We start from the raw sequence: 57671 nt of genomic DNA, 5'->3' as shown, positions 1-57671 counted from the left end.
CCGCTGCCGAGCGTCACCTACAAGCTCGCCAGCGGCTGCACGAAGGTCTCGCACTACTGGGCGGCCACCGTTCCGTCCGAGGACTCCCCGGCGCTCGCCGCCCGGCCGAAGGCCGCTCGCTCGAAGAACGAGGTCGACCAGGTCATCTGGGTGCCGGCGCAGAAGGCGCTGAAGATGCTCACCCGCAAGTCGGACCGTGCGCCGCTGGGCGCCCTGCTCGACTATCTGGACGAGGACCGGCTCGCCACCTGGGCGGTGCAGCTCGCGCGCCACGGCCAGGCACGCCCGCGCGCGACCTGGAGGGGCGGCGAGGCGACCCGACCCCTGACCGCGGTCGGCAAGCGGCAGGCCGAGGCGCTGGTGCCGTTGCTGTCGGCCTTCGGAGCGGAGGAGATCGTGACCTCGCCGTGGGCGCGGTGCCACGACACGGTGATGCCGTACTCGATGGCCACCGGGCTGGCGACGGTCGGCGCGCCACAGCTCACCGAGGTCGAGGCGAAGTCGGACCCGAAGGGTGCCCGCGCGCTGGTCGCCGAGTTCCTGCGGGTGCGGCGCGAGGGTGCGGTGCTCTGCCTGCACCGCCCGACCCTGCCGCTCATCCTCGACACGGTGGGCAGCCGCAGCGCCTATCGCGTGCGCGACGTGCTCCCCGAGCAGGACCCGTGGCTGCAGCCTGGGGAGCTATTGGTGCTGCATCTCGCCAACCCGGGCAAGCACAAGGCCCGTGTGGTCGCGGCCGAGCTGCACCGGAACTGATCCCGCTCCGTTACCCGGCCGTTACCTTGCACGGCTGTGGCTGGTGAGCAAGGTCACTGGCTCCACACAGGCCCGTTCACCTGCTGTTCACCTCGGTGCGGGGGTGCGGTCACCGCCCGCGCCTAGCGTCGGGGCTGCCCGAGTGGCTCGGGCCTGGACAACGAGAAGGATCGAACGTGAAGCTTGCACGTACTCGCCCCGCGAAGACGGCGGCCCTGGCGTTGCTCGGTGCGGTCGCCCTGACCTTGACCGCCTGCGGCCCGGGCAGTGTCGACGACGGCGGCACGACCGGCGGCGACGACGAGAACACCTCCGAGGAGGGCGGCGCGGAGCTGTCCGGCACGCTCGCCGGTTCCGGCGCGTCCTCGCAGGAGAACGCCCAGAACGGCTGGATGGCCGGCTTCACCGAGGCCAACCCCGGCGTCACGGTCAGCTACGACCCCACGGGTTCGGGCACCGGTCGCGAGCAGTTCCTCAACGGGTCGGTGCTCTTCGCCGGGTCGGACGCGGCGTTCGACGAGGAGGAGCTCGGCATGGCGAGCGAGCGGTGCCTCGACGGCGAGGCGCTGGAGCTGCCCCTGTACATCTCGCCGATCGCGGTCATCTACAACCTCCCGGGTGTCGAGGCGGAGCACATCAACCTCACCCCGCAGGCACTGGCGGGCATCTTCGCCGGTGAGATCACCACGTGGAACGACCCGGCGATCGCCGAGGCGAACCCCGACATCGAGCTGCCGGAGATCACGGTCGTACCCGTGAACCGTTCCGACGACTCGGGCACCACCGAGAACTTCACCGAGTACCTCTCGGCGGTCGCCGGTGACGTCTGGACCCACGGCCCGATCGAGACCTGGCCGATCCCCGGCACCGTCTCCGGCGCGCAGACCTCCGGCATGATCGACACCGTCTCCAGCCAGGAGGGTGCGATCGGCTACGCCGACGCCTCCCGTGCCGGCGACCTCGGCACCGCTGCCATCGGTGTGGGGGAGGAGTTCGTGCCGTACTCCGCCGAGGCCGCCGCCGCCATCGTCGACGCCTCGCCGGCGACCGAGGACGCGACCGACAAGCGCCTCACGATCGAGCTGGCTCGCGACACCACCGAGTCGGGCACCTACCCGATCGTGCTGATCTCCTACCTGATCGCCTGCGACACCTACGAGAACGAGGCCGACGCCACCAACGTGGCCGCTTACCTCTCCTACATCGCGAGCCCTGAAGGCCAGGACCGCGCCGCCGAGCCGGATGTCGCCGGTTCCGCACCGATCTCCGAGGACCTGCGCACGCGTGTGCTGGCCGCGATCGACTCGATCAGCGCAGCAAGCTGATCTCCCGAGGGGGAACAATGGACGCGGGCGGGGGGCTCCTCAGAGCTCCCCGCCCCGTACCGTGCCTGGAGAGTGAAGGGTGGCACGTGAGCTCACTGACACGAAGGAGAAGCCGGTGTCCGCGGTGACCGGGACCGAGACGATCAGACGCGGCCCCGCGCCGGGTCGCGTCGGGAACTTTGTCTTCAAGGGGCTGTCCTCAGGTGCGGGCATCCTCATCGTCGTGCTTCTCGGCCTCGTCGCGGGCTTCCTGCTCTACCGGGCGATCCCGGCGATCACGGCGACCCGCGACCAGCTGGAAGCCGTCGGCTTCATGCGCGGCGAGAGCCTGCTCAGCTACGTGCTGCCGCTCGCGTTCGGCACCGTGCTCTCCTCGGTGATCGCGTTGGTGGTGGCCGTGCCGTTGAGCATCGGCATCGCGCTGTTCATCTCGCACTACGCACCGCGCCGGCTGGCCCAGGGCCTGGGCTACCTGATCGATCTGCTCGCTGCGATCCCTTCCGTCGTCTTCGGTCTGTGGGGTCTGTCGTTCCTCCAGCCGCGAGTGGGGCCGCTGTTCGAGTGGCTCTCCACGAACATGGGCTGGTTCCCGCCGTTCTCCGGCTACCTCGGCCCTGCCAAGAACATCGCGATCGCCAGCCTCGTGCTGGCGGTGATGATCCTGCCGATCATCACCGCGACGATCCGCGAGGTCTTCCTGCAGACGCCGCGCCTGCACGAGGAGGCCTCGCTGGCCCTGGGCGCGACGCGCTGGGAGATGATCCGCCAGGCTGTCCTGCCGTTCGGGCGCTCCGGCATCATCTCGGCGGCGATGCTGGGCCTCGGTCGAGCGCTGGGCGAGACGATGGCCGTCCTCATGGTGCTGGCACCGGGCTTCCTCGTGAACTTCTACATCCTGCGGCCGGGCCAGCACCAGTCCGTGGCCGCGAACATCGCGAACCAGTTCCCCGAGGCGAGCGGCCTCGGTGCTGACGTGCTCATCGCGACCGGCCTGTTCCTGTTCGTGCTGACCTTCGTGGTCAACCTGGCTGCCCGGTGGATCATCAACCGCCGCGCCGAGTTCTCGGGAGCCAACTGATGAGCGCCGTCACGGTTCCTCCGAAGCCTGTCCGCCGCACCCGGCGGCTGCCGCGGTACGTGCCCTGGGCGGTGCTCGCCGGCTCGCTGGCGCTCGGTGCCCTCGTCTCGCTGCTGACCGGCGAGGTGACGGTGACCGGGGTGGTCGGCTTCGGCGCCATCGTCTACGTGGTCGCGATCACCGTGACCTCGCACGTGGTCGAGGGAGCGCGCTGGGCCAAGGACCGGCTCGCCACCACGCTCGTCACCGCGGCATTCGCGCTGGCCACCATCCCGCTGATCTCCTTGGTCGTCCTCGTGGTGGGCAACGGCGTCGAGCGGCTCAGCTGGGCCTTCCTCAACGACGACATGGTCGGCATCTACGGCTCGATGGTCGAGGGAGGCGCCTTCCACGCGATCATCGGCACGCTGCTCATCACCGGCCTGGCATCGGCGGTCGCGATCCCGCTCGGCCTGCTGACCGCGATCTACCTCACCGAGTACGCGACGCCGGGACCGCTGAAGCGCGCTATCACCGTGCTGGTCGACGTCATGACCGGCATCCCCTCGATCGTCGCGGGCCTGTTCGCTGCCACGCTGTTCATGATCGTCGCCGGGCCGCAGTACAAGGCCGGGGTCATCGGTGCCGTCGCGCTGGCACTGCTGATGACGCCGGTCGTGGTGCGGTCCTGCGAGGAGATGCTCCGGCTCGTCCCCAACGAGCTGCGGGAGGCGGCCTACGCCCTCGGTGTCCCGAAGTGGCTCACGGTCCTCAAGGTCGTGCTGCGCACCGCGATCGCCGGCATCACCACCGGCGTGATGATCGCGATCGCCCGGGTGATCGGTGAGACCGCGCCGCTGCTGATCACGGTCGGCATCGTGGCGAACGTCAACCTGAACGTCTGGGACGGTCGTATGACAACCCTGCCGGTGTACGTCTACCGCCAGTACGCCCAGGGCGGCGCGAGCGTGGATCGCGCGTGGGCCGGCGCGCTGACCCTCATCCTTATCGTCATGCTGCTCAACCTGGTGGCCCGCCTGGTGAGCAAGGTCTTCTCCCCGAAGGGCGCCCGCTGACGCGGGGCCGGAAAGTACAGGAGCACCCACCGTGTCCAAGCGCATCGACGTCAGCGACCTGAACGTCTACTACGGCGACTTCCTCGCCGTCGAGGGTGTCGACATGGTGATCGAGGCCCGCTCGATCACCGCCCTCATCGGCCCGTCCGGCTGCGGCAAGTCCACCTTCCTGCGGACCCTCAACCGCATGCACGAGGTGATCCCCGGCGCCCGCGTCGAGGGCAAGGCCGTCATGGACGGCATGGACCTGTACGGCAAGGGGGTCGATCCCGTCGAGGTCCGCCGTCAGGTCGGCATGGTGTTCCAGCGTCCGAACCCGTTCCCCACGATGTCGATCGCCGACAACGTGCTGGCGGGGGTCAAGCTCAACAACCGCCGCATGCCGCGGGCACTGCAGGCGGAGACCGTCGAGCGCGCCCTGAGTGGGGCGAACCTGTGGAACGAGGTCAAGGATCGCCTCGACCGCCCGGGCTCCTCGCTGTCAGGTGGTCAGCAGCAGCGGCTGTGCATCGCCCGGGCGATCGCCGTCGAGCCTCAGGTGCTGCTGATGGACGAGCCCTGCTCGGCGCTGGACCCGATCTCCACGCTGGCGATCGAGGACCTGATGAACGACCTGAAGGACGAGTACACGATCGTCATCGTCACGCACAACATGCAGCAGGCGGCGCGCGTGTCCGACCGGACCGGGTTCTTCAACATCGCCGGCACCGGCAAGCCCGGTCACCTCATCGAGATGGACGACACCTCGGTGATGTTCTCCAGCCCGTCCGAGAAGGCGACCGAGGACTACATCTCCGGCCGCTTCGGGTGAGCTACAGGCCGGAGCCCTCGAAGCTCTCGGTCGTCGTCGACAGGTCGGCGTAGAACGCGAGGCAGACGATCTCGCGGTCGCCGACCGCCCAGGACTCCGGCGACGGGCCGAGCCCGTCGAGCTCGAGCGCCGAGTCCGCGGGCGCCGTGCCCACGAACGCCTCGAACTCGGCGCCGCAGAGCTCGCTGATCGAGGTGGTCAGGCTCTCTTCGCCGGGGTACTCGCCGTCAGGCAGGGTGACGAGGGCGAACACCTGCGCATCGTGCTCCGCGGTGCAGTCGACGGTCGGCAGCTCACTGACGCCGCCGTCAGCACCCATGAGGTCGACGAGGTTGAGGCACGCGCCCACCTCCGCGGTGGGGACGTCCTCGAGGTCAGGGCTCTCCGCGCCCTCGTCCGTGGGCTGCTCGTCGGTCGGGTCCTCGCCGGCATCGCTCGTGGGGTCTTCGGTGGGCGCCTCGGTGACCTCCTCGGAGGTCTCGTCGGTAGCGGTGTCCGAGCTGCTCGAGGTGTCGGGCGGCGACTCGTCCTCGCCACCGCTGCCGCACCCGGCGAGCGAGACGAGGAGCGCGCTGCCCACGACGGCGCGCAGCAGGATGGGACCGATCGTCGCTCGAGGGGTACGCACGGGGTCTCCTCCGGTTGCTCAGCTGCCTCGGATCGCGAGGTGGGTTCGTCACGCTACCCGAACGACCGATGGCTCCGGCCATCCTGCTGAGCAGGAGGGCCGGAGCCATCGGTGAGGTTCGGTCGGGTCAGATGCCCGCACCCTCCCAGGACTCGGTGGCGTCCTCGGCCGAGACAGCGAAGCAGAGGACCTCGCGGTCATCGGCCTGGTCCCAGGTCTGCTCGGTGGGGTGGATGTAGCTGACCTGCAGCGAGGACTCGCCGACCGCGGTGCCGACGAAGCTCTCGAACTCGGTGGCGCAGCCCTCGTCGGCCTCGGTCTTGAGAGCATCCAGGCCCGGGAAGTCGCCGTCTTCGAGGTCGAACTTCCCGACGACCTGCGCGTCGTGCGGCTCGGAGCAGTCGACCGTCGGGATCTCGGTGATCTCCTCCGACCCCAGTTCATCGGTCACGATGCACTCGCCGACCTCGGCGGTGGCGACCTGGCCGCCGCAGGCGGCGATCGAGCTGATCAGACCCACCCCGGCCAGCGCGGCCAGAGTGGTCGAGATGAGGCGGTTCTTCACGGTCGTGTGCTCCCCTTGGAGGTGGTGATTGCTGCTGGTTCGCGGTCGAGTCTAGGGGCAAGCGCCCCGGTGCGGCCCGTGCCGCGATGGGCAGCACTACCCTCAGACGAACAACGAGATCACGAGGTAGATCACGGCGGCGACGGCCGCCGCGGCGGGAATGGTCAGGACCCAGGCGGTGGCGATGCTGCGAGCCACGCCCCACCGGACCGCGGACAGCCGTTTGGTGGCACCGACGCCCATGATCGCCGAGGTGATCGTGTGGGTGGTCGAGATCGGCGCGTGGAACACGAACGCCGTCGTGTAGAGCACCGACGCCGCGACCGACTCGGCCACGAAGCCGCGCGCCGGGTCGAGCTCGATGACCTTGCGGCCGAGGGTGCGCATGATCCGCCAGCCGCCCGCGTAGGTGCCTGCCGAGATCGCCAGGGCAGCGGAGAGCTTCACCCACCAGGGGATCTCGGTCGTGGTCTGGACGCCGCCGGCCACGAGCGCCAGCACGATCACGCCCATCGTCTTCTGCGCGTCCTGCAGGCCGTGCCCCAGCGCCATCGCGCCGGCCGAGATCGTCTGGGCGATCCGGAAGCGGCGGAACGTCCGGCCGGGCGCGGAGTTCCGGAAGATCCACAGGACGGCGATCATCACACCGAACGCCAGCGAGAAGCCGACCAGCGGTGAGACCACCATCGGGATGACGACCTTCTCGAGGATCACGTCCCAGTGCACGTCCGTCAGCGAGGCCAGCCCGGCGCCCATGAGGCCGCCGATCAGCGCGTGCGAGGACGAGGAGGGCAGGCCACGCCACCAGGTGATGAGGTTCCAGGCGATCGCGCCCACCAGTCCCGAGAGCACCACCAACAACCCGTGCGACCCCACCGGGGCGTCGATGATGCCGCTCCCGATGGTCTCGGCCACGCCGGTGCCGAGGAACGCGCCGATGAGGTTCATGACGGCGGCGAGCAGCAGCGCCGTGCGCGGCGTGAGCGCGCGGGTCGAGACCGAGGTGGCGATCGCGTTGGCTGCGTCGTGGAAGCCGTTGGTGTAGTCGAACGTCAGCGCGATGACGACGACGAGCACGACCAGTACGAGAGTGAGCTCCACCGGTCCTCAGGATTCCTTGAGGAAGATGGTCTCGATGGTGTTGGCGACCCCCTCGAAGCTGTCAGCGGCGTCCTCCAACGAGTCCACGACGCCCTTCAGCTTGAGCATCTCGACGACGCCGGCCGGGCTCTCCTGGTAGATGGGGAGCGAGAACAGCTCGGCGGTCAGGTTCCGGTAGGCGCGGTCGCCCTCGTTCTCGAGACGGTTGATCTCGATCCAGTACTCCTCGAGCCCCTCCAGGGTGCGGAGCCGCGGCATCGCATCGGCGGTCAGCTCGGCGGCGCGCTGCAAGGTGGTCACCTGATCGTTGACGCCCTCGGGGAGCTGATCGATCGCGTAGAGCTTGATCATCGCGCCCCCGGCGTCCATGTAGTCCATGCAGTCGTCGAGCGCCGAGGCGAGCGTGTAGATGTCGTCGCGATCGAACGGTGTGACGAACGTCTGGTTGAGGCGCCGCATGATCTGGTGGGTCGCTTCGTCGGCGTCGTGCTCGGCGTCGTTGAGGCGATCGACGAGGTCCGACCGGTCGCTGGGGTCGGCACCGACGATCTGGGCGAGGAGGTCCGCCCCGGTCACCAGGTGTCCGGCCAGCGTCGAGAACAGATCGAAGAAGGTGGTGTCGCGCGGCGTCAGACGCAGGCGCATGGGAGTTCTCCGTGTGTGTGGGGCCGCGGATCGAGCCCAGGCTAGGGCACCTTACGCCGGGGCGAGGGGGATCTTGACACCTGGGTGCGTGATCGCAGACACCGTACGGACACCTCGCATCCACTCCCGGAGCCCCGGGTGGAGCGGCGCCAGCAGGAACGCCTACACTCGACGCCGATGCCGGGCCGCACCGGCCCCGGGCTCCAACATCAGCCGCTACGAGCGGCCTTCGCGCCGTCAGGCGCTGGTCGGTCCGGCATCATCATCCGGCGTCGTCCTCGGTGTGCTCGCGCCGGTCGCGCTGGGTCTCGAAGCGGTAGCCCACGTTGCGGACCGTGCCGATCATCGAGTCGTGCTCGGGGCCGAGCTTGGCGCGAAGCCGTCGCACGTGCACGTCGACCGTGCGGGTGCCGCCGAAGTAGTCGTATCCCCACACGTCCTGCAACAGCTGGGCACGGGTGAACACCCGGCCGGGGTGCTGCGAGAGGAACTTCAGGAGCTCGAACTCCTTGTACGTGAGGTCGAGCGCCTCACCGCGCAGCCGCGCGGTGTAACCGCCGGAATCGATGTGAAGCTCGCCGGCGTCGATCTCCTCGGAGTCGTCCTCCGGAGCGAGGCGGCCGCGATCGAGCACGAGCCGGATCCGCGCGTCGACCTCGGCCGGGCCGGCGTCGGCGAGCACGACGTCGTCGATGCCCCAGTCCATCCGCACGACAGGCAGTCCGCCCTCGGTGAGCACCAGCAGCAGCGGGACCTCGATCCCGGTGGTGCGCATCAGCTGCGACGTCGAGCGGGCCCGCGCGAGGTCACGGCGACCGTCGAGCAGCACGCAGTCGACCTCGGTGGCCTCGAGCAGCGCCGAGGGCTCGAGCGGAACCACGCGGACGCGATGAGGCAGCAGAGCCAGGGCGCCGAGCACCTGCGCCGACCCACCTGGCTCTGAGGTGAGCATCAGCAGGTGCGCCATGCCAGTCCTCTCGCCAGTTGCTGAAGTCTAGGGGGACGAGAGAGCCACCCGCGACGGCCGGTACGGTGAGCGGTGCGGTCGGCGCCCGCTCGATGCCACGGGTGCACCGCCGTCCAGACGTCCGAGGGGGTGGTGGGTCAGCATGATGAGGCGAGCGTTCCGTGCCGTCGTGACGGCGACCGCTGCCGCCGGTGTGGGCATCACCGCGTTCGGCGAGCGACCGCTGCTCATCGGCACGGTCGCCGGGATCTGTGCGTTGTTCTCGATCGGGTGGCCCACGCTGCTGGGGCTGCCGGCCCGCCGGGGTGCCGTGGTGGTGCTGCTGCTGACCTCCGGGGCGGCGGTCACGGTGGTCGAGATCACCGAGGACGTGGCCTGGGCCGCCCTCGTGCTCGCGGGTTCGGTGCTGGCCGCTTTCGTCAACGAGCTCGCACGCCGTGACGGCCGCCCGCGGCTCGTGGAGTCGGTCTCGGGGGTCGTGGCCGGGTGCGCGATCGTCGTCGCGGGGGTGGGATGGCTCGCGATGGGCACCGGTGGTTCCCAGGTGGGGCTGGTGCTCACCGGCTCGGTGACGCTCGCCGCAGCGGCGGCCCTGTCGGCAGCCCCCATCCCGGCCCCCTACTCCGCGATCGTGACGATCGTGCTCACCGCCGTCGTCGGCCTCCTGATCGGGTACCTGCTGATCAGCGTGGGCATGACCACAGGCGTGCTCATCGGGCTCGCCGCCGGCGTGCTGATCGCCACGGTGCACCACCTGTTCGGCCAGTTCCCCTCCTCGAACCGCCTGTTCCCCGCGATGTCGGCGGCGATGCTGCCGGTCGCCGTGGCGGGGTTGCCGGTGTACGTGCTCGGCCGCGTCCTGCTCGCGGTCTGAGCCGGCCCGGCCCGCGTCGGTGCGCGGGCGCCGGTCGGACTCATTAGGCTCGGCCCGTGACGTTCTCGTTCCCTGAAGGTCTCGCGCCCGAGGTGTACCCGCTGGCGTGGCTGGTCGGCCGCTGGCGCGGCCCCGGTCTCGTGGCGTACCCCGACATCCCCAAACGGGCGATCGTGACCGAGGTCAGCTTCGACCACGACGGCGGCCCCTACCTGCAGTACGAGGCGACCAGCTGGCTGCTCGACGGCGAGCTGGACTCGCTCGAGCAGCGGGTCGATGTCGCGGGGTTGCGTGCCGGGGAGGTCTGGTCCTCGGAGACCGGCTACTGGCGTGTGACCCCCAAGCCTCCTGATGATGCCAGCTCGCTGACCGGCGAGAGCACCTCCGGTGCGCCCGTGAGCGAGGTCGAGGTGCTGCTGGCCGACCCCAGCGGCTACGTGTCGGTCTATCTGGGCCGCGCGCAGAGCCCCCGCATCGAGCTCGCCACCGACGTCGTGGCCCGTACCAACATGGGCGCCGAGGTCACCGCAGCCAGCCGGATCTACGGGCTGGTGCAGAGCGAGCTCTTCTGGGCCTGGGACATCGCGGCCTTCGGGCACGAGCTGCAGTCGTACGCCTCCGGGCGGTTGCAGCGCGTCGACTGAGGCACGGAATGGAAGCGACGCCGTCTGGCTTGAGGTGGACATGAGCTCTCCGTTGCTGACCAGGCCCGGTGCCGTCGCCGCAGGTGGCGTCGACCAGGGCGTCGCCGCGCACTACGGCGAGCCGATCGCCGAGCAGCGCGCCCTCGTGCGCGGTATCGGCCTCACCGACCTGTCCCACCTCGGTGTGGTCACGGTCACCGGTCCCGACCGTTTGACGTGGATGAACTCGCTGTCGACCCAGCAGGTCGCCGATCTCGCCCCCGGCGCCTCCACCGAGCTGCTGCTGCTCGACCCGAACGGGCACGTCGAGCATGCCGCCGCCACGATCGACGACGGCGAGACGCTCTGGCTGATCACCGAGGCCACGCATGCCGAGCGGCTCAGCGCGTTCCTCGACTCGATGCGGTTCATGCTGCGGGTCGAGGTACGACGCGCTGAGGACGTCGCGGTGCTGGGGACCAGCGCCGACGGCCCCGCGCTGCGCCTGCGCGATGGTGGTTCGCCGTTGCGGTGGCAGGACCCGTGGCCGGCGGTGGCCCCGGGCTCGTCCACGTACGCCAGCGCCACCGAGCACCCCGGTTCCGCGCGGTCCGCGGCGCTCTGGCTGGTGCCCCGCGAGCAGCTGGTAGACGTCGTCGACGACGCGACCGGTGCCGGTGCGCGGCTGGCGGGCGTGCTCGCGTGGGAGGCCCTCCGAGTGGCTGCGTGGCGGCCACGTCTCGCGCGTGAGGTCGACGACCGCGCGCTGCCGCACGAGCTCGACTGGCTGCGCACCGCCGTCCACCTCTCGAAGGGCTGCTATCGCGGCCAGGAGACGGTCGCGCGGGTCTTCAACCTCGGCAAGCCGCCGCGTCGGCTCACGTTCCTGCACCTCGACGGCTCGGACCACACCACCCCCGAGGTCGGTGACCCGGTGCTCTCGGGCGACCGCGAGGTGGGTCGGGTGACCTCGGTCGCACGGCACCACGAGCTCGGCCCGATCGCGCTCGCACTGCTCAAGCGCTCGCTCGACCCCGAGGCCGACCTCGTCGTCGGGACCGTGGCGGCGTCGCAGGAGACGATCGTCGCGCCCGAAGGGGTCGGCACCGGCCGGCCGGACCCGATCGACCGCTCGGGCCTGCGCCGCCGGCCCTGACGTGCGCGCCCGGCGGTGGCCTAGGCTGCTCGGGTGGGTTTGATCGGAACCATCCAGCAGTACCTGTTCCTCGGCCTCGCGCTCGTCGGACTCGGGCTCGAGCTGTGGGCGCTCGTTCACGCTGCCCGCACGCCCAACCGGAGCTTTGAGGTGGCCGACAAGCGCACCAAGAAGTTCTGGGTCATCGTGCTCGCCGTGGCCGTGCTCCTCGGATTCCTCGCGCTGCCGCCGCCGATCGGGTTCTCACCGCTGCCGGTGATGTTCGGGCTGCTCGCGATCGTCCCGGCCGGCATCTACCTCGCCGATGTGCGACCTGCGGTGCAGCGCTACTCGGGTCGCGGCGGCGGCTCCAGTCGCTGGTGAGGCCGGCTCCGGGGCTGCTGCGGACGCCGCCGGGCGAGCCGTTGGCGTGGGTGGTTCGTGGCCGCCTCGCCGAGTCCGTGCACACCGGGCACATGCTCGTGCTCGACAGCGTCTCGGAGCGCCTGCGGGTCGGCGACCCGGACTCGCCGCTGTTCGCGCGATCCTCCCTCAAGCCGATCCAGGCGCTCGCGATGCTGCGCGCCGGGGCGAACCTCGACGGCGCCCAGCTCGCGTTGGCCTGCGGGTCGCACGTGGGCTCGGACGAGCACGTGCGTGTCGCCCGCTCGACCCTGGCCTCCGTGGGGTTGGCCGCTGACGCCCTCCAGAACACGCCCGACTGGCCGCAGGATCGCCGGGCGCGCTCCGCCGTCGTCCGCGCGGGCGGTGGACCGACCGCCCTCACCCAGAACTGCTCGGGCAAGCATGCGGCGATGATCGCCACGTGCGTGGCCGCGGGCTGGGAACCGAGCACCTACACCTCGCCCAGCCACCCGCTGCAGCGCCGGATCGCCGAGACCCTCACCGAGCTGACCGGGGTGCGTCCCGACGAGGTCGCCGTCGACGGCTGCGGTGCTCCGCTGCTCTCGAGCACACTGCGTGGGCTGGCTCGTGCGTTCAGCACCCTGGCCGACGCCGGTCCGGGCACCCTGGAGCGGCGGGTCGCCGACGCGATGCGCGCCCGCCCGCAGCTGGTCGCGGGCGAGGGGCGCACCGACACCGAGGCCATGCGCTCCACGCCCGGGTTGATCTGCAAGCACGGGGCCGAGGGCGTGATCGCCGCGGCGCTGCCCGGCGGCCGTGCGGTGGTGGCGAAGATCGCCGACGGGAGCGCACGCCCCGCCCCCGTGCTCCTCGCCGAGGGGTTGCGGCGGCTGGGCGAGCACGGTCCGTGGGAGTGGGAGAAGGTGCCGGTGCTCGGTCACGGAGAGCCGGTCGGCTCCGTGGTCGCCGCCGTCGAGTCCTGGCAGGAGGACAGCCGGTCGTGAAGGTCCTGCTCGACACCGACATCGGTTCGGACATCGACGACGCGGTCTGCCTCGCCTACCTGCTCGCCCACCCCGACTGCGAGCTGCTCGGCATCACCACGGTCAGCGGCGAACCGGTCGAACGGGCCAAGCTCGCGAGCGCGGTCTGCACGGTGGCCGGCGCCGAGGTGCCGATCTACCCGGGCGCCGGGTCGCCGCTGCTGGTGCCTCAGCGTCAGGTCGACGCCCGGCAGGCCACCGCGCTCGACCGTTGGGAGCACCGGACCGAGTTCGATCAGGGCGCCGCGGTGGAGTTCCTGCGGCGAACGATCCGCGCACATCCTGGCGAGGTCACGCTGCTCGCCATCGGGCCCCTGACCAACATCGCGCTGCTGTTCGCCGTCGACCCCGAGATCCCGTCGCTGCTCAAGCAGCTGGTGCTGATGTGCGGGCGGTTCCTGCCCGGCGAGGGCGCCCCGGTGGCGGAGTGGAACGCCTTGATCGACCCGGCGGCCACCGCGATCGTCTACCGGGCGCGACCGCCGCTGCACCGCTCGATCGGCCTCGACGTCACCACCCGGACCACGATGACCGCCGCCGAGGTGCGCGAGGACTTCCGCTCCCCGCTGCTGGCGCCGGTGCTGGAGTTCGCCGAGGTCTGGTTCGCATCCGGGCAGCCGGTGATCACCTTCCACGACCCGCTCGCCGCGGCCACGGTCTTCCAGCCGGACCTGTGCACCTACCAGGAGGGGATCGTCGAGGTGGAGCTGGAGGAGCCCGACTCCCTCGGCGCGACCGCCTGGCTGCCCGGCGACGCCGGCGCACCGCACCAGGTGGCGGTCACGGTCGATGTGGATCGCTACTTCCAGGACTTCTTCGCCGTGATCGACGCCGCCTTCCCGCCCCCGCGCTGATGCGTGCTGTGCTCCAGCGGGTCACCTCCGCGCAGGTCAGGGTCGACGGCGAGATCACCGGGCAGATCGCGGCGGGTCTGGTCGCGCTCGTCGGGGTGGCGCCCGCCGACACCACGGCCGAGGCGGCCACGATCGCGCGCAAGATCGCCGACCTGCGCATCCTGCGTGACGAGCAGTCGGTGGCCGAGGCCGGCGCGGGCGTGCTCGTGGTCTCCCAGTTCACCCTCTACGGCGACGCCCGCAAGGGCCGCCGGCCCTCGTGGTCCGGCGCCGCACCCGGCGAGGTCGCCGAACCGCTGGTCGAGCACGTGGTGACGGTGCTGCGGGAGCGAGGCATCGCCGTCGGGACTGGGGTCTTCGGCGCGATGATGGAGGTCGAGCTCACCAACGACGGGCCGATGACGCTGATCCTCGAGACCTAGGACGCGTCTCCCAGCTCCCGACCTGCTGCGCAACGCCCGACACGCGCCCTGGCGGCGTTGCATCCTCTCGAAAGCCAAACCCGGGCTTCCTTCGAGATTGCGCCTTGCCATGGCACGCACCGGGCGTCGCTCGCGACGGCCCGGAGCTGGGAGACACGCCCTAGAGGATCCGCGTGAACCGCCCGGTGCGGAGCCAGTGCCGGAGCCGCTCGATCGAGATCACCAGGTAGTCGTCGGCGTCGGCGCGCAGGGAGGCGGTCGAGCTGGCCAGCAGGGCGTTGGCGAGCAGCAGCTGCCGGCTCGCGAGCATCGCCTCGAACACCTCGGGGTCGGGGAGCGGCAGGTCGCGCATCGCCTGGTACCCCTCCCGCATGCCGGCCTCGGCGCCGTCGAAGGTGTCGCGCACGTAGAAGGTGCTGATCGCGAGGTCCAGCGCGGCGGTCCCGAAACCGGAGTCGTCGAAGTCGAAGACCGCCAGCTCGCCGTGGTTCCACTTGAGGTTCCCGCTGTGCAGGTCGGCGTGGATGGTGATGACCGGCTCCCGGAACGCCTCGGCGAAGGCGAGCCGCGCCCGGCTGAAGGAGTCCTCGAGAACCTGGGCTCCGCCGTCGGGAAGGTCGTGCTCGGTCAGACCGCTGAGCAGGTCCTCGTCCCCGAACAGCGGCTCGTCGAAGACGGCGAGCGAGCTGCCCTCGGGCGGCGTCCAGGTGGTCGCGTGGTTGTGCATCGTCGCCATCGTCACGCCGAGCTCGTGCGCCTGCTCGAGCGAGAGCTGACCGATCTCGCTCCCGGGCAGCCAGGACGCCGCGACCACGGTGAACGGTCGCTCGAGGTCCGCGTGCTCGACGACGGTGTGGCTCGCCCCGTCCGGTCCGGTCACCGGGTTGGGGACCAGGACCGTGGTCTCGCGCGCGAGTGCGTGCATCCACTCGTGCTGCGACTCGAGGTGGCTCGGCGTGCTCTGGGAGTTGGTGAGCACGCGCACGGCGTAGCGGCTGCGATCGGTGGTGCGGACGCGGAAGGTGGTGTTGTAACCGTGGTGGACCGCCACGATGCCGGCGACCTCCAGGCCGAGCTGCTCGGCCCCGGCCGAGGCGACCGGGCGCAGCGCGGCGACCTGCGACTCGGCGTCGAGATCGGCATAGGCGGCCATGGCTCGAGGGTAGGAGAGTCGGGGCGGGAGGGTTCACGTATCCGCCGGCAGGCCCCATGATCAGAGCATGATCATCGAGCTTCCCGACCGTGACGGACCCCAGATCGCCGACGACGCATTCGTGGCACCGACCGCCTCCGTGATCGGGCAGGTGCGCCTCGAGGCGGGTGCCAACATCTGGTACGGCGCGGTGCTCCGCGGCGACGAGGACGAGATCGTGATCGGCGCCGGGTCGAACGTGCAGGACAACTGCGTGGTGCACACCGACCCCGGCCACCCGGTGCGGGTGGGTGCCAACGTGACGATCGGGCACGGCGCGATCGTGCACGGCGCGCACGTGCACGACGGCGTCCTCATCGGGATGGGCGCGACCCTGCTCAACGGTTCGGTCGTGGGATCCGGCTCGGTCATCGGGGCAGGGGCGCTGGTGTCGGAGGGTGTCGAGATCCCGCCGAACTCGCTCGTGCTCGGGGTCCCCGGCAAGGTGCGCCGCGAGACCACGGAGCAGGAGCGGGAGGCGATCGGGCGCAGCGCGCCGGGGTACGTGGCCCGCGCTGAGCGGCACCGTGCGGGGGTGCAGCGATGACCGTGCGCATCGAGGCGGTGCAGGGCGACATCACGGCCGAGCAGGTGGACGCGATCGTCAACGCCGCGAACTCCTCGCTCCTGGGTGGCGGCGGGGTCGACGGTGCGATCCATCGCGCAGCCGGGCCGGCCCTGCTCGCCGAGTGCCGGCGGGTCCGGCAGGAGGAGTACCCAGACGGGCTGCCGACCGGCCGGGCCGTGGCCACCGGCGCCGGGGACCTCGCCGCGCGCTGGGTGATCCACACGGTCGGCCCCGATCGGCACCGCGGCCAGACCGATCCGGCCCTGCTCGCCTCGTGCTTCACCGAGAGCATGCGCGTCGCAGCCGCTCTGGGCGCGAGCTCGGCCGCGTTCCCGGCCATCTCGGCCGGGGTCTACGGATGGGACGTCGAGGAGGTGGCGAGCACCGCCGTCGGCGCGGTCCGTGGCCTGTCCGACGACGGTGGGGCGGGGTCGGTCGAGCTGGTGCGGTTCGTCCTCTTCTCGCCGGATGCGCTGGCGGCGTTCGAGGCCCAGCTGTAGCTGCAACACGCTCTCTGCCTGCGGCGAACAGGGGCAGATCGAGGGGGTAGCGGTGGTTAGCCTTGTCGAAAGCCGCAACCGCCCGTTGGGAGAAGTGTCATGTTCGAGAGGTTCACGGACCGTGCTCGGCGCGTTGTCGTGCTCGCGCAAGAAGAAGCGCGCATGCTCAACCACAACTACATCGGTACCGAGCACATCCTGCTCGGCCTGATCCACGAGGGCGAGGGCATCGCCGCCAAGACGATGGAGTCCCTGTCGATCTCGCTCGACGCCGTGCGTCAGCAGGTCCAGGACATCATCGGTGAGGGGCAGCAGGCGCCGGTCGGGCACATCCCGTTCACGCCGCGCGCCAAGAAGGTGCTGGAGCTGTCGCTGCGCGAGGCGCTGCAGCTCGGCCACAACTACATCGGCACCGAGCACATCCTGCTCGGGCTGATCCGCGAGGGCGAAGGTGTCGCCGCCCAGGTGCTCACCAAGCTCGGTGCGGATCTCGGCAGGGTGCGCCAGCAGGTGATCCAGCTGATCTCCGGTCACCAGGGCGGCAAGGAGAGCGTCTCCGCCGGCGGCCCGCAGGAGGGGACCCCCTCCGGCTCGGCCGTGCTCGACCAGTTCGGGCGCAACCTCACGCAGGCTGCCCGCGACGGCAAGCTCGACCCGGTCATCATGCGCAGCAAGGAGATCGAGCGCGTGATGCAGGTGCTGAGCCGCCGCACCAAGAACAACCCGGTGCTGATCGGTGAGCCGGGCGTCGGCAAGACCGCCGTCGTCGAGGGCCTCGCGCAGGACATCGCCCGCGGGGAGGTGCCGGAGACGCTGAAGGACAAGCAGCTCTACACGCTCGACCTCGGTGCGCTGGTGGCCGGTTCCCGCTACCGCGGTGACTTCGAGGAGCGCCTCAAGAAGGTGCTCAAGGAGATCTCGACGCGCGGCGACATCATCCTGTTCATCGACGAGATCCACACGCTCGTCGGTGCGGGTGCTGCCGAGGGAGCGATCGACGCGGCGAGCATCCTCAAGCCGAAGCTGGCGCGCGGCGAGCTGCAGACCATCGGTGCGACGACCCTCGACGAGTACCGCAAGTACATCGAGAAGGACGCCGCGCTCGAGCGTCGCTTCCAGCCGATCCAGGTGGCCGAGCCCACGCTCACCCACACGATCGAGATCCTCAAGGGGCTGCGCGACCGGTACGAGGCGCACCACCGTGTCACGATCACCGACCCCGCGATCGTGGCGGCTGCCAACCTCGCCGATCGCTACGTGAACGACCGGTTCCTGCCGGACAAGGCGATCGACCTGATCGATGAGGCCGGTGCGCGGCTGCGCATCCGTCGCATGACCGCTCCGCCGGAGCTGCGCGAGCTCGACGACAAGATCGCCGAGGCCAAGCGCAGCAAGGAGTCGGCGATCGACGACCAGGACTTCGAGCGCGCAGCACGCCTGCGTGACGAGGAGAAGCGCCTGGTGGGCGAGCGCGCCGACAAGGAGAAGGCGTGGCGCAACGGCGACATGGACAACGTCGCCGAGGTGGACGAGGAGCTGATCGCCGAGGTGCTGGCCGCCTCGACAGGCATCCCGGTCTTCAAGCTCACCGAGGAGGAGTCCAGCCGACTGCTCCGCATGGAGGATGAGCTGCACAAGCGCGTCATCGGCCAGGAGGAGGCCATCAAGGCTCTCTCCCAGGCGATCCGGCGCACGCGTGCGGGTCTGAAGGACCCGCGCCGACCGGGTGGTTCCTTCATCTTCGCCGGCCCCACCGGCGTCGGGAAGACCGAGCTCGCCCGCACGCTGGCCGAGTTCCTGTTCGGTGACGAGGACTCCCTCATCCAGCTGGACATGAGCGAGTACGCCGAGAAGCACACCGTGTCCCGGCTGTTCGGATCACCGCCCGGATACGTCGGTTACGAAGAGGGTGGCCAGCTCACCGAGAAGGTGCGTCGCCGGCCGTTCTCCGTGGTGCTGTTCGACGAGGTGGAGAAGGCGCACGCCGACATCTTCAACTCCTTGCTGCAGATCCTGGAAGAGGGGAAGCTCACCGACTCGCAGGGCCGGGTCGTGGACTTCAAGAACACCGTCATCATCATGACGACGAACCTCGGTACCCGCGACATCAGCAAGGGTCTGCTCACCGGCTTCCAGGCCGGCGGCGACCTGTCGACCAGTTATGACCGGATGAAGATCAAGGTCAACGATGAGCTCAAGCAGCACTTCCGCCCTGAGTTCCTCAACCGCGTCGACGACGTCATCGTGTTCCCGCAGCTGAGCAAGGAGCAGATCTACGCGATCGTCGACCTGATGATCGCCAAGCTGGCCACGCGGCTCGCGGACAAGGACATGGGCATCGAGCTCACCGAGGCGGCCAAGGAGCTGCTCGCGGACCGCGGGTTCGACCCGGTGCTGGGTGCACGGCCCCTGCGTCGCGCGATCCAGCGCGAGATCGAGGACCAGCTGTCGGAGAAGATCCTGTACGGCGAGCTGAAGGCCGGTCAGAAGGTGATCGTCGACGCCAAGGGCGAGGGTCTGCTCGGCGAGTTCACCTTCAGCGGGGTGCCGTGGTCCGAGCTCACGGAGGACGCGCCTGTCGTCGACACCGCGGACGAGCCGGTGGCGGTGGGCGCGATCCACACCGACACCACGGAGCTGCCGGGCTCGCCCGGCGCGGAGAAGGCCCAGGGCGCCTGACGGCCCGCAGCTGAACGAGGCCGGGGGCCGTCGTCGAGAGATCGACGGCGGCCCTCGGCTCGTGCGCGGCCAGGTGGCCGACCGTGACCGGCCCCGGAGTCAGCGGGGAGTGAACCGGACCAGCACCGCGCGGCCGGCCTCCAGCCGGTGCATCGATCGCTGGCCCTTGTTGCGCCAGCGCTGGCTCGCGGGCTCGAAGGCAGCGACCTTCTCGATCACCTCGTCGTTGGCGCGCAGCGTGACGTCCGCGGGTTCGTGGCGCGAGAGGTTCGCGACGAGCGCGTAACGGTCGGCGCCCGGCCCGCTGAACCGGCCGAGCGCGACGGCGTCGCCCTCGATCGCGAGCAGGTCGTCGTCCGGCTCGAAGGGGGTCAGGCCGTCGGGGACAGGGTCGATGCTTGCGGCCTGCACGGCCGTCGACGTCAACGGCAGCAGCTCCTGGCCGATGTGGGCGAGGTAGCTCGTGTTGACCTCGGTGGTGTGGTCGTACAGCGGGGTGCGCTCACCCTCGACGGTCAGGATGCCGCCCGTGAAGTTCTCCCCGCGGGCCGGGTCGGGAGTCCAGTACGTGAAGTACTGGATCCCCTTGCAGCCGTAGGCCAGGCTGATGTTCACCTGCCAGTAGAGGTCCGCCAGCGTGGGGATCGCGTGGTTCGTGTAGCCCACGGACTGCACGTAGGCCCAGGTCGGGATGCCCTCCGGCAGCGCGGCCTCGCGGACGTTCGCCCAGTTCCGGAAGTAGCCGCCGTCCTCGCCCTGCGCGAGGATCGGATAGCGGTCGAACGAGAGCAGCTCGGGATCGAGATGGTCGACGGCGGCCTGGTAGTCGAACCCGGGCAGGTGGTTGACGTAGGGCAGGCAGTCGGGGTCGATCTCACGGATGAGGTCGAGCACCGTCGCGAGGTCCGGCAGCTGACCGACCGAGGGCTCGTCATAGACATGCAGGCCCACGAAGCTCTCGAAGCCGCTGTCCGCGCCCGGTTGCCGCCAGGCGCTGAGGTCGCCCGAGAAGTCCTCGGTGAGCAGGGTGCTGCCGTCGGCTGCGGTGACGATCACGTCGTCGAACGTGGCGGACTCGGATCCCGCCTCGCGGAACCCGACGCTGCCCGAGGTGAACGTCGTGTCCGTGGTGGTGTCGACGACCTGGCCGTTGACGCTGGTCGTGATCGTCGAGCCCACGACGCTGGTCTCGACGTCGTAGGCGACGCCCGGTTCGATCGCGAAGGGAAGGATGACCTCCGACACCGAGGGTGCACCGTTGACGAAGATGGCCTTGGTCAGCTTGCCCGCCGTGCCGATGTTGCTGATCAGCCAGACGTAGGCGTTGGCCTCGTCCTGGATCCGGAACGCCCACCCGGACTGGGCGTAGCCGCCGGCGCCGGTGGGCAGCGGGGTGCTGGAGAAGCTGAAGGTGTAGTCGGTCCACCCGGTCCCGGCGGTGGCCCAGCCGATCGAGCCGTTGCCGGTGCCACCGTCCACCAGCAGTCGACCATCCCGGAGACGCCAGTAGCGGGTGGGTGAGTAGCGGCCGATGATCTCGCGCAGCTTGGCCTCGGCCTCGGCGCGGGTGAGAGTAAAGGTGCCGCCGTCGTCGGAGATGCGGAACTGGTGGGTGAGCCAGCGCAGGTCGCCGTCGTCGACCAGCACCTTGAGGCCGACCTCGTCGGCGATACCGAGGGCGTGCCGCTGGATGTAGTGGTCGGCGTACAGGTAGTTGTTGGTGTGCACGTAGGTGAAGCCCGCATCCTTCATCTCCTGCCAACGCTCCACGGTGGTCTGCAGCGGCGGCGGTGGCCAGAACACGCCGATCGGGAACTCGTCGCCGGCCAGCAGCGGGCCGCCGGTACCGACCGCTGCGGCCACGGGTCCGCGCGCGAACGCTGGTGCTGCACCGAGAGATCCTGCGGCGGCGAGTGCCCCGCCGAGGGCGCCTCCCATGCGGAGGAAGCCCTTGCGGGTGAGGCTGTGCGAGGTCATCGTCGAACCCTTCGGTCAGCGGCGTGGTCGCCGGTCGTGTGACATCTGGTGTGCTTTGACCGCGCCAGCGGTCAGCGTGAGGAGCGCGCTCGCGCGGTCATAGGTCAGCTGGCTGACGGCGAGGTAGAGCATCTCGACCACGGCCAGCTCGGCGAACCGACCCGCCAGGGGTCCCTGGCCGAACGTCGTCGCGTCCGAGACGGTGATCAGCGTGTGGGCCGCGACCTCGGCCAGGGGGGAGCGCGGTGAGCCGGTGATGGCCGCGGTCACCGCACCGGCCTGCCGGGCCGCGCGGAGCATCTCGACCGTCTCGGTCGTCTCACCGGTGTAGGAGACCGCGATGGCGACGTCGGACTCGCCGAGCAGGCACGCGCCGACGAGGCCGTCGTGCACGTCGGTGAACGACCATGTGGGCACGCCGATCCGGCTGAGCCGTAGCTCCAGCTCGCTCGTCATCACCGCGGAGCCACTGACGGCGTAGAGCTGGACCCGCCCCGCGGTCGCGATCGCTTCGGCGACCTGGCGCACGGCGTCGAGATCGAGCCCGGACAGGGTGTCGCGGACGGCCAGGGTCTGGACTGTCGCGAGGGTGCGGGCGACCTTGTCGAGGGGGTCGGTCGGCGAGATGGTGCGTGAGATATCGAGCTCCCACGGTGAGCTCCCGGCGCTGGCGGCATCGGCCGCCACCGCGACCCGGAGCGCCGGGTAGCCGTCGATGCCGAGCCGTCGGCACAGCCGTGACACCGCGGAGGGTGACGAGCCGCCGGCGTCGGCCAGATCGTGCAGCGTGCCGGCGACGGCTCCCTGCGGGTCGGCGAGCACCACCTCGGCGACCTTGCGCACCGACGCCGGGAGCTCGGGGAGGAGCCGGCGGAGGTCGGTCAGGATCCCGGTGGATCGCAGCGACGGCGTCGATGCCATGACAGGAAGTGTCAACTAGCGGCCGTCGCGCTGTCAAGAGTGACAGGAAGTGTCGGTGGCGGCGGTCGCGATCGTCGGAGTCGGGCCGGTGTTTGACAGATGTGGCACAGGGGCTTGTGAGAAGCCGTCGTACAACGTAATACTACCGCGAGCCGTACAACGTCGTACTACGACCCCCAGACAACGAACGTCGAAGGAGGTGCCCGGTGACCACCGTGATGGAGAGCAATCCGGACGTGCTCAGGTCCGAGGCTCCGCCACCTGGCCGCAAGGCTCGACGACCTCGGCAGCAGCTCTGGATCTGGTTGATGCTGCTTCCCACCGTGGTGCTCTACGGGCTCTACACCGTCTACCCGATCGTCGCGAGCTACTGGCTGGCGTTCCTCGAGTGGAACGGATTCACGGCCGAGAAGACCTTCGTCGGCCTGGAGAACTTCCAGGCGGTGCTCGCGGACCCGCTCTTCTGGAACTCCTTCCGGATCACTGTGATCTTCATGCTCGCGGTGGTGCCGCCGAAGGTCATCCTGACGTTGCTGCTGGCCTTGGCGCTCAACTCCGCGAACCTGCCGTTCCGAACCTTCTTCCGGACCGCGTACTTCCTCCCGGTGGTGACGACGGCGGCGATCGTAGGCATCGTCATGCAGTTCGTCTTCGATCCGGCGTCCGGGCCGGTCAACCTCGCGCTGCGCAGGCTGGGGATCATCGACGCCGGCATCAACTTCCTCGGCGACTCCTCCTACGCGCTCTGGACCGCAGCCGGCGTGTACGTGTGGAAGTGGTTCGGCATCACGATGATCTACTGGCTCGCCGCGCTGCAGACGATCCCCGACGAGGTCTACGAAGCCGCTCGCATCGACGGCGCCGGCGCCTGGCAGCTGATGAAGTCGATCACGCTGCCGCTGCTGAAGCCGTTCCTCATCATCATCACGTTGCTCTCGTTCGAGTCGGCGCTCAAGGTCTTCGACCTGATGCTCACGATGACGAACGGTGGGCCGTTCTACGCCACCGAGGTCGTGGAGATCTACATCTACCGGTGGGCGTTCGCGGCCACGGTGCCCCAGCTGGGGCACGCCTCCGCGGCCGCCGTGATCTTCGGGCTGTTCGTCTGCGTCGTCGGGCTGTTCCAGATCTTCGGGGTCCGCTCCGTGCAGAAGGCGAGGGCGATCTGATGGCTGCGACAGCGACGTCCACCCGGAGCGCCTGGCGTCCCGGCCGGCTCCTGCGCCGGCTGCCGTGGTGGCTGCTCACCCTCATCCTGATCGGTGGCGCGTTCCTGTGGGTCTACCCGTTCCTGTGGATGATCTCGGCATCGCTGAAGGGCCAGCTCGAGATCTTCGGCTCCGGGCTCTCGCTGCTGCCGGAGTCGTGGGAGTGGGAGAACTACGCCCGCGCCTGGAACGAGGCCAGCTTCTCCACCTACACGTGGAACACGATCATCGTCACGGTCGCGAGCGTGGTGCTGGTGGTGGTCCGGTGCGCGATGTCGGGCTACGTGATCGGCCGCTACCAGTTCCTCGGCAAGAAGGTCGTCGTGGCCGTGCTGGTCGCCACCTTCTTCGTGCCGACCGGCTACACGATCATCCCCGTCGTCGAGATCTCCCAGAACCTCGGGCTGCTGAACTCCCTCTCCGGGATGGTCCTCGCGCTGTCCGGTGGTGGGCACGTCGCCCTGATCCTGCTCTACGCGGGCTACTTCCGCGGCATCCCTCGTGAGCTCGAGGAGTCCGCCGTGCTCGACGGCGCAGGATTCTTCGGGGTCTTCTTCCGGATCATGCTCCCGCTGTCCGGGCCCATCACGGCGACGGCGACCCTCATGACGTTCCTCGGAACCTGGAACAACTTCTTCATCCCTCTGGTGTTCTCGCTGTCGCGGCCGGACCTGCGCACGCTCAGCGTGGGCATGAAGGCCTTCGTGGGCGAGAACTCCACCGACTGGGGCGGGATGGCGGCTGCGGCCACGATCTCGCTGATCCCGCTCGTGATCCTGTTCATCGTGCTGCAGGGCCAGTTCGTCAAGGGCTTCGCGGGGGCGATCAAGCAATGACGCGGCCAAACATCCTGCTGCTGTGCACCGACCAGCAACGCTTCAGCGCGCTCGCAGCCGCAGGCAACCCGGAGATCTCCACGCCGAACCTCGACCGGCTGGCGTCGCAGGGGGCGCTCTTCGAGAGCTGCTATGTGCAGAACCCGGTGTGCTCGCCCTCGCGGGCCAGCCTGATGACCGGCCGGTACGTGCACTCGCACGGGCTGTGGAGCAACGGCGTCGCGCTGCCGCCGCACGAGCGGCTGTTCACGAAGGCGCTCGCCGAGTCCGGGTACGACTGCGGGCTGGTCGGCAAGCTGCACCTTGGTGCCTGCTTCGGTGGCCGCACCGAGGCCCGCCTCGACGACGGCTTCAGGGTGTTCCGCTGGGCTCATGACCCCTATCGCGGCTCGTCCGAGAACGCGTACCACCGGTGGCTGAGGGCGAGTCGTCCGGAGCTCTACGCCGCAGCGCTCGATCCGAGCTCCGACGTCACCTTCGACTCGATGCCGACCGAGGCCCACTACAGCCGGTGGATCGGGCAGGAGACGATCGACTTCCTGCGCCACGACCGGGAGAAGGACAAGCCCTTCTGCTTCATCGCGAACTTCTTCGACCCGCACCACGGCTTCGGGGCACCGAATGAGTATCTCGACCGGTACCGCCCGGACTCCCTCAGCCGCCCGGCCACGACACCGGACGAGCTCGCGACGAAGCCGCCGATCTTCGCAGAGGCGTCGGCCAGGTCCTACGCCGGTCATGCCAAGGGGTTCGCGGAGTACACGCCAGAGCAGCTGCAGGAGGTCAAGGCCACGTACTACGCGATGGTCAGCCTCGTCGACGACGAGGTCGGGCGGATCCTCACGGCTCTGGAGGAGGAGGGGCTCGCGGAGAGCACGGTGGTGATCTTCACCTCCGACCACGGCGAGATGCTCGGCGACCACCAGCTGATGCTCAAGGGCCCGATGATGTACGACGTCGCGGTCCGGGTGCCGCTGCTGGTGCGCTGGCCCGGCCACATCGCCGCAGGCCAGCGTCGGTCAGAGCTGGTGCAATGGGTCGACCTCGCCCCGACCCTGCTCGAGGTGGCCGGCCTGCCCGCCGCAGATGCCCACCAGGGCACGAGCCTGCTGGGGCTGGTGACCGGTGACGGGACGTGGACCCGGGACTGGGCCCTCTCGGAGTACCGCGACAGCGGGCATCCGTACGACCCGCCGGTGCACACGACGATGCTGCGCCACGAGGACTGGAAGGTCGTCGTCCACCACGGGGCGCCGACCACCGACCGGGCGCGGACCGGGGAGCTGTACGACCTCGCTCGGGACCCGGACGAGCTGACCAACCTGTGGGAGGACCCGGCCCACGCACAGACCCGGGTGGCGATGCAGGAGCTGCTCCTCGACGTCCTGGTGGCGACCGAGGATCGCGGCGCACGACGAGAGGCGTTCTGGTGAGTGAACCGACCATCCACCCCCGGCCCCAGCTGCGCCGGGAGGAGTGGCAGGACCTCTGCGGCACGTGGCGGTTCGCGTTCGACGACGAGGATCGCGGCGCCGACGAGCGGTGGTTCGAGACCGGCAACCTCGACGGCGAGATCCAGGTGCCCTACCCGCCCGAGTCCAGCCTCTCCGGCGTCGGCGACACCTCCTACCACCCGGTCGCCTGGTACGCGCGAGAGGTGTCCCTCCCGGAGGGCGAGGGGCGGGTGCTGCTGCACTTCGGCGCCGTCGACTACCGCGCCGATGTGTGGGTGAACGGGCAGCACGTCGGGGGTCACGACGGCGGCCACACGCCGTTCAGTCTCGACGTCACCTCGGCCGTGGCGAAGGACCGCGTCGAGCAGACCATCGTGGTGAGGGCCGAGGACCAGCCGACCGACCAGCACCAGCCCCGCGGCAAGCAGGTCACCGCCGAGGGGCCGCGCGGCATCTTCTACGACCGTACGACCGGTATCTGGCAGCCGGTGTGGCTCGAGCGGGTCGCGGCCACACACGTGCGCGAGCTGCGTTGGACCACCGACGTCGACGCCGGGCTGGTGCACCTCGATCTCACGCTGTCGCGCCCGGTCACCACCGCCCTCACGGTACACGCGCGGCTCAGCCTCGAAGGGGTGCTGCTGACGGAGCACAACGTCCGGGCCAGCGAGCACACCGTGCGGCTGACGATCAGCCTCGACGAGCTGCGCACCGGGCAGCCGATCCTGTGGTCGCCCGAGACGCCCACGCTCATCGATGCCGAGATCGTGCTCGCAGCGCCGGCCGGCGAGCTGGACCGGGTGCAGAGCTACCTCGGGGTGCGCAGCGTGGGCTGGCGCGACGGCCTGTTCCTGCTCAACGGCAAGCCTTACTACCTGCGGATGGTGCTCGAGCAGGGCTACTGGCCCACGTCGCACCTCGCCGCTCCCGGACCGGACGCGCTGCGCCGCGAGGTCGAGCTGATCAAGGAGCTGGGGTTCAACGGAGCCCGGGTGCATCAGAAGATCGAGGACCCGCGGTTCCTGTACTGGTGCGACCGGCTCGGGCTCCTCACCTGGGGCGAGTTCCCGGCTGCGTTCGCGTACTCGCCGACGGCGGTCACGCGCACCGCGACCGAGTGGTCCGAGGCGGTGCTACGGGACTCGAGCCATCCCTGTGTGGTGGCGTGGGTGCCGCTCAACGAGAGCTGGGGCGTGCCGAACATCGCCACCTCCACCCAGCAGCAGAGCTTCGCGACGGCGATGTACCACCTCACCAAGGCGCTCGACCCGACCCGGCCGGTGATCTCCAACGACGGCTGGGAGCACACGGTCAGCGACATCTGGGCGATCCACGACTACACGCCGAGCGGGGAGAGCATCCGGCGCCGGTACCACACCGACGAGGATCTCGACCGGACGCTGCACGGCCCCGGGCCGGGGCGACGCAAGGTCATGCTGCAGCGCGAGGAGCGTGCCGGCCGGCCGGTGATGGTCACCGAGTTCGGCGGGCTGGCGTATGTGCATGAGCTCGACGGGTCGTGGGCGGGCTACAGCACGGTGGGCGGCGCGGCCGAGCTGCGCGACCGGTTCGAGGAGCTGGTGACGGCGCTGCTCGACTCCCCGTGGCTGGGCGGCTTCTGCTACACGCAGCTCACCGACACCCAGCAGGAGCGCAACGGCCTGCTCACCGCCGAACGGGAGCCGAAGCTTCCCGTCGAGGAGATCCGCCGAATCGTCACCCGAGCGGCGAGGGCCATACCGGCCGAGGAGGTCGACGCCTACCGCCGGGCGACCAAGGAGACCATGAAGGAGGCGCGACCATGAGGATGACCCGTAGAGGTCTGCTGCAGGGCGCTGGTGCCCTCGGCGCAGCCGCACTGCTCGGGGGCTGCGACACGGCATCGTCCGGTGGTGGAGGCGGAGGCGGTGGTGGCGCCGGTGGGCCGCTGACCTGGTGGGACCACACCCCCAACCTGCAAGCAGCGAACGAGCGGATCTTCGCCAGGTTCACCGAGGAGTCCGGCACACCCGTCGAGTACAGCTACCACCAGACCAACGAGATGGGCGAGGCGCTGCAGATCGCCAACCAGAGCGACCAGCTCCCTGACGTGCTGACCAACGTCGGGCTACGGCTCCCGGTGCCGGCGCTGATCGACGAGGGCTGGTTCCAGGCCGGGGCGTTCCCGGAGGAGGCGCTGAGCCGGTTGCCGGAGACCTCCCTGATCGAGGGCATCCACACGTTCGACGGCAAGGTGTACAGCTTCCCGGTCTTCGCCGACCGCCAGTACTGGGCGATCACCTGGTACAACACCGAGATGCTCGAGGCCGCCGGCGTCGAGCCTCCGACGACCTACGACGAGTACCGCGCCGTGGCCAGGGCGGTGCAGGACAGCACGCCGGAGGAGACCTCCGGGGTGATCTTCAACCTCGGGCAGCGCCCACGTGTGGCAGAGCACGTCAACTTCCTGGCCCAGGCCGCGGGCTTCCCAGGCTTCGGCGGGGACATGTACCAGACCGGCGAGGTGCAGTTCCACCACGAGGCCTACCTCACCGTCATCGAGTTCCTGCTGTCGCTGCAGCAGGACGGCCTGCTGTACCCGGCCTCGGGACAGCTCGCCGACGCCGAGGCGCGGGTCAGGTGGGCGGCGGGCGGCGCGGGTCTGTACATGGACGGTCCGTGGTGCCCCGGCAGCCTCGGTACCTCGAACGCGGAGGAGTTCCTCCCCAAGCTCGGTGTGGCGCAGATGGTGAAGCCCGACGCCGGAACCGAGCTCGCCGCCTATCGCGCCCCGCAGGGCGGCATGTACTGGATCTCCGGCGCGTCGCAGAACGTGGAGGCGGCCAGCCAGCTGATCGGCTACCAGACCGAGGAGCCGTACTACATCGACATCGCCAACGGCATGGCGCAGCCGCCGCTCGACGTGTCGGTGATCGAGAAGGCCGACGTGCACCCGGCGTGGGCCGAGATGGTCGGCTGGTTCCAGGACCAGGTGTACCTGGCGCCGAGCCCGTCGGCGAAGAACCCGAGGATCTCCGCCGTCAACGCCATGGCCACGGCGATCGAGCCCGACCTCGGGATGATCGTGCAGGGTGCCTTCAGTGGTGACGTGCCGGACTGGCAGGGCGCGCTGAAGGAGCTGTCCGACAAGGTGATGGCGCAGCGCGAGGAGAACGTCGCGGCCGTGCAGGCCGAAGGCGTCGAGGTCTCGATGGACGACTGGGCGTTTCCCGACTGGGAGCCCAGGCAGGACTACACACCGGAGATGTACTCATGAGCCAGCAACCGACGAGCGTCACGAGGCGCCGTTTCCTCCTCCTGACCGGCGCCGGCGCGGTCGGCGGTGCGCTCGCCGCCTGCGACACCGCACCCTCGGGTGGCGGTGGGCCAGACAGCGCCGACGATGGGGGCGCGAGCACCGGGCCGATCACCTGGTGGGATCACTTCAACCCGCTGCGGGACCTGCACGGGGAGATGTTCGCGGCGTTCGAGGCGGATACCGGCATCGCCGTCGAGTTCACGCCGCAGCAGACCGGCGAGATGGGTGAGGCGCTCCGCCTGGCCAAGCAGAGCGATCAGCTCCCGGACGTCCTGACGAACGTCGGACTCCAGCTCCCGGTGCCTGCGCTGATCGCCGAGAACTGGTTCCAGCCGATCACGCTGAACGACGAGGCGCTCGCCGCGCTGCCACCCGAAGCGCTCGCCGACGGCGTCCACAGGTTCGGCGGCGAGCTGTACACGTTCCCGATCTTCAACTTCCGCCAGTACTGGGCGGCGACCTGGTACAACCGAGCGCTCGCCGAGCAGGCAGGCCTCGATCCGGATGCTCCGCCGGCGACCTACGACGAGTTCCGAGCAGCCGCCAGGGCGGTCTCGGACGCGGGTGGGGACGACGTGTTCGGGTGGATGCTCGCGCTCGGTCAGCCGCCGCGCCTGGCCGAGCAGATCAACTTCCTGGCGCAGGCCGGTGGGTTCGAGGGCAGCGGCGGGGTGCTCTTCAAGACCGGGGAGTTCGCGTTCCACGACGATGCGTACGTCAACGCGATCGAGTTCTGGCTGTCGCTGCGCGACGACGGGCTGCTGGTCCCGGGGACCGAGCCCTACAACGACCGCGACGCGCGAGCCCGATGGGCGGCCGGCCAGGCGGGTTACTACTTCGATGGACCATGGTGCGCCGGTGTGGTGATGCAGGATCTCGCTGACTTCGCCGAGCAGATGGACGTCGGCCCGATGCTCGTGCCCGAGGCCGGCATGGACGTGGTCGCCTACCGCGGGCCGCAGGGTGGCGCATTCTTCCTGTCCGGACCGTCGCAGCGGCAGGCCGACGTCGGCGAGCTGCTCAGTCGGTTCACCTCGCCGGCGTACTACCAGGGCCTGGCCGAGAACATGGACCAGCCCCCGCTGGACCTCGCCGTCGTGGCGCAGGCCGACGTGCACCCCGCGTACGCCAAGCTGATCGGCTGGTACCAGGAGCAGGTCTACCTGGCGCCGCTGGCGGTCGCGCAGAACCCCGACATCGACCTGGTCAACACCGAGATGCCGGCGATCGAGCCCGACCTCGGGATGACCATCCAGGGGCTGTTCGCCGGTGAGCTCGGCGACGTGCGCACTGCTCTGCAGGCGCTGAGCGACCGCAGCATGGCAGCACGCGAGGAGGCGATCGCCGCGGCCACCGCGAACGGCGCCCAGGTCGACATGGACTCGTGGGCCTTCCCGGACTGGCAGCCCCGGCAGGACTTCACGCCAGACATGTACGGATGACGGGGGCGCCGGACGACAGCCTCAACGTCCTGGTGCTGATGAGCGACGAGCAACGCTGGGACAGCGTGGGGTTCGCCGGCAACCCGGCCGCGCGATCCCCGGTGCTGGACGAGCTCGCGGAGCGGTCCACGGTGTTCGAGCGGTGCTACACGCCCTTCCCGCTGTGCTGCCCCTCCCGCACCAGCCTGTGGACGGGACGAATGCCGCGGCACCACCACGTGCTCGGCAACTGGCGTCCGATCGACTCCCGGCTCGGCGAGTCCGGGCTGGGGGTGGCGTTCCGGGATGCCGGTTACCACACGCTGTACTGCGGCAAGTGGCACGTGCCAGGCACCACCCCGGCCCAGCTCGGGTTCGCGGCGACAGCGGCGATCCCGGCCGTGCTGAACGGGCGAGACCGCGGCCGATACATCGAGGCGTACCGCGAGTACGCCGCCCGGCAGGGGTACGAGCTGGTCGAGGGCCACATCGAGAACCTCACGCCCACGGACGTGGCGGCGCTCCGCTCAGCGCCGCACCGGGCCACCGCGGAGATCGAGGAGGAGCACTTCCTGGAGAGCTGGCAGACCCGCGAGTTCCTGCGCGCCCTGGACGAGCGGCCTGGGGATCGGCCGTGGTTCGCCGTCTGCTCCTTCAACGCGCCGCACTTCCCGATGGTGGTGCCACAGCCCTACGACCGGCTCATCGACCGCGCCGAGGTGCGGCTGCCCGACAGCTTCGCCACGGGCCCGGCGACCAAGCCGCGAGAGGTGGCGGCGTCGTCGTACGCCGCGAAGTACGCCGACCTCGACGAAGCCGGATGGCGGGACATGCTCGCCCATTACCTCGGGCTGTGCGCGCTCGTGGACACGCAGGTGGGTGCGATCCTCCAGCACCTGGGTGAAGAGCTGGAGCGCACGATCATCGTCTTCACCACCGACCACGGCGACATGATGGGCTCGCATCGACTGATGGAGAAGGGCCATCAGCTCCACTACGAGGAGGCGCTGCGCGTGCCGCTGATCATCCGGCACCCTGCCCAGCAGGAGGGGACGCGGACGACCAACCTGGTCTCCGTCGTCGACATCGCGAGGACCCTCGCGGAGCTGGCCGGCGTGCCGTGGGACGAGGACGACGACGGCGTCTCCTTCGCGCGCATGATCGCCTCGGACGAGCCGCCGGCGACGAGGACGCACGTGACCGCGGAGACCGTGCTGTACGACATGGAGTCCGAGGCCAACGGCGAGTACGTGGACCCGCGGACGTGGGCCGCCGAGCGTGACGGGATGAACCTGTCGGTCCGGACCGATCGGGTGCGGTACGTGTACCGGTCGCGCGACATCGACGAGCTGTACGACCACGAGTCCGACCCGGGTGAGCAGGTCAACCTCGCTGCTGCGCCGGGGCGGGCGGCCGAGCGGGGGGAGCTGCGGCGGCTGCTGGCGAACGAGGTGGCCGATGTCTGGCCCGGTGTTGCCCGGACCCTGACCGAGAGCTAGGAGAGCAGATCATGGCGACCAACATCGTCCTCATCCTCGTCGACGACATGGGGTACTCCGACATCGGCCCCTACGGGAGCGAGATCCCGACGCCGAACCTCGACCGGCTCGCGGCCGGCGGGGTGCGGATGTCGCAGTTCTACAACACGGCGCGGTGCTCGCCCTCGCGGGCCTCGCTGCTGACCGGGCTGCACCCGCACCAGACCGGTATCGGGATCCTCACGGAGGACCAGCGGCCGTACGGGTATCCCGGGACGCTCAACGACCGGTGCCTGACCATGGCGGAGGTGCTCGGGGCGGCGGGGTACGCGACCTACATGTCCGGGAAGTGGCACCTGTGCGGGCAGTTCTACGAGCCGCATGACGCGTGGCCGACCCGGCGCGGGTTCGAGCAGTTCTTCGGCACGATCGCCGGCGGCGGCAGCTACTTCTACCCGAAGACGCTGACACGCGGCGAGACGTCGGTTCAGGAGGAGACCTCGGCGCCGGACTTCTACTACACGGACGCGATCAGCGAGCAGGCGGTCCGCTACATCGAGGCGCACGACGAGGACCGGCCGTTCTTCCTCTACACCGCGTACACGGCACCGCACTGGCCGCTGCACGCGCCTGAGGAGGACATCGCGGCGATGAAGGGTCTGTTCGACGGGGGCTGGGACGAGCTCCGGCGGCAGCGGGCGGAGCTGCTGGTGTCCTCGGGCGTGCTGGATCCCGCATGGGGGCTGAGCGAGCGTGATCCAGACGTGGCTGCGTGGGACGACACCCCGGACCACGAGTGGGAGACGCAGCGCATGGAGGTCTACGCGGCGCAGCTGCGGCGGATGGACGCGGGCGTGGGGCGGATCCTCGACGCGCTGGAGGCGACCGGGCAGCTCGAGGACACGTTGCTGATGTTCCTGTCCGACAACGGGGGCTGCGCCGAGGGGTTCCAGCCGGCCTACACCGACGAGCTGCCGCGGCTGCCGGAGTTCCTGCCGGGGTCCACACGCGACGGTCGACGAGTGTTCCGAGGGAACGTGCCGGAGTCGATGCCGGGCGGCGAGGAGACGTACGCGAGCTACGGCACCGGGTGGGCGAACCTGTCGAACACGCCGTTTCGTGAGTACAAGCACTGGGTGCACGAGGGTGGCATCGCGACGCCGTTCATCGTGCACTGGCCTGCTGGCGGGCTGGAGGCCGGGGCGGTGCGGCACGACCCGCACCAGCTCCCCGACGTGCTGGCCACCGTGCTGGAGGCGACCGGCGTCGCCTTCCCCTCGGAGTACCCGGGGCGGCGGCCGCAGCCCTTGGAGGGGATCAGCATGCTGCCGACATGGCGCGGGTGGGGCGCGCCCGACGGGCGGTACCTGTACTGGGAGCACGAGGGCAACTCGGCGGTGCGACGCGGACGATGGAAGCTGGTGCGCAAGCACGGCCAGCCGTGGGAGCTGTACGACATGGCGACCGACCGGACCGAGCTGCACGACCTCTGCGCCGAGCAGCCGGATGTGGTGGCCGAGCTCGTGGCCAGCTACGAGGCCTGGGCGCGGCGGTGCGGTGTGATCCCGCGTGAGACGATCCTCGCGGCTGGTCGCTGACCGGTCCTCGGCACGCTAGGAGGCGAGTGTGGGTGCCACCATCAAGGACGTCGCGAGGCTGGCCGGCGTCTCGATCAAGACCGTCTCCAACGTGCTGCACGGCTACCAGTACCTCACCGACGAGACGAAGTCGAGGGTGGAGCGCGCGCTCGTCGAGCTCGACTACCGGCCGAACATCGCGGCGCGCAACCTGCGCCGAGGCCGGAGCGGTGTCATCGCGCTGGCCCTGCCCAGCCTCGACAACCCGTACTTCGCGGAGATGGCGAACCGGATCGTGAAGGAGGCGGTCGCGCGGGACCTGACCGTGCTGGTCGACGCGACCGAGGGCGATCTGGACCGGGAGGCGCTCGTGGCGGAGGGTTTCCGCAGCCGGCTGCTCGACGGCATCATCCTGCAGCCCTGGTCGATCTCGGACGAGTACCTCCACGCCCGCACGGACCCGACACCGCTGGTGCTTCTCGGTGAGCGCGGCCTCAGCTCGGCCGATGGCATCGCGATCGACAGCCGTGCCGCCGCCTACGCCGCGGTCGAGCATCTGATCGGGCTGGGCCGGCAGCGGATCGCGGCGATCGGTGCGCGGCCCCGCAAGCGGAGCGGGAGCTGGCCAACCGTGGAACCCGGACGCCGGATGAGCGGGTACGAGAGCGCCCTGACAGACCACGGCTTGCCGGTCGATGCTGCTCTGGTGGCCCACCCGGGTGGCGACCACACGCCCGAGGTGGTCGCTCGCGCGATCGGCGAGCTGCTGCAGCGGGCTCCCGATCTCGACGCGATCTTCGCCTTCAACGACCGGGTGGCGCTGGGCGCGATCCGAGCGCTCGCGACACGCGGTGTCAAGGTGCCCGACGACGTCGCGGTCATCGGAATCGACGACATCGAGGCATCCCGACTCTCGACGCCCTCGCTCTCGAGCATCGCCCCCGACAAGGCCGGCATCGCCCGCACAGCGATCGAGATGCTCGTGGAGCGGATCGACGGCGGCGCCGCCGCCGGACCCGCTCGGCACGTGGTCGCCGACTTCGAGCTGATCGTGCGGGAGAGCACCGGCGGGCAGGAGCCGCGCACGGGTCAGCCTGCGCGGTACTCCGCGAGCCAGAGGTCGGCGAGGAATCGGTGACCGTCGGGGGTGGGGTGGACGCCGTCGTGTGCGAGGGCGGCGGCACCGACGACTGAGGCGCGCTGCGCGAGCGGGCCGTCGGTCGCGAGGTAGCCGGTGCCGTGCTCGGCGGCGAGGCGGCGCACCGCCTGGATCTTCGGGTCGAGGTCCTCGCGCCACGCCCACTGCTCGTCGGTGACCGGGAGCAGGAAGGGCTCGACGAGGATGATCCGGCTGACACCCGCCTGCTGTGCGCGGGCGATGATGTCGCGGTAGCCGGACTCGTAGGCCTCGGTCGAGGTGGGGTTGTCGCTGTCGTAGCGGCGCCACGTGTCGTTGATGCCGATCATGATCGACAGCACCGCGGGGGAGTGGGCGAGGACGTCCGTGTCCCAGCGAGCCTGCAGGTCGACGACCCGGTTGCCGCCGATCCCGGTGTTGATGACGGTCTCGCCGGCGAGCGCCTCGCCGATCAGGGCGGCGTAGCCGGTGCCCCAGCTGCCGAGGTCGGAGCGGTCACGGCCGGCGTCGGTGATCGAGTCACCGGTGAGGAGGATGGTCATGAGCGCCCACTCTGGCACGCCGCCCGCAGGCGGGAGCGGCGTGTCCAGGTATCGGCCGATCGTGGCGGGATCCCCACGAGTGCAGTGACCTCGCTCACGTCGGCCGGATCAGGGTCGGCGTCGTGAGAGGATGAGGACAGCGAGCAGAACTGCTCGCGGCATCGCGGTTCCGAATGCGCCGGCGTCCTCGCCTGGCCGCACCAGTGACATCTGCACTGCGGTGAACCCCCCAAGAAGAAGGCAACACATCCCTGTGTCCAGCATGACGTTCGGCGCGCTCGGCGTGCCTGCATCCCTGGTGACCGCGCTCGCGAAGCGTGGCATCGAGGAGCCCTTTCCCATCCAGACGGCGACCCTCCCCGACACCCTGCGTGGCCGGGATGTCCTGGGTCGCGGCCGTACCGGCTCGGGCAAGACGCTCGCGTTCTCCCTCCCTCTTGTCGCTCGACTGGCCGACGGCGGTCGCGCCAAGTCGCGTACCCCGCGTGCGCTGATCCTGGCCCCTACGCGTGAGCTGGCGACACAGATCGCCGAGACGCTGGCGCCCCTGGCTGCGGCTGCTGGCCTGAAGCACACGGTGATCTTCGGCGGCGTGGGGCAGAACCCTCAGGTCAAGGCGCTCGCTGCGGGCGTGGACGTGGTCATCGCGTGCCCCGGGCGCCTGGAGGACCTCCTCGGCCAGGGCGCGCTGCGCCTCGACGAGATCGAGATCACCGTCCTCGACGAGGCCGACCACATGGCCGACCTCGGCTTCCTGCCCGGCGTCAAGCGGATCCTCGACCGGACCCCGCGGGGCGGTCAGCGCATGCTGTTCTCCGCGACCCTGGACAACGGCGTCGACATCCTCGTCAAGCGATACCTGTCCGACCCGGTGACGCACTCGGTGGACCCCGCGTCCTCGCCGGTGGCGGCCATGACGCACCACGTTTTCAACGTGAGCGGCAAGGACCACAAGCGCGACGTCGTCGAGCACCTGGCCTCCGGCACCGCGCGGCGACTGTTGTTCACCCGCACCAAGCACCAGGCGAAGCGTCTGGCTCAGCAGCTCACCACTGCGGGCATCCCGGCGGTGGACCTGCACGGCAACCTGTCGCAGAACGCGCGGCAGCGGAACCTCGAGGCGTTCAGCACCGGGGCCGTCAAGGTGCTGGTGGCCACGGACATCGCGGCACGCGGTATCCACGTCGACGACGTCGAGCTCGTGGTGCACGTGGACCCGCCGGCCGAGCACAAGGCGTACCTGCACCGTTCCGGCCGCACCGCGCGTGCGGGTGCCGGCGGTGACGTGGTCACGATCGTGCTGCCCGAGCAGCGGGGCGACATGCGCTCGCTCGCTCGCGCCGCGAAGATCACGGCGACGCCCCTGGAGCCCACGCAGCAGCACCTGACCAGCCTTGTCGGCGAGCTCGCCGCGAAGGTGACGCCGGCGCCGAAGGCGGCCCCCTCCGGTCGCAGCGAACCTGCCTCGCGTGGGCCGCGCCGTGCCGGTGGACAGCGGGCCGATCGGCCGGCCGACACCGTTCATGGTGGCTCCGGCGGCGGCCGCAACCGCCGCCGCGGTGGCCGTTCCGGTGGCCAGGCTGGTGTCGCTGCTGGTGGCCAGGGCGGCCAGGGGGGCCGTTCGGGTGGTCAGCGTGGCCGCTCAGGCGCACCGGCGAGCCGCTCGGCTGCGCAGGGTGGCAGCGCTCCGGTGTGGTCGTCGTCGAGCTCGGCTCCGAGCGGCTCCAGCGGCCAGGGCGGCCAGCGTCGTGGCCCGCGCCGCGCGACCCGCGACATGGGCACGCCCCGCGGCTGATCTACCTCCCTCGTGGGCCGCGCGCCGATCGGCGCGCGGCCCACGGGCTTTTCTGCCCCCGCTTCGCCGCCGCCGCTCGTCGCGGTTCCCCGAGTCGCCGCCCCGCCGGGCCGCCTCGGTTCGCCGGGCCGCCTTTCCGCGCCGCTGTCACCCGGCACCTGAGTGGCTGGCGAACTCTCGAAGACCTGGGGTGCTCAAGCGAGGGCTGACCATGCCAGCGCCGTTCTGCTGCGGAGGGGGATGGCGGGCAGGATGTGCCAGCGGCCGTCCTCGCCGAGCTCGCAGCGCAGGCGTCCAGCATGGAGCTCGGCATGACAGTGCTGACACAACGGGACCCCATTGAGGGCGTCGGTGTGACCGCCCCTCGACCACCAGATCGGGTGGTGGATCTCGGTGAACCCTGGTGCTGCGTGACACCTGGGGTTCTGGCACCCGCCGGTATAGGCGGCCAAGATGGCCCGGCGTTGATGCCGGGTGTGGGATCTGCGGGCTCGTCCGAGCTGGAGTGGTAGGCCGTCTTTGCCGAGGACGCAGGCTTGCAGGTAGCCATCGCACATGATCCGCGCTGCCACGTGTGCCGGCACGGGTTCGCCGCTGTGCTCCAGGTGGGCGGTGCCGGCCCCCGTGGTGGCGTGCTTGGTGAGCTCCTCGTTGGTGATGGTGACCACGAGGGTGGGCGCGTCGCCGCCGATGCGGGGCGCATCACCCTGCTTGATGGCGTCGGTGATGAGCCCGACCAGGGTGTCGGCCTGCCGTTGCGCTGTGGTGCGGTCATCGACCATGCCACGGCGATTCAGTGCGGTGACGCCAAGATCGGCGCTGTCGCTGTCGCTGCTACCGCTATCGCCATCGCCGCCGCTGGCGGTGTCGCGGTCGCCTTCGTCGGCCCCGGCGGCGTCGTGCCTGCTGGTGGTGCGGGGTGCGTTGTGGGCGTCGAGGGCGAGCCGGAGGGCTTCGCCTTGGTCGGGTGGGAGCAGGAGCTTGCCGATCCACATGCCATCGAGGCGTTTGCCGAGGGTGAAAGAGCGGGCCTGGCGTTGCTGCTCATACGTGGGTTCGGGTCCATCGGGGTCGATCGCGTCGCGCCAAGCCCGGGCCTGCACGGCCAGCAAGTCGGGCGGCAGCGGCATGGCCGTGGCCTGCTGGGCGCAGTCCTGCTCGTCACCGGCATCATCGTGCTCGTGCTCGCACACCACGGCACCCATGGCTGCGGCGACGAGTGCCTGCTCGGCCGCCTCGAGCGCCTCGGGATGTGCCCGGGCACGTGCTTCGTTCAGGTGCTGCCGGATCACCAGGGCCTGGTCGAGGCTGACCGCACCGACGGCTAGCTGCTCGGCCAGCTGCGGGTACCAGGGCGGCAGGATACCGCTGGAGCCGATGCCCCGTGGGGTGGTCTCGCCGGCGATCTGGCGCCACCGGGTCAGGGTGCGGCGACTTGCACCGGTGATCGTGACCAGCAGGGCGGCCGCGTCCCGGAACCCGTACCGGCAGGCCAACGACTCCTCCGGCCCGGCGCGCCGGCACTGCTCCTGGACCGCGTCCACGGTGGTGACCATCGCCGCATCCGACAGCCGAGCGATCCCAGCCGCCAGCTCGGCAGCCTCCATCAGCTCATCCGCGGATAGCGAAGCCATCGAGCCCAGCTCGCCGGCGACAGCCGCCAAGGCCTGGTGCGCCTGCGCCAGCAGACCCACCAACCCCTCACGCGCCGTCATCGTCTCCATGAATGCACACTACACTATAAACGAACAGATGTTCTAGACCCTGAAGGAATCTTCTTCGAATCCTCGACGCTGACTCCATCGGAGGCGGCCTGCTGCGCCGCGTGCGGCTCAACAAGCGATGCACGCAGATCGCACACCTGGCGTCGGTCGCCGTCCACAGCCCCCGGACCCCGACTCGGTCGTGGTTTTGACGCTATCGCTGCCGTGCGACACGACGAGCTTCGCGCCTGCTGCGCGAACCGGGTCCGGCTTCCATCACGTGTTCGGCGTCGCTGGACGACTCCACGGCACTACCCATCTCGGGCGACGTCGCACACCGCCATGTGTGCGCGGTGAGCACCGCCGCGGCTGCGGTGGAGCGCGTACTATCCACGGCCGCCACGGCGGATGTTGCCCGAATCGCGTCACGAGCGAACGGCCACCGCTCGTGGGGATGTCGTCGCCACCGACAGCCCCAGGAGAATCACTCCGAGCGCGAGGAGGATCGCCGGTCGATCGTCATGGGGCTCATCGAGCTGCGTCGAGATGAGGTCCAGCAGAGCGTTGGACGTCCAGCCGTTCACGACCTGCTGCTGGGGTGCTCCCTGCGTGCGTTCTTGGTTGGCTTCGTCGTCGATCCAGATGATCATGCGCTCGCTCGACCCGTCGGTGGTGTCGTCCTGAGGCCCGAGGAACGCCAGAGTGAGTATCGCGACGATCGCGATGATGGCGCTGCCGACCATGCGGACCGCTGATCTGAGATCAGCACGGCGGTTCGCGCTATGCGGCGCTGGCGCTGGAACGGGTGGCTGCGGGCCCGGCGCCCACTGCTCCTGCGGACCAGGAGCCATCGGCGCGCTCATCACGACGCCGTCCACCAGAGCTCGTCGCTCCAGTTGTAGGAGACCCCCCACATGCCGCCCGGAACCTGGTCGGCGGGAACCTCGAACAGCACGTTGCCCGTGGCTGTCCCGCCGTCATAGATGTCGGCGACGTCGGACAGGTCCTCGGGGATGACGCCGTACGCCTGCTCGTACGAGCGGCCGTTCCCAGCCAGGTAGGTGATGTCGATGTCGATCCACGGCAGCACAGAGTCCGGGCCGGTGTAGCCCACGGTGACGGGCAGGATCACGAACACCATGCCGTCGGCTGGCGGGTCGTTGAACTGGTTCTCGCCCGCGACGATCGCGTTTGCATCCCAGGTCGCTGCGCCCAGCGTGACCCTGATCTCGTCGCCGACGCCGGTGCTGAACGTCCCGACGTCGTCCACCGTCGCCGGGTTCTGCCGAGTGCCGACCTCAGCTGGCGGCTCGGTGGTCTCAGCCTCGGCGGCCTCGGTGCTCTCCGACTCCTGGGTGTCGTCTGCGGCCCGCTCGGGCGGGGCCGACTCGGTCGCGTCGTCGACGCTGCTGGGGTTGTCAGCCGCCCCGGGGTCGGTGGTGGCGTCGACGCCGGCACAACCGGCAGTGACGCTCAGGGCAACGGCGGCCGCGACGGCCGCCCAGCGTGTGCTTCGCATCGCTGATCTCCTCTCGCTCGGTGGATTGATGGCTGAACGGTGCCGGGCACACACCGCTGCGGGCGAGCGAAACGCTGATAACCCGGGATATCAGCACAACCGCTGCAGATGTCGGGCTCAACCTCTACGGTGACGACCATCCCCTCAGGGTCAGGTGCGCGGAAGGAGTCGCGATGTCGTTGCTGATCAGCCGTTCCGGCATCGCTGCCGCGGCGCATGTACAGCGACCGGTCGTGTCGGTGTGGCAGTCCCGCCTCACGAACCGCAACGCCCCGGCCCCGTTCCCGGAGCCGGTGGATGGCACGCCCGAGCTGTTCGCGCTCGAGGACGTCGTCGACTGGCAGGCTCGCACGGGCCGCGGCAACAACCCCTCGTTCGCCGATGACGCCCCCTTGTACGCCGTGCTCGCCGATGGAGTCCACGGCGAGCACGACGATGCCGTCACCGCCCTCATGGCACTGGCCGCGCTGACCGAGACCGATCTCCTCGACCTAGAACCAGCCGAGCTGGTGGCCGCCGCTGCGGCCGTCGATCCCGAGGACACCGGCTTGCTGCGCGAGGTGACGACCGTGGCGCACCGGCGCGACCTTCGTGAGCTCGCTGCCCGGCAGATCGAGGCAGCGTTCGGTGCGGCCGGCGCGATCGAGGCCATCGCCGCGGTCCGTTCCCGAGCCGGCGCGGACCGGCGCTGGACGATCTCGGAGGGCGCGGTCTCCTTGCTCCGGGATCTCTGTCAGAGCCTGGTTCCCGGTGGGGCCATCGTGTCCGACGGCGGTGCTCACCCCAGTGACCTGGCGCTACGTACTACGGTCGGGGACGTCGAGCGGTCGATCGCTTGGTGCGCTTCCGCGGAAGCGTCTCCCGGCGCGGACCGGCCGCTGCGCCGCCGCGCGTTGGCTGCCGGCGTGATGGCCGGCCCGGAAGAGAAGCCGGGCATTCGTGTGCTGCAGATGCCGCCACGGAACTCACCACGTGCGGTGCCGGCGCAGGTGCTGCACGCGATCGACGAGTTCATGCTGAACCGGCCGCCAGGCGCGGTTGGCCTGATACTCGGCCCGGCCAGCGTGCTGTGCGACGCCATGACCGATCGTGACGCTCGACTCCTTCGAGCGGACCTGCTGCGGACCGGGCGGCTGCGCGCCGTGGTGCGGCTTCCGCAGGGGCTCGTTCTGGACCGGCCGCGTGCTGAGTTGGCGCTGTGGGTCCTGGGGGATGCCGATCCCGAGGCCACCATCGCCGACCGTCTGCTCGTGACCGGCGAGGTCAAGGACCTCGAGCAGGAGGCGGTCGACGGCGTCGTGAGCGACCTCGTAGCCGCACTCGCCGGCGTGGCTCAGATTCGGGTGCGTGCCTTCGCGTGCTGTCGCCCGGTCCGCACCGCGCAGCTGCTGGCGACCGACGGCGCCCTCGTCCCTCAGCAGGCGAGCACACCGCCGCCGCGCTCCACGGAGGCGGCTGCGGCGACGGCGCTGACCCGTGTGGACCAGCTCCATCGTGCCGGCGTGGATCTGGGGATCGAGCTGACCACCGCGGCCGAACCTGCTCGCGGCCGTACCGTGACGCTCGGTGCCCTGGTCGCATCGAAGGAAGCGCGCATGATCCCGGGTAAACGGGTGCCGCTGGACGAAATCCCGGACGGGGCCGTACGGGTCCTGGGCGCGGCGGAGCTGAGCGGTGAGATCGGCGAAGGCGAGACGGCCGGTGTCGACATCCTGATGGCCCACGGCCGGTACGCGCGCGCAATCACGGAGCCTGGGGACGTCGTCGTCCTCTCGAATCCTCGACCACGCGCGATCGTGGACGCTGACGGCGGCTGCCTCGTCACGTACCCGGCGCGGATCCTTCGGTTGCGCGGCGGTTCGCCGCGCGCTGTGGCCGCTGCGATCAACGCCCTCCCGGCCCGGGCAGGGGCATGGGAGACATGGGCCGTTCCGGTCCCGGCGCCGTCGGAGGCGCCGGGGCTGGAGGCGGCACTACGGTCGTTGGCGGAGCGCCGGCGAGCATTGCACGACGAGCTCGATGAGCTCGCAGGCTTGGAAACAGACATGATCGACGGCGTGACTTCAGGTGCGCTCGTCGTCTCACCGAGAGACAAGGAGTAGCCGATGGCACGTGCGACGAAGGCGGCCACAGCGCCGTCCACGATGAAGGAACTGAAGGACACCCTCTGGAAGGCGGCCGATCGGCTGCGCGGTTCGATGGATGCCTCGCAGTACAAGGACGTGGTGCTGGGGCTGGTGTTCCTGCGCTACACCTCGGACGCCTTCGCTGAGCGGCGCGCACAGATCGAGGCTGAGCTGAAGGCCGACGGCTGGTCAGAGGCCGCGATCGCGCACCAGGCCGGCGACGTCGACGAGTACACCGGGCACGGCGTGTTCTGGGTGCCGGAGGCAGCTCGATGGGAGTACCTGGCGCAGTACGCGAAGGGCCTGCCGGGGGTCGACGGGCGACCTGCGAAGAACATCGGCGAGCTCGTCGACGACGCGATCACCCTGCTCATTGGCGCCAACCCCGGATTGCGGGGGACGATGCAGCCGCTCTACAACCGCGACAACGTGGACCAGCGGCGCCTCGGTGAGGTGGTGGACCTCTTCAACGCGCTGAAGTTCGTGGGCGACGGGTCGAGCCGGGCGCGCGATCTGTTGGGCGAGGTGTACGAGTACTTCCTCGGCAACTTCGCGGCCGCGGAGGGCAAGCGAGGCGGAGAGTTCTTCACACCGCCGGTGGTGGTACGCACGCTGGTGGAGGTGCTGGAGCCGAAGGAAGGTCGCATCTACGACCCGGCCTGTGGTTCGGGCGGCATGTTCGTGCAGGCGGAGAAGTTCCTGGAGGCGCACGACCGCGACCGCGCGGCGCTGTCGATCTACGGGCAGGAGCTCAACGAGCGTACGTGGCGGCTCGCACGGATGAATCTCGCGGTGCACGGCCTCAACGGCAACCTCGGATCGCGGTGGCAGGACTCGTTCGCGCGCGACCTCCACGACGGCGTCGAGATGGACTACGCGCTCAGCAACCCACCCTTCAACGTGAAGGCATGGGCACGCAACGAGGACGACCCGCGCTGGCGCTTCGGCGTGCCGCCCGCAGGCAACGCGAACTACGCGTGGCTGCAGCTGATCCTCAGCAAGCTCGCTCCGGGCGGCCGCGCCGGCGTGGTGCTGGCGAACGGGTCGATGTCGAGCAACTCCGGCGGTGAAGGGCAGATCCGGGCGCAGATCGTCGAGGCCGACCTCGTGTCCTGCATGGTGGCGCTGCCGACGCAGTTGTTCCGCTCCACCGGCATCCCGGTATGCGTGTGGTTCTTCGCGAAGGACAAGACGGCTGGCACGCAGGGCTCGGTCGACCGCACCGGCGAGGTGCTGTTCATCGATGCCCGCGAGCTGGGGTACATGGTCGACCGCGCCGAGCGATCCTTCACCGACGACGACATTGCGAAGATCGCAGGAACATATCGCGCCTGGCGCGGTACGGAGTCCGCGACGGGGGAGTACGAGGACGTGGCCGGGTTCTGCAGGTCGGTGAGCCTTGCTGAGATCAAGGAAGCCGACTACGCGCTGACCCCTGGTCGCTACGTCGGGTCGGCTGAGGTCGAGGACGACGGCGAGCTCATCGAGGAGAAGATCGCTCGCCTCACTGCTGAGCTGGTTGAGCAGTTCGACGAGTCTGCTCGCCTTGAGGTGGTTGTGCGGGAGCAGCTGGGGAGGGTGCTGTGACAGCGTGGCGGGAACTGACGCTCGCTGATCTGGTCGCTGAGGCAGGTGGCGACATTCAGACGGGTCCGTTCGGCTCCCAGCTCCACGCGGCGGACTATGTGCTCGACGGTACACCTAGCGTCATGCCGCAGAATATCGGCGACAACCGAATCGACCCCGCTGGCATTGCCCGTGTCTCTCGATCCGACATGGAACGGCTGGGCCGGTACTGGCTCATGGCCGGCGACATTGTGTACTCGCGTCGAGGAGACGTAGAGCGACGCGCATTGGTGCGACCCGAAAACGACGGTTGGCTGTGCGGAACCGGATGCCTTCGCGTGCGAATCGCGAACCACCATGTGCACGACCCGGCGTACGTCTCCTATGCACTAGGCGACCCAGATACACGTGCATGGATCACACGCCACGCAGTTGGGGCGACCATGCTCAACCTGAACACATCCATCTTGGGGGCGGTCCCCCTTCGAGTTCCGGCGATCGGCGAGCAGCGGGCGATTGCGGAGGTGTTGGGGGCGCTCGACGACAAGATCGCCGCCAACGACCGCCTTAACAGCACCAGTCACGACCTCCTCGAGGCGGAGTTTCGACTCCTTGCCCAGGCTGCTGCAACAAGTGTGCCGTTGTCCGACGTGGCGCTCCTTGAGTACGGGAAGGCGTTGCCCGCAGTGCGGCGTCGACCCGGCCGCGTGCCCGTGTATGGCAGTGGTGGCATTGGGGGTCATCACGATGAGGCCCTGCGGAAGGGCCCGGGCGTGATCGTCGGTCGGAAGGGAACGGTGGGGTCGGTGTATTGGTCTCAGAGCGACTACTTCGCGATTGACACCACCTATTTCGTCTCGACCCTGCGCGGAGGCCCGGGCCTGCCCTACCTCTACTTCGCTTTGCGCACGATGGGTCTCGACGAACGCAACTCAGATAGCGCGGTGCCGGGGCTCAACCGAGATGCTGCCTACCGAATCGGAGTTCCACTCGCAGCAACAGCGGCGCGTGACGAGTTTGAAGCAACAGTGACGTCGGCGTTCCGACTGCGGGAAGCGAAGCAGCAAGAGTCGCGGCTTCTGACCGAGTTGCGCGACACCATGCTCCCCGCCCTGATGTCTGGCCGGTTGTCGGTCAAGGCCGCGGAGGCGGCCGTCGAGGCATCGACGGCGCCATCAACTCAACCATCCACCGAAGCATCTCAACGCTGAGGAGCACCCCGATGAGCTACCCGCCGCCACCACCACCGCAGGGTTCTGACCCATACGGCGCGCAGAATCAGCCGGGTCTACAGCCCGTCTGGCCACCGCAGCAGCCGACAGAACCCCACCCGGTGCAGCAGTCCTATCAGGGACCGGACCAAGCGCAGTGGCAGGGGCAGTGGCAGCAGGGTGACGTGCCGTCATACGGCAGCCCAGCGCCCATTCCGCCGGCTCAGCCACCAAAGAAGCGCACAGGGCTGAAGATCGTGGGCGGCGTCGTCGGCGGTCTGATCGTGGTCGGCCTGATCGGCAACGCCCTGGGCGGCGCCGACGGCGACGAGGACGCTGTCGGACAACTCCCCTCGGACTCGAGCGCAACCGAGAGGCGAGACTCGAGCCCGGACCCCAGCACCCCCTCTCAGGAGCCCACCACAGAAGAGCCAGTGATTGAGGTCGTGGCGGACGACACGTACTACTCGTTCGCGGACCTCCAACGCGCCTACGTGGTCGCAGGTGGTGACTGTGAGGACACCAAGGAGCTACCCCAGCCCGGGCTGACCGCCCTCTATCAGGCGGAGTGCCCCGATGGCAGCGTGCTGGCCCTGTTCGCCAGCGAGGACGACATGCTGACCCAGTCGGCGACCCTGATGGAACTCGCCGTCCAGTCCGACAGCTTCGATGGCCTCCTGATCGCATCGGACATGTGGACGATCAACCCCGGCGATTCGGTTGACGTGGACGAGATCGTCGCGGTCATGGGTGGTGTGGTCATCACCGAAGCCGACTACGCGGCGACCGGTGAGGACGAGGCCACCGAGGCCGAACCCGAGCTCACGACGTCCCAGCAGAACGCCATCGGCACGGCGCGGGACTACCTCGACTACACGGGATTCTCGCGATCGGGCTTGATCGACCAGCTCGAGTACGAGGGGTACTCAACCGAGGACGCGACCTTCGCCGTCGACTACCTCGATGTGGACTGGATCGAGCAGGCGGTGATCGTCGCCGAGAACTACATCGACTACACCGGCTTCTCCCGCTCTGGTCTGATCGATCAGCTGGAGTACGAGGGGTTCAGCGCGGACGAGGCGGAGTACGGCGTCAGCAACATCACCGTGGACTGGAACGAGCAGGCCGCGGTCGTGGCGCAGAACTACCTCGACTACTCGGAGTTCTCCCGTCAGGAGCTCCTCGACCAGCTCCTGTATGAAGGCTTCACCCAGGAGCAGGCTGAGTTCGGGCTCGAGGCGGTGGGCTACTGATGGCGCTGTCAGAAGCGGAGTGGGAGACCATCGCGCTAGACGGCCTCGCCGAGTACGGGTGGAAGCCGCTGCACGGCAGCACGATCGCGCCAGGGTCGGGGGAGCGGGAGTCATGGGCTGATCTGCACATCCCGTCGCGGATGCTGGCGGCGCTGCGCAACCTGAACCCCTCGGTGCCGGCGAACTACTTGACGCAGGCGCTGGCGGAGATCCTGACGCCATCGTCGGCCGATGCGATCACCGAGAACCATCGCATCCACACGTTTCTCACGGAGGGCTATCGCGGCGTCTCCTGGATCGACAGCGACGGCATCGAGCAGCACCCCACCATCCGGCTCATCTCGAACGAACCGAGCGAGAACGACTGGCTCGCCGTCAACCAGGTCCGCGTGGTCTCGGGTGACGTCGAGCGCCGCTTCGACGTGGTGCTCTACGTCAACGGAATGCCTCTGTCGGTCATCGAGCTGAAGAAGGCCGGGTCGGCGTCAGCGGACGTCGCCGCCGGGCACGCCCAGCTCGCCACCTATCTGCGCGAGCTGCCGATGGTGTTCCGGTTCGCCGCGTTCACCGTGGCTTCTGACGGCATCTTCGCTCGCTACGGCACGCCCTTCACGCCGTTGGAGCACTTCTCGCCCTGGAACGTCGACGACGACGGGCATCCGCTCGAGCTGGGCACAGACATCGAGGGCGAGGCTGCCACGGGACTCGACCTTCTCATCGCCGGCGTCTACAACCAGGAGCGATTCGGCCAGCTGCTGCGCAACTTCATCGCTTTCGACCAGGGCGACCACGGCCTCGGCAAGCGGATCGCCAAACCGCATCAGTACTTCGCCGTCACCAAGGCGGTGGCGAGCACGGTGGAAGCCGTCCGCCGCAACGGCAAGGCCGGCGTCGTCTGGCACACCCAGGGCTCCGGCAAGTCGATGGAGATGGAGCTCTACGCCCACCACGTCCATACCCGACCCGAGCTGCTCAACCCCACGATCGTGCTCGTCACCGACCGCAACGAGCTCGATGGCCAGCTCTTCGACTCCTTCAGCCACTCACTCTTGCTTCCTGAGAAGCCCGTTCAGGTCACCGGTCGCAACGAGCTGCGTGCCGCGTTCACGTCCCGCAAGACCGGCGGCATCTACTTCACCACCCTGCAGAAGTTCGGCCGTACCAAGGAGGAGAAGGACGCCGGCCTTCACACTCCCCTGCTCTCGGACCGCCGGAACGTGATCGTCGTCGTCGATGAGGCGCACCGCAGCCACTACGACGACATCGACGGCTACGCGCGTGACCTGCGCGAGGCGCTGCCCAAGGCGACGCTCATCGCGTTCACCGGCACCCCGATCTCGTTCGCAGATCGGAACACTCGCGAGACCTTCGGCGACTACATCGACGTCTACGACCTGACCCGTGCTGTGTCCGACGGCGCTACCGTGCCGGTGTACTTCGAGCCGCGCCTGATCGCTGTCGAACGTGCCGCCGACCTGTCTGAGGAGGACATCGACGCCACTGCCGACGAGGCAACGGTCGGGCTCGACGACGTGGACCGGGAGCGGATCGAGGCGTCGGTCGCCGTCGTCAACGCGATCTACGGAGCCCCGGCCCGGATCGAATCGCTCGCCCGCGACATCGTCAGCCACTGGGACGCCCGCAAGGAAGCGATGAGCAGCTTCATCGGCGTGCCGGGCAAGGCCATGATCGTCGGCGCGACACGCGAGATCTGCGCCCACCTCTACGACGCGATCATCGCCCTCAAGCCCGAGTGGCACTCCGACAACGACGCCGAGGGAAAGGTCAAGGTGGTCTATTCGGGGACGCCGTCGGACAAGCCACCGGTGGTGCAGCACGTGCGCCGACCGAGCCAGGAGAAGGCCGTCAAGCAGCGGGTGCGTGATCCCGAGGACGAGCTCGAGATCGTGATCGTGAAGGACATGCTGCTCACCGGGTTCGACGCGCCCCCGTTGCACACGCTGTATCTGGACCGGCCGCTCAAGGGTGCACTGCTCATGCAGACGCTCGCACGTGTGAACCGGACGTTCCGCGGCAAGACGGACGGCCTGCTGGTCGCGTACGCACCGCTCGCGGAGAACCTCGACAAGGCGCTCGCCGAGTACACCGCTACTGACCAGGAGACCAAGCCTGTCGGCAAGAACATCGCCGAGTCCATCGCGCTCACCGAGACGCTCGTGGCCCAGCTCGATGCCCTGATGGCCGGGTACGACTGGCGAGCGCAACTGCACGGTGGCCCACGAGACTGGGTGAAGGCCGCCGTCGGGGCCACGAACTACCTGCGGAGCCCGCAGACCCCTGGGAACCAGGCGGAGGACCCCAACGACCGCATCAAGGTGCGGTTCCGCAAGCTCGCCAACCAGCTCGCGCGGGCGTGGGCGCTGTGCTCGGGTAGCGAGAACCTCGGCCACCTCAAGCTGCCTGTGCGCTTCTACGAAGAGGTGCGGGTATGGATGGCGAAGTACGACGCCGAGGAAGCGCGCAGCAGCGGACGCCCCATTCCAGAAGAGGTGCAGCGACTGCTGGCCTCGCTCATCGCCGCCAGTACGGCGAGCGGGGAGATCGTCGACATCTACGAGGCGGCCGGGATCGAGAAGCCGAGCCTCGCGGACCTCGGGCCGCAGCTGGCGAAGCGTGCTACCGACTCGGCGAACCCGCACCTGGCCATCGAGGCATTGCGTGCGCTGCTGGTGGAGGAAGCCGGGCGGGCCACGAGCGGCAACACCATCCGGGCACGGGCATTCTCCGAGCGCATCGCCGAGCTGATGCGCAAGTACACGAACTCGCAGCTCACCTCCGCCGAGGTGATCGCGGAGCTCATGGCGCTGGCCAAGGAAGTGGTCGCGGAGGCCAGTCGCGGCGAGCTGTTCGATCCAGCACTAAGTAGCGATGAGCTGGCCTTCTACGACGCCGTGGTGCAGAACGAGTCGGCCGTGACGGAGCTCGGTGACGACCTCCTGGCGACGATCGCGCGAGATCTCGTGGGAGTGATGCGGCGGGACGTTCGCACCGACTGGACCGTGCGCGACGACGTGCGGGCGAAGCTCCGCGCGTCGATCAAGCGGTTGCTCACCAAGCACGGGTATCCGCCGGACAAGCAGCCCGAGGCGATCAAGCTTGTCATCGAGCAGATGGAGTCGATGGCTCCGAGGTACGGGGAGAGGAACAGCGATGGGTGAGAAGGGCGGAAGCTGGAGGTCGGGCCGCGGTCGGCGCCGGGACCGCGACGATGGAGGATCGCTAAGCCGCTCCGAGCGGGACACCTTGCGCGCGTCACTGCAACGTGAACGCCAGGAGCGCGATATCGATCGTGATGGGGAGTTCGGGGCATCGACGAGCGTGCGGACCGTCTCTGGTGGGCTACCGACTCTGGGCCGCGGTCGGCGCTGACCCTCGAGCGCGCGGGCGACGCTGGTCGCACACCGGGCGTAGGGAGGGCGGACAGTAGGATCGCGTCGGCCACCTGCTGACCACCGCGGTCAGCGTCGGCGCACCTGGACTCGGAAGGATCGGCATGGCGACCCCGGATGACAACAACCGTGAGAAGGTCCCGGTGCGGCTGTTCGAGGCCGGCGACTCCGAGATCGCCGTCTTCGAGTTCGAAGGCCAGCTGCGGGACCTCATGGTCTCGAGTCTCCAGCGCCTCCATCTGACAACTGGCAGCTACGTCAGCGATGCCAAGGCGATGTCTCCTCAAGGAGTGCTGTCGATGGCCGTCGCCGGGGCTTCGGGCGCTGGGACAGCCCTGTCCGCATCCTTGTCGTCGACTCTGTACATGGCGACGGCCGATCCGGCGACGCTCATGCAGCTGGGCGGAGGCGTCGGGAGCGCGGTCATGGGGGTGAATGGCATCGTTGCCCAAGCGCCCTTCATCGCGATACCGAGCGCGTTGCCCGTCCTGGCCCCGATGATGGCGATGCAAGCACTGACCACGGTTGTCATGCTGCAGCAGTTTCAGCAGGTGGATCGAAAGCTCGACACCATCAAGAGCACCCTGGACACGGCGATCGCCAGATCTGAGGCAACCCATGTCGGAGAGCTGCTGACTGCATCCAACATTGTCGACGAGGTGTACCAGCGATACGAACGCGAGGGTTCTTTCTCCATAGACATGCTGGTCCGGTTGGCGCTGGCAGAACACGACGTGCGGAGGCTGGCCGGGCGGTTCCGGTACCTCGTCGACTCCCACTCGGCCGCTCAGGTCGACGAGATCGCCGACGTTCGTCGAGCGAACTATGACGCCCACAGTGCGATGCTCGCATCTTTCCTCGATCTTCGGGTCTCCTACCTGCGTGTCTGCGTCGACATGCAGGAGCACCCCAAGTCGGTCAGCTCATCAGTGGAACAGCTGAAGGAGAAGATCGGCGCCGTCACCGAGTTCTGGCAGCAGCTGCTCAACCGCTCCGACGTTCTGCGGGAGGCCATTCGCGAGCGAGAGACGCAGCTCAACGACATGAAGTGGGCAGAGCGTGTCCTTCCTGAGTTCATCGGCGGGCGTGGGGCCGCCGCGGAACGGAAGCTCAAGGCGTTGAAGGATGCTTACGTTTCCACGATGGAGAACGAGTTGGGCATCATGAAGGACTTCGACTCGCTCATCCATTCGGCGAAGCAGACACTGCGCTCGTTGGAGCAGCCGGCAGCAGCACGAGAAGCTGCGCCCACACTTGTCTACTGGCGTGATGAGACTGGGGAGCACTCCTTCTACACCGAGCAGCTCCGAGTCGCCTGATCCGTCAGCGGGGAGGGCGGTCGGTCGAGCGTATCCACAGGCCGCGGAGCAGGTCGTCGCGAGGGGTTTCGCAGCGCGAAGGTCATGCGCAACTAGCTAGCGCGCCGCCCGAACCTCGGTCTCGGCCACGGCGCGCTCAGGGTCCGGCGGGTTCTGCAGCAGCCGCACGATCGGACCCAGCGCCACCGTGACGCTCATGGCCCGCATCACCCACGCTCGCACCACGGCGAGCGTGCGGCTGCGGCGGAACATGAGGCGCGCGAGCTCTCGCGAGTTTCCCTGTGCGGCCTCCACCCGCGGCTTCTGCACGCGCTCGTACTCGGCGAGCAGCGCCGCGAGCCCCACCTCGGGCGCGTGTGCGAGCATCCGCGCCAGCACCCACGCCGACTCCATCGCCATGCCGGCGCCGATGCCGGCCGTGGGCAGGAAGCCGGCTGCCGCGTCGCCGAGCAGCACGGTGTGCGCCGTCGTCCAGCGAGCGGTGCGGGCGTCGTCGAGCGGCCAGTAGTACGGGTCGGGCTCGGCGGTCACGGCCGCGAGCGCGCTCTCGATGCGCGGGCTCGACGTCCTGAGCTGGCTGCGCACGTGCCGCACGAAGTCCTGCGGCCCGGCGGCGAGGTCCTCGGCAGGGCCGCAGAGGATCGCCCCGATCGCACCCTTCACGGGATAGGTGCCGAGCAGGAAGCCCGCTCCCCAGATCTCCTCGCCGAGGTCAGGCTCGTCGTCATCCGTGGGCTCCGCCCATGCGACCCAGCCGCCCCATCCGGTGTCGACCTTCTCGAGCGGCCCGCTGCCCGGGATCAGATCGCGGGTCGTCGAGCGGATGCCGTCCGCGACGATCACGAGATCGAAGTCGTGAATGGTCTCGGTCTCGGCCGTGCGCAAGCGCACCTGCACCCCTTCGGGGTGCTCCACGAGTGCCGCCACCGTGGTCTCGAACGTCACCTCGCCACCGCTCGCGGAGAGCACCTCCTGCAGGCTGCTGCGGCTGATGCCGCGATAGTCGCCGTATCGATCGACGACAGCGGCCAGCGAGTCGGTGCGCACCTCGCGGCCGGTGCGGTCGCGGAGTCGGTACCGGCTCAGCTCGACGCTCTCGGCCAGGTACCGGTCGCGGACGCCGAGGTCGGCGATGAGCGAGTCGACCATCGGCATCAGGGCCAGCATGTAGCCCGGCGCACGATCATCCCGCGCCCGATCGACGACGACGGGATGCCAGCCCTGCTGCCGAAGCATCTCGGCGACCGCCATCCCTGCCACGCCCGCCCCGACCACGAGCGTGCGGATCGGATCGTCGGCGGCGCGCGCCAGCTGCGCGGCGAGGGTCTGGGCTCGTGCTGCCATGTGAACGTCTCCTCCTGTGTGCCATCGGCAGCCCGTTGGACCGCCTGGTCCAATCACTGTAACAACCATTGGACCGGCCGGTCCAACGCTGGCTAGACTGAGGCCATGGCTCCACCCGCGTCCACCCGGACCCCCGATGAGCGCCGCGCCCTGCTGGTGCGCGAGGCGGCGCGGGAGTTCGCGCGCAGCGGGTACGAGCAGGCATCGCTGAACCGCATCGTCCGTGCCTGCGGCATGAGCAAGAGCTCCTTCTACCACCTCGTCGCCTCCAAGGCGGCCCTCTTCGACCTCGTCATCGACACCCTCCGCGAGGGCATCGGGCGGCGCGTGACGATCCCGCCGCCCGAGGCGTTCGCAGCCGACTTCTGGCTGACCGCCCGCGATCTGCTGCACGAGATCCTCGAGGCCAGCACGAGCGAACCGTCCCTCGCTGCGCTGGGCCGGCTCGTCTACCTGGACGGCCTCCCGAGCGAGCCGCAGGGGGCCGTGCAGTCCTTCTTCGCCGATCTGCAGACGTGGCTCGGCCAGGTGCTGCTCGTCGGCCGCAGCTCTGGTGCCGTGCGCGAGGACCTTCCTGCTGACCTGCAGCTACGCCTCATCGTGGCGACGCTCAGGGCGCTGGACGAGTGGAGCGTCGCGCAGCTCGACCAGCGTTCGGCCGGGGAGCTCCAGGAGCTGGGTGACGCCCAGCTCGCCCTGGTGCAGCGGATGCTCGCCACCGACTGAGCAACACGCCGGGTCGAGCGCCCGGTGCGCTCAGCCGCCACCGGGCCTCCCGGAAATGCCTTGGCCCGCTCCGCGATCACGTCTACGGTGGCTCTCATGTGGATCTGACCTGCCCCGACCCCTTCGTTGTCGACCCTCAGGCAGGTCTGTATGTCATCTCCCTCCACCACGCTCTCGCCCGTGCTCCGTGCCGACGGCGTCTCCGTCTCGTTCGACGGCCGCGCCGTGCTCACCGACGTCTCGCTCACCGTCGACCCCGGGCATCGCGCCGGGCTCGTCGGCGAGAACGGCGTCGGCAAGTCCACGCTCCTGCGCGTTCTCGCCGGCACGCTCGTGCCCGACAACGGCACCGTCCAGCGGCCGCCGGACCTCGGCGTGCTCGACCAGGAGTTCCCGTATCCCGACGCCACTCCCGCCGCGTCCGTCGTCGAGGACGCGCTCGCTCACCTGCGCCGTCTCGAGGCAGAGGTCGAGCGGGCTGCCGCTGCGCTCGACAACCCCACCGACCTCTCCACCGCGAACCGCGCCTACGACCGCGCCCTGGCCGCCGCACAGCATGCCGAGGTCTGGGACGCGGACGTGCGCGCCGCGCGCACCCTCGCGGGTCTCGGCCTCGAGGCAGTGCTCGACGGCGGTGCTCGCCTTGTCGGCGAGATGTCGGGTGGTCAGCGCACCCGCCTGGGGCTGGCGGCGCTGCTGCTGCGGCGACCTCGCGCGCTGCTTCTCGACGAGCCGACCAACCACCTCGACGACGACGCCGCCGACTTCCTCGCCGCCGAGCTCAGCACCCTCGACGGGGCCGTGCTGCTCGCCAGTCACGACCGCACGTTCCTCGAGCAGGTCGCCACCGAGATCGTCGATCTCGATCCCGGCGCCAGCCCCGAGCCGCCGCCGACCGTCTACGGCGGCCGCTACTCCGACTACCTCGAGCAACGCCGCATCGACCGCATCCGCTGGGAGGAGCGCTACGAGCGGGAGCAGGCCGAGCTGAGGGAGCTGCGCCACACGGTCGCGGTCACAGCACGCGAGGTTGCACCGGACCGCGGACCGCGCGACAACGACAAGTTCATCTACAACTTCAAGGGGGCGCGGGTCGAAGGGACCGTCTCGCGCCGGGTCCGGGACGCGGCTGGCCGACTCGAGGCCCTCGAGCGAGACCAGGTCCGCAAGCCGCGCCCGCCGCTGCGATTCGAGCCGCCCACCGGGCCTGTGCCCGACGGCGGCCTGCTGGCCTGGGCGCACCACGTCACCCTCGCAGGGCGGCTGGACATGGACGCGGCCGGCGCTCCGCGGATCGAGATCGCCGCTGGCGCCCGCGTCCTCGTCGCCGGTCCGAACGGATCCGGCAAGTCGACGCTGCTGCACCTCCTCGCGGGCGACCTGCATCCCGACAGCGGCACCCTCAGCTCAGCCCGCGGCGTCCGGATCGGCCTCCTCGAGCAGGATCTCGGCCTCGACGACGAGCGGCGTACCCCCCGCACCCTCCTCGCCGCAGCCGAGGGGCGAGACGCCCTGCCCGGGGATCGCACCGCCGTCGAGAGCCACGGGCTGCTCGCTCCGCGCGATCTCGACCGGCCCGTGGGAGAGCTCTCGGTCGGTACCCGACGGCGTGTCGTCCTCGCGATGCTGGTGACCCAGCGCCCGGACGTGCTGCTTCTGGACGAGCCCACCAACCACATCTCGCTGGCCCTCGCCGACGAGCTGATGGCGGGCCTGCAGGACTGGCCGGGCGCCGTCGTGGTGGCCTCGCACGACCGCTGGTTGCGCGACCGTTGGACCGGCGACTCGGTGACCCTCGCTCCCGCCCCGGGCGCGCGATAGCTGAAGGGGGTAGGGGCAGGCTCCGGGCTGGGGTCGGGCTGCCCACCGGTGTGTCGTCGCTAGTGTTCCTCTCGATGAGCAGCGAAGCGAACGGGACCAACGGGCGGCGGCCCGGCATGACCGATGTGGCGCGCTTGGCGGGGGTCTCGCACCAGACGGTGTCGCGCGTGCTCAACGACCACGCCTCGGTGCGGCCTGCCACGCGCGAGCGCGTGCTCGCCGCGATCGAGCAGCTCGGGTACCGGCGCAATCTCTCGGCCCGGGCGCTCGTCACGCGGCGTTCCGGCCTGATCGGGATCGTGGCCAGCGGGTCGTCACGGTCCGGTCCCGCGGGCACGCTCGGCGCGCTCGAGCAGGCGGCACGCGCGGCGAGCTACTTCGTGACTGTCGCGATCGCACCCGAGCCGGAGCCCGGGCTGCACTCCGAGATCGCCGCCGCCTTCGTGGAGCAGGGCGTCGAGGGCGTGGTGGTGATCGCACCCACCGCCGAGGTGGCCGAGATCGCCCAGGACCTCAACGCGCAGGTGCCGGTGCTCGTGGTCTCGGCCTGGGACCCGCCCGACGACGTCCCCACCATCTCCGTGGACCAGCGCGGGGGCGCGCAGCTGGCTGCGGAGCACCTGCTCGGGCTCGGGCACACCGACGTGGTGCACGTCTCCGGTCCCACCGACTGGTACGACGCCGCCGCCCGCATCGAGGGCTGGCACACCACGCTCGCCGCCGCGGGCGTCACACCCCGCCCCGACCTCGTGGGCGACTGGAGCTCCGAGCGCGGATACGAGCTGGGCCGATCGCTCCTCGACGATCTCCCCACCGCCGTGTTCGCCGCCAACGACCTCACCGCTCTCGGGGTGCTCCGCGCGTTCGCCGAAGCCGGGGTGCGCGTGCCCGACGACGTCTCGGTCATCGGGTTCGACGACCTCGAGGGCTCGGCCAACTTCTACCCGCCGCTGACCACGGTCAAGCAGGACCTCCGGGCGCTCGGCGCCGCTGCGCTCGGTGCTCTGGTCGAGGTGATCGCCGGCGGCGACGCGCTACCGCGCCGGCTGCCACCGACGCTGGTGCCGCGTGCGTCCACCGCGGCGCCGCGGACATCATGACGACCGACGAGCACGGCCGCCCCGAGCCCGAGAACGCCGCCGGCGAGCTCGACACCCTCGTGCAGTTCCTCGACTTCCTGCGCGCCACGCTCGCTTGGAAGACCGACGGCCTCGACGACGGGGGGCTCCGACGGCGACTCCCGCCGTCGAGCATGAGCCTGGGCGGGATGCTGCACCATCTCGCGTACGTCGAGGACTTCTGGTTCGGCTGCCGGCTGGCAGGACGGCCGCCGGCGCCACCGTGGAACGATGTCGACTGGGACGCCGACCCGGAATGGGACTGGCACGCGGCCGACGATCTCGACGAGGCGACCATCAAGGAGCGATGGCGCGCCGCCGTCGAGCAGTCGCGAGCGCATCTGCGCGACATCCTGCGCCACGGCGATCTCGACACGATGGAGCGGCGCCCCGAGCCGGCGGTGAACGTCCGGTGGGTCCTGGTCCACATGATCGAGGAGTACGCGCGGCACGCGGGCCATGCCGATCTGCTGCGCGAGTCGATCGACGGCGTCACGGGCGAGTGAGGCCCGCCACCAGCGCGGCGAGCGCCTCGTCCAGCTGGGCATCGGTCACGCCCCCGACTCCCACGAGCAGCCCGGTGAGCTCGGCGGAGCGGCAGTAGTCGGCCAGCAGGTTGACCTGGTACCCGGCCGCGAGCGCGGCCTCGCGAGCGCGGACCGCCTCCCGCTGCGGCAGCAGCCAGGTCGTGTACATCCCGGCGGGCGACGGGCTCGACGGCGTCGCGTACGGCGAGAGCGTCTCGCTCACCCTGCGTGCGCGCTCGGCGTAGACACGCCGGGCGCTGCGGATCACGCGATCGAGATAGCCGTCGCGGATCAGGGCGACGAATGCCCGCTGCACCGGCCAGGGCACGGCGTCATGGGTGGCGAGGCGGCGGGCGTTGACCCGGTCGGTGAGCTCCGCCGGTGCCACCAGCCAGCCGACGCGCATGCTGGGTCCCACCGATTTCGCGGCCGTCCCCAGGTAGCCCACCTGCTCGGGCGCGAGCGAGGCGAGCGCGGGGATCGGGGCGACGTCGTAGCGGAACTCCGAGTCGTAGTCGTCCTCGATGATCAGGGTTCCCGAACGCCGCGCCCGCTCGAGCAGGTCGAGCCGCTGCGAGGCGGTCATCACGTGGCCGAGCGGGTGCTGGTGCGCGGGCGTGGTGTACGCGGCGGCCAGCCCGGCGAGGTCCCAGCCGCCGGGGTCCGCCGCCGGCAGGTCACGAACCTCGCGGCCTGCCATGTGCGCGGTCGCGACCGCCGACCGGTACCCCGGGTCCTCGACTCCGAACGCACCGGGCGGTAGTACCCCCAACAGCTGCCGCAGCCCATCCGTGGTGCCGGCCGTGACGATGACCTGCTCGGGGTCGCAGCGCAGCCCGCGCGTGTGGGCGAGGCGGTCCGCGAGCAGTCGGCGCAGCTCGGGGATGCCCCGGGGGTCGTCGTAGCCACGGGGTGGCGTCGCCGTCGAGACCTCGCGCCAAGCGCGGCGCCAGCCGGCCGCGTGCCGGGGGTCGATGAAGGGGGTGCCGGCGTCGAGCAGGACCGGCGCCGGCGCAGGTGGGCGGCGCACGGGCGCCGGTGAGCTCGAGCGCGGCAGCCCGGGGGAGGCGGCGAACGTGCCGGATCCGTGCCTGCCCGTGAGCCATCCTTCTGCCACCAGCTGGGAGTACGCCTGCTCGACGACGGAGCGCGCCGTGCCCAGCTCGCTCGCCAGTGCTCGGGTGCTGGGGAGGCGG

The 57671-nt window shown here is 69.8% G+C and carries 49 protein-coding genes (2 of these 49 running past the window's edge); 35 read left to right on the top strand and 14 right to left on the bottom strand.

Annotation, left to right across the window (positions count from 1 at the left end; genetic code table 11):
* The 5 genes from GPA03_RS16430 to pstB all read left to right on the top strand — a co-directional run.
* Positions 1-756, top strand: partial view of an NUDIX hydrolase gene (locus tag GPA03_RS16430; RefSeq protein WP_156253114.1) — the 3' portion only. 210 nt of this gene lie to the left of the window's left edge; the window shows 756 of its 966 coding nt (coding positions 211-966); the start codon falls outside the window, past its left edge; the stop codon is at positions 754-756.
* A gap of 176 nt (positions 757-932) precedes the next feature.
* A complete protein-coding gene (gene pstS, locus GPA03_RS16425) occupies positions 933-2081 on the top strand; it encodes a phosphate ABC transporter substrate-binding protein PstS (protein WP_156253113.1) in 1149 nt (382 codons plus the stop codon).
* A 124-nt stretch (positions 2082-2205) separates the two neighbouring features.
* Positions 2206-3159: a phosphate ABC transporter permease subunit PstC gene (gene pstC / locus GPA03_RS16420; protein WP_206673613.1), complete on the top strand. Its 954-nt coding sequence runs from the start codon at positions 2206-2208 to the stop codon at positions 3157-3159.
* Positions 3159-4214: a phosphate ABC transporter permease PstA gene (gene pstA / locus GPA03_RS16415; protein WP_156253111.1), complete on the top strand. Its 1056-nt coding sequence runs from the start codon at positions 3159-3161 to the stop codon at positions 4212-4214. The genes pstC and pstA overlap by 1 nt, the downstream gene beginning before the upstream one ends.
* A gap of 31 nt (positions 4215-4245) precedes the next feature.
* Complete coding sequence (pstB, locus tag GPA03_RS16410) at positions 4246-5025, top strand: phosphate ABC transporter ATP-binding protein PstB (RefSeq protein WP_156253110.1); 780 nt, start codon at positions 4246-4248, stop codon at positions 5023-5025.
* Position 5026: 1 nt separating this feature from the next.
* Here pstB and GPA03_RS16405 read toward each other — a convergent pair whose 3' ends face one another.
* The 5 genes from GPA03_RS16405 to GPA03_RS16385 form a co-directional block, all read right to left on the bottom strand.
* Positions 5027-5653 carry a septum formation family protein gene (locus GPA03_RS16405; RefSeq protein WP_156253109.1) on the bottom strand — a complete coding sequence of 209 codons (627 nt, stop codon included), beginning with the start codon at positions 5651-5653 and terminating at the stop codon, positions 5027-5029.
* Positions 5654-5780: 127 nt separating this feature from the next.
* On the bottom strand, positions 5781-6218 hold the full coding sequence (locus GPA03_RS16400) for a septum formation family protein (RefSeq protein WP_156253108.1): 438 nt from the start codon (positions 6216-6218) through the stop codon (positions 5781-5783).
* A gap of 102 nt (positions 6219-6320) precedes the next feature.
* Positions 6321-7319 carry an inorganic phosphate transporter gene (locus GPA03_RS16395; RefSeq protein ID WP_156253107.1) on the bottom strand — a complete coding sequence of 333 codons (999 nt, stop codon included), beginning with the start codon at positions 7317-7319 and terminating at the stop codon, positions 6321-6323.
* A 6-nt stretch (positions 7320-7325) separates the two neighbouring features.
* The gene (locus GPA03_RS16390) at positions 7326-7964 is read right to left on the bottom strand and encodes a DUF47 domain-containing protein (RefSeq protein ID WP_156253106.1); all 639 of its coding nucleotides are present in this window, start codon (positions 7962-7964) and stop codon (positions 7326-7328) included.
* A gap of 262 nt (positions 7965-8226) precedes the next feature.
* Positions 8227-8931, bottom strand: coding sequence for a winged helix-turn-helix transcriptional regulator (locus tag GPA03_RS16385; RefSeq protein ID WP_156253105.1), 705 nt, complete (start codon positions 8929-8931; stop codon positions 8227-8229).
* A gap of 142 nt (positions 8932-9073) precedes the next feature.
* On the opposite strand from GPA03_RS16385, the gene GPA03_RS16380 reads away from it, so the two are divergent.
* Genes GPA03_RS16380 through dtd form a run of 7 tightly spaced genes read left to right on the top strand, consistent with a single transcriptional unit; the run spans position 9074 to position 14248 of the window.
* A complete protein-coding gene (locus GPA03_RS16380) occupies positions 9074-9805 on the top strand; it encodes a hypothetical protein (protein WP_156253104.1) in 732 nt (243 codons plus the stop codon).
* Positions 9806-9861: 56 nt separating this feature from the next.
* On the top strand, positions 9862-10449 hold the full coding sequence (locus tag GPA03_RS16375; protein ID WP_156253103.1) for a heme-binding beta-barrel domain-containing protein: 588 nt from the start codon (positions 9862-9864) through the stop codon (positions 10447-10449).
* 40 nt (positions 10450-10489) lie between these two features.
* Positions 10490-11584: a CAF17-like 4Fe-4S cluster assembly/insertion protein YgfZ gene (gene ygfZ / locus GPA03_RS16370; RefSeq protein WP_156253102.1), complete on the top strand. Its 1095-nt coding sequence runs from the start codon at positions 10490-10492 to the stop codon at positions 11582-11584.
* A 33-nt stretch (positions 11585-11617) separates the two neighbouring features.
* Positions 11618-11947, top strand: coding sequence for a DUF2516 family protein (locus GPA03_RS16365; protein ID WP_156253101.1), 330 nt, complete (start codon positions 11618-11620; stop codon positions 11945-11947).
* On the top strand, positions 11944-12933 hold the full coding sequence (locus GPA03_RS16360) for an asparaginase (RefSeq protein WP_241681345.1): 990 nt from the start codon (positions 11944-11946) through the stop codon (positions 12931-12933). Before GPA03_RS16365 ends, GPA03_RS16360 begins: the two co-directional genes overlap by 4 nt.
* A complete protein-coding gene (locus GPA03_RS16355) occupies positions 12930-13826 on the top strand; it encodes a nucleoside hydrolase (RefSeq protein ID WP_156253100.1) in 897 nt (298 codons plus the stop codon). The genes GPA03_RS16360 and GPA03_RS16355 overlap by 4 nt, the downstream gene beginning before the upstream one ends.
* The gene (dtd, locus tag GPA03_RS16350) at positions 13826-14248 is read left to right on the top strand and encodes a D-aminoacyl-tRNA deacylase (protein WP_156253099.1); all 423 of its coding nucleotides are present in this window, start codon (positions 13826-13828) and stop codon (positions 14246-14248) included. The genes GPA03_RS16355 and dtd overlap by 1 nt, the downstream gene beginning before the upstream one ends.
* 160 nt (positions 14249-14408) lie before the next feature.
* Here the strand turns inward: dtd and GPA03_RS16345 are convergent, their stop codons facing one another.
* Positions 14409-15401, bottom strand: coding sequence for a phosphotransferase enzyme family protein (locus tag GPA03_RS16345; RefSeq protein WP_156253098.1), 993 nt, complete (start codon positions 15399-15401; stop codon positions 14409-14411).
* A 67-nt stretch (positions 15402-15468) separates the two neighbouring features.
* On the opposite strand from GPA03_RS16345, the gene GPA03_RS16340 reads away from it, so the two are divergent.
* The 3 genes from GPA03_RS16340 to GPA03_RS16330 all read left to right on the top strand — a co-directional run bounded on the left by GPA03_RS16340 (position 15469) and on the right by GPA03_RS16330 (position 19187).
* Positions 15469-15987 (top strand): gamma carbonic anhydrase family protein, encoded by a 519-nt coding sequence (locus tag GPA03_RS16340; protein ID WP_156253097.1) that lies wholly within the window; start codon positions 15469-15471, stop codon positions 15985-15987.
* Positions 15984-16508 carry an O-acetyl-ADP-ribose deacetylase gene (locus tag GPA03_RS16335; protein WP_156253096.1) on the top strand — a complete coding sequence of 175 codons (525 nt, stop codon included), beginning with the start codon at positions 15984-15986 and terminating at the stop codon, positions 16506-16508. The genes GPA03_RS16340 and GPA03_RS16335 overlap by 4 nt, the downstream gene beginning before the upstream one ends.
* A 99-nt stretch (positions 16509-16607) precedes the next feature.
* Positions 16608-19187: an ATP-dependent Clp protease ATP-binding subunit gene (locus GPA03_RS16330; protein ID WP_156253095.1), complete on the top strand. Its 2580-nt coding sequence runs from the start codon at positions 16608-16610 to the stop codon at positions 19185-19187.
* 99 nt (positions 19188-19286) lie between these two features.
* On the opposite strand, the gene GPA03_RS16325 is transcribed toward GPA03_RS16330, so the two are convergent.
* Together GPA03_RS16325 and GPA03_RS16320 are read right to left on the bottom strand one after the other, a co-directional pair.
* A complete protein-coding gene (locus GPA03_RS16325) occupies positions 19287-21164 on the bottom strand; it encodes a hypothetical protein (RefSeq protein WP_156253094.1) in 1878 nt (625 codons plus the stop codon).
* Positions 21165-21179: 15 nt separating this feature from the next.
* Positions 21180-22085: a MurR/RpiR family transcriptional regulator gene (locus GPA03_RS16320; protein WP_156253093.1), complete on the bottom strand. Its 906-nt coding sequence runs from the start codon at positions 22083-22085 to the stop codon at positions 21180-21182.
* A gap of 206 nt (positions 22086-22291) precedes the next feature.
* Between GPA03_RS16320 and GPA03_RS16315 the strand changes: the two genes are divergently transcribed.
* From GPA03_RS16315 to GPA03_RS16275, 9 genes are read left to right on the top strand one after another with little or no spacing between them, the layout of a single operon-like run.
* Entirely contained in the window at positions 22292-23254 is a 963-nt protein-coding gene (locus GPA03_RS16315; protein ID WP_241681344.1) for a carbohydrate ABC transporter permease, read from the top strand.
* Positions 23254-24129: a carbohydrate ABC transporter permease gene (locus GPA03_RS16310; protein WP_156253092.1), complete on the top strand. Its 876-nt coding sequence runs from the start codon at positions 23254-23256 to the stop codon at positions 24127-24129. The genes GPA03_RS16315 and GPA03_RS16310 overlap by 1 nt, the downstream gene beginning before the upstream one ends.
* A complete protein-coding gene (locus GPA03_RS16305; protein WP_156253091.1) occupies positions 24126-25562 on the top strand; it encodes a sulfatase-like hydrolase/transferase in 1437 nt (478 codons plus the stop codon). The genes GPA03_RS16310 and GPA03_RS16305 overlap by 4 nt, the downstream gene beginning before the upstream one ends.
* A complete protein-coding gene (locus tag GPA03_RS16300) occupies positions 25559-27388 on the top strand; it encodes a glycoside hydrolase family 2 protein (RefSeq protein ID WP_170296900.1) in 1830 nt (609 codons plus the stop codon). The genes GPA03_RS16305 and GPA03_RS16300 overlap by 4 nt, the downstream gene beginning before the upstream one ends.
* Positions 27385-28839 carry an ABC transporter substrate-binding protein gene (locus GPA03_RS16295; protein ID WP_156253090.1) on the top strand — a complete coding sequence of 485 codons (1455 nt, stop codon included), beginning with the start codon at positions 27385-27387 and terminating at the stop codon, positions 28837-28839. The genes GPA03_RS16300 and GPA03_RS16295 overlap by 4 nt, the downstream gene beginning before the upstream one ends.
* Entirely contained in the window at positions 28836-30323 is a 1488-nt protein-coding gene (locus tag GPA03_RS16290) for an ABC transporter substrate-binding protein (protein ID WP_156253089.1), read from the top strand. The genes GPA03_RS16295 and GPA03_RS16290 overlap by 4 nt, the downstream gene beginning before the upstream one ends.
* Positions 30320-31801 carry a sulfatase-like hydrolase/transferase gene (locus tag GPA03_RS16285; RefSeq protein ID WP_156253088.1) on the top strand — a complete coding sequence of 494 codons (1482 nt, stop codon included), beginning with the start codon at positions 30320-30322 and terminating at the stop codon, positions 31799-31801. Before GPA03_RS16290 ends, GPA03_RS16285 begins: the two co-directional genes overlap by 4 nt.
* An 11-nt stretch (positions 31802-31812) precedes the next feature.
* A complete protein-coding gene (locus GPA03_RS16280; protein WP_156253087.1) occupies positions 31813-33378 on the top strand; it encodes an arylsulfatase in 1566 nt (521 codons plus the stop codon).
* Between the two features lie 28 nt (positions 33379-33406).
* The gene (locus GPA03_RS16275; protein WP_156253086.1) at positions 33407-34495 is read left to right on the top strand and encodes a LacI family DNA-binding transcriptional regulator; all 1089 of its coding nucleotides are present in this window, start codon (positions 33407-33409) and stop codon (positions 34493-34495) included.
* Here the strand turns inward: GPA03_RS16275 and GPA03_RS16270 are convergent.
* Positions 34447-35037 carry an SGNH/GDSL hydrolase family protein gene (locus GPA03_RS16270; RefSeq protein ID WP_156253085.1) on the bottom strand — a complete coding sequence of 197 codons (591 nt, stop codon included), beginning with the start codon at positions 35035-35037 and terminating at the stop codon, positions 34447-34449. The genes GPA03_RS16275 and GPA03_RS16270 overlap by 49 nt on opposite strands.
* Before the next feature lie 262 nt (positions 35038-35299).
* Here GPA03_RS16270 and GPA03_RS16265 point away from each other — a divergent pair, with 262 nt between their 5' ends.
* The gene (locus GPA03_RS16265) at positions 35300-36832 is read left to right on the top strand and encodes a DEAD/DEAH box helicase (RefSeq protein WP_194239537.1); all 1533 of its coding nucleotides are present in this window, start codon (positions 35300-35302) and stop codon (positions 36830-36832) included.
* Positions 36833-37026: 194 nt separating this feature from the next.
* Here the strand turns inward: GPA03_RS16265 and GPA03_RS16260 are convergent, their stop codons facing one another.
* From GPA03_RS16260 to GPA03_RS16250, 3 genes are all read right to left on the bottom strand, one after another.
* Positions 37027-38556, bottom strand: coding sequence for an HNH endonuclease signature motif containing protein (locus GPA03_RS16260; protein WP_156253083.1), 1530 nt, complete (start codon positions 38554-38556; stop codon positions 37027-37029).
* A gap of 404 nt (positions 38557-38960) precedes the next feature.
* The gene (locus tag GPA03_RS16255; RefSeq protein ID WP_156253082.1) at positions 38961-39278 is read right to left on the bottom strand and encodes a hypothetical protein; all 318 of its coding nucleotides are present in this window, start codon (positions 39276-39278) and stop codon (positions 38961-38963) included.
* 119 nt (positions 39279-39397) lie between these two features.
* Complete coding sequence (locus GPA03_RS16250) at positions 39398-40054, bottom strand: hypothetical protein (protein WP_156253081.1); 657 nt, start codon at positions 40052-40054, stop codon at positions 39398-39400.
* 173 nt (positions 40055-40227) lie between these two features.
* Here GPA03_RS16250 and GPA03_RS16245 point away from each other — a divergent pair, with 173 nt between their 5' ends.
* The 6 genes from GPA03_RS16245 (at position 40228) to GPA03_RS16220 (ending at position 50939) form a co-directional block, all read left to right on the top strand.
* Positions 40228-42156: a hypothetical protein gene (locus tag GPA03_RS16245; protein ID WP_156253080.1), complete on the top strand. Its 1929-nt coding sequence runs from the start codon at positions 40228-40230 to the stop codon at positions 42154-42156.
* A 3-nt stretch (positions 42157-42159) separates the two neighbouring features.
* Positions 42160-43767: a class I SAM-dependent DNA methyltransferase gene (locus GPA03_RS16240; protein WP_206673604.1), complete on the top strand. Its 1608-nt coding sequence runs from the start codon at positions 42160-42162 to the stop codon at positions 43765-43767.
* A complete protein-coding gene (locus GPA03_RS16235) occupies positions 43764-44957 on the top strand; it encodes a restriction endonuclease subunit S (RefSeq protein WP_206673603.1) in 1194 nt (397 codons plus the stop codon). The genes GPA03_RS16240 and GPA03_RS16235 overlap by 4 nt, the downstream gene beginning before the upstream one ends.
* 257 nt (positions 44958-45214) lie before the next feature.
* Positions 45215-46210: an Ltp family lipoprotein gene (locus tag GPA03_RS16230; RefSeq protein ID WP_206673602.1), complete on the top strand. Its 996-nt coding sequence runs from the start codon at positions 45215-45217 to the stop codon at positions 46208-46210.
* The gene (locus GPA03_RS16225; RefSeq protein WP_156253078.1) at positions 46210-49389 is read left to right on the top strand and encodes a type I restriction endonuclease subunit R; all 3180 of its coding nucleotides are present in this window, start codon (positions 46210-46212) and stop codon (positions 49387-49389) included. The genes GPA03_RS16230 and GPA03_RS16225 overlap by 1 nt, the downstream gene beginning before the upstream one ends.
* 335 nt (positions 49390-49724) lie before the next feature.
* Positions 49725-50939, top strand: coding sequence for a hypothetical protein (locus tag GPA03_RS16220; protein ID WP_156253077.1), 1215 nt, complete (start codon positions 49725-49727; stop codon positions 50937-50939).
* Positions 50940-51035: 96 nt separating this feature from the next.
* On the opposite strand, the gene GPA03_RS16215 is transcribed toward GPA03_RS16220, so the two are convergent.
* Positions 51036-52283, bottom strand: coding sequence for an FAD-dependent oxidoreductase (locus GPA03_RS16215; RefSeq protein ID WP_156253076.1), 1248 nt, complete (start codon positions 52281-52283; stop codon positions 51036-51038).
* A gap of 105 nt (positions 52284-52388) precedes the next feature.
* Here GPA03_RS16215 and GPA03_RS16210 point away from each other — a divergent pair, with 105 nt between their 5' ends.
* From GPA03_RS16210 to GPA03_RS16195, 4 genes are all read left to right on the top strand, one after another.
* Positions 52389-53009: a TetR/AcrR family transcriptional regulator gene (locus tag GPA03_RS16210; RefSeq protein ID WP_156253075.1), complete on the top strand. Its 621-nt coding sequence runs from the start codon at positions 52389-52391 to the stop codon at positions 53007-53009.
* Between the two features lie 150 nt (positions 53010-53159).
* Positions 53160-54830, top strand: coding sequence for an ABC-F family ATP-binding cassette domain-containing protein (locus GPA03_RS16205; RefSeq protein WP_156253074.1), 1671 nt, complete (start codon positions 53160-53162; stop codon positions 54828-54830).
* 74 nt (positions 54831-54904) lie between these two features.
* Positions 54905-55930, top strand: coding sequence for a LacI family DNA-binding transcriptional regulator (locus GPA03_RS16200; RefSeq protein ID WP_241681343.1), 1026 nt, complete (start codon positions 54905-54907; stop codon positions 55928-55930).
* Complete coding sequence (locus GPA03_RS16195; RefSeq protein ID WP_156253073.1) at positions 55927-56454, top strand: DinB family protein; 528 nt, start codon at positions 55927-55929, stop codon at positions 56452-56454. The genes GPA03_RS16200 and GPA03_RS16195 overlap by 4 nt, the downstream gene beginning before the upstream one ends.
* Here GPA03_RS16195 and pdxR read toward each other — a convergent pair.
* Positions 56441-57671 carry the 3' portion of a MocR-like pyridoxine biosynthesis transcription factor PdxR gene (pdxR, locus tag GPA03_RS16190; RefSeq protein WP_156253072.1) on the bottom strand. The gene runs 110 nt beyond the window's last position, so only the last 1231 of its 1341 coding nucleotides appear in the window; the start codon falls outside the window, past its right edge; its stop codon occupies positions 56441-56443. The two genes, GPA03_RS16195 and pdxR, sit on opposite strands and share 14 nt — an antisense overlap.

The sequence above is a fragment of the Pseudactinotalea terrae genome (assembly GCF_009733845.1).
Lineage (GTDB): Bacteria > Actinomycetota > Actinomycetes > Actinomycetales > Beutenbergiaceae > Pseudactinotalea > Pseudactinotalea terrae.
This window is presented reverse-complemented; position numbering and strand designations above follow the sequence as displayed.

Bases quoted from the DNA above. Each gene is read 5' to 3' on its own strand.
- pstA (WP_156253111.1), top strand. From the start codon at position 3,159: ATGAGCGCCGTCACGGTTCCTCCGAAGCCTGTCCGCCGCACCCGGCGG.
- GPA03_RS16390 (WP_156253106.1), bottom strand. From the start codon at position 7,964: ATGCGCCTGCGTCTGACGCCGCGCGACACCACCTTCTTCGATCTGTTC.
- GPA03_RS16310 (WP_156253092.1), top strand. From the start codon at position 23,254: ATGGCTGCGACAGCGACGTCCACCCGGAGCGCCTGGCGTCCCGGCCGG.
- GPA03_RS16290 (WP_156253089.1), top strand. From the start codon at position 28,836: ATGAGCCAGCAACCGACGAGCGTCACGAGGCGCCGTTTCCTCCTCCTG.
- GPA03_RS16345 (WP_156253098.1), bottom strand. From the start codon at position 15,401: ATGGCCGCCTATGCCGATCTCGACGCCGAGTCGCAGGTCGCCGCGCTG.
- GPA03_RS16250 (WP_156253081.1), bottom strand. From the start codon at position 40,054: ATGCGAAGCACACGCTGGGCGGCCGTCGCGGCCGCCGTTGCCCTGAGC.
- GPA03_RS16265 (WP_194239537.1), top strand. From the start codon at position 35,300: ATGACGTTCGGCGCGCTCGGCGTGCCTGCATCCCTGGTGACCGCGCTC.
- GPA03_RS16325 (WP_156253094.1), bottom strand. From the start codon at position 21,164: ATGACCTCGCACAGCCTCACCCGCAAGGGCTTCCTCCGCATGGGAGGC.
- GPA03_RS16380 (WP_156253104.1), top strand. From the start codon at position 9,074: ATGATGAGGCGAGCGTTCCGTGCCGTCGTGACGGCGACCGCTGCCGCC.
- dtd (WP_156253099.1), top strand. From the start codon at position 13,826: ATGCGTGCTGTGCTCCAGCGGGTCACCTCCGCGCAGGTCAGGGTCGAC.
- GPA03_RS16195 (WP_156253073.1), top strand. From the start codon at position 55,927: ATGACGACCGACGAGCACGGCCGCCCCGAGCCCGAGAACGCCGCCGGC.
- GPA03_RS16330 (WP_156253095.1), top strand. From the start codon at position 16,608: ATGTTCGAGAGGTTCACGGACCGTGCTCGGCGCGTTGTCGTGCTCGCG.
- GPA03_RS16260 (WP_156253083.1), bottom strand. From the start codon at position 38,556: ATGGAGACGATGACGGCGCGTGAGGGGTTGGTGGGTCTGCTGGCGCAG.
- GPA03_RS16305 (WP_156253091.1), top strand. From the start codon at position 24,126: ATGACGCGGCCAAACATCCTGCTGCTGTGCACCGACCAGCAACGCTTC.
- GPA03_RS16200 (WP_241681343.1), top strand. From the start codon at position 54,905: ATGAGCAGCGAAGCGAACGGGACCAACGGGCGGCGGCCCGGCATGACC.
- GPA03_RS16280 (WP_156253087.1), top strand. From the start codon at position 31,813: ATGGCGACCAACATCGTCCTCATCCTCGTCGACGACATGGGGTACTCC.
- GPA03_RS16320 (WP_156253093.1), bottom strand. From the start codon at position 22,085: ATGGCATCGACGCCGTCGCTGCGATCCACCGGGATCCTGACCGACCTC.
- GPA03_RS16295 (WP_156253090.1), top strand. From the start codon at position 27,385: ATGAGGATGACCCGTAGAGGTCTGCTGCAGGGCGCTGGTGCCCTCGGC.
- GPA03_RS16245 (WP_156253080.1), top strand. From the start codon at position 40,228: ATGTCGTTGCTGATCAGCCGTTCCGGCATCGCTGCCGCGGCGCATGTA.
- GPA03_RS16335 (WP_156253096.1), top strand. From the start codon at position 15,984: ATGACCGTGCGCATCGAGGCGGTGCAGGGCGACATCACGGCCGAGCAG.
- GPA03_RS16240 (WP_206673604.1), top strand. From the start codon at position 42,160: ATGGCACGTGCGACGAAGGCGGCCACAGCGCCGTCCACGATGAAGGAA.
- GPA03_RS16255 (WP_156253082.1), bottom strand. From the start codon at position 39,278: ATGGTCGGCAGCGCCATCATCGCGATCGTCGCGATACTCACTCTGGCG.
- GPA03_RS16220 (WP_156253077.1), top strand. From the start codon at position 49,725: ATGGCGACCCCGGATGACAACAACCGTGAGAAGGTCCCGGTGCGGCTG.
- GPA03_RS16340 (WP_156253097.1), top strand. From the start codon at position 15,469: ATGATCATCGAGCTTCCCGACCGTGACGGACCCCAGATCGCCGACGAC.
- GPA03_RS16210 (WP_156253075.1), top strand. From the start codon at position 52,389: ATGGCTCCACCCGCGTCCACCCGGACCCCCGATGAGCGCCGCGCCCTG.
- GPA03_RS16385 (WP_156253105.1), bottom strand. From the start codon at position 8,931: ATGGCGCACCTGCTGATGCTCACCTCAGAGCCAGGTGGGTCGGCGCAG.
- GPA03_RS16215 (WP_156253076.1), bottom strand. From the start codon at position 52,283: ATGGCAGCACGAGCCCAGACCCTCGCCGCGCAGCTGGCGCGCGCCGCC.
- GPA03_RS16270 (WP_156253085.1), bottom strand. From the start codon at position 35,037: ATGACCATCCTCCTCACCGGTGACTCGATCACCGACGCCGGCCGTGAC.
- GPA03_RS16205 (WP_156253074.1), top strand. From the start codon at position 53,160: ATGTCATCTCCCTCCACCACGCTCTCGCCCGTGCTCCGTGCCGACGGC.
- GPA03_RS16285 (WP_156253088.1), top strand. From the start codon at position 30,320: ATGACGGGGGCGCCGGACGACAGCCTCAACGTCCTGGTGCTGATGAGC.
- GPA03_RS16225 (WP_156253078.1), top strand. From the start codon at position 46,210: ATGGCGCTGTCAGAAGCGGAGTGGGAGACCATCGCGCTAGACGGCCTC.
- ygfZ (WP_156253102.1), top strand. From the start codon at position 10,490: ATGAGCTCTCCGTTGCTGACCAGGCCCGGTGCCGTCGCCGCAGGTGGC.